The sequence below is a fragment of the Labrys methylaminiphilus subsp. lupini genome (assembly GCF_051161885.1).
In the GTDB taxonomy this organism is placed as follows: domain Bacteria; phylum Pseudomonadota; class Alphaproteobacteria; order Rhizobiales; family Labraceae; genus Labrys.
Genome location: NZ_JBMDIH010000001.1, coordinates 3,109,181 through 3,165,318 on the forward strand (window position 1 = coordinate 3,109,181; position 56,138 = coordinate 3,165,318).

Consider the following 56,138-nt stretch of genomic DNA (forward strand, 5'->3'; position numbering starts at 1 on the left):
AAAGTCGCGTCGAAATGGTGAGTTAGAGCAAAGTGGGTTCGGAGAAACCGCACTTTGCGCTCGTGCAGCGCAGCCTGTTGCTGCCATCGACAAGATCGGGCCACAATGTCTCTGACAGATGCGCGTCGATCCCGGAGACCCTGCTGCATGCCCCGCCCGACGACCGCTCTGGAGGCTTTTGCCGCCGCCGTCTTTTTGACGATCTCGACCGGAACGGGCAACGCCCTGGCTCAGCCCTCGGGAGCTGCGGTCGCGAGCGCCTGCACGCTGCTGGCCGATGTGGCAACCGGCAAGCTGCTCACTCAGGAAGGCAGTTGCGACCAGCCGATTACGCCGGCCTCGACCTTCAAGATCGCCATCAGCCTGATGGGCTATGATTCGGGCCTGTTGAAGAACGAGCATGTGCCGGCCCTGCCCTTTCGCGAAGGCTATGCCGATTGGGTGCCGGAATGGCGTACCAGCACCGACCCCACAAGCTGGATGAAGAATTCGGTGGTCTGGTACTCGCAACAGGTCACGCGCAGCCTCGGCAAGCTGCGATTCAAGCGCTATGTCGCCGAATTCGATTACGGCAACCAAGACGTCGCGGGCGATCCGGGCAAGCAGAACGGCCTCACCCATGCTTGGTTGAGCTCGTCCCTGAAGATCACGCCGCTCCAGCAGCTCAGGTTCCTGGAGCGGATGGTGCGCCACCAACTGCCGGTCTCGAACCGAGCCTATGACATGACCACCCGCATCCTGGAACTGGCGCCGCTGCCCAATGGCTGGGAAGTTCACGGCAAGACCGGTTCCGGGGCGCCCCGGCGCTCCGACGGCAAGCTCGACCTCGATCATGCCTATGGCTGGTTCGTCGGCTGGGCCAACAGGAACGGACGTAACGTAGCCTTCGTGCGCCAGGTGCAACTGGCCGGCAAAGGCGATATCCGAGCCGGCCTCCAGGCGCGCGATGCCTTCCTGGCGGAACTGCCTGGCCTGCTGGACCGGCTGTAATCCGGTCCGTGTCGATCACGCTGTCCCTCCATCACAGAAATTCCTCCCCGCCTAGGTAATTTCGCAGGAATGGGGGGACGCGAACCTGCCCCTGTGGCGTCTGGTGGTTCTCGATCAAGGGCACCAGGATGCGCGGTGTCGCAATCGCGGTGTTGTTCAGCGTGTGGCAGAAGCGAACCCGTCCCTTCCGGTCGCGCCAGCGGATATTGGCACGCCGTGCCTGCCATTCATGCAGGCTGGAGCAGCTATGGGTTTCCCGGTAGCATGTGAGGCTCGGCACCCAGGTTTCGATGTCGTTCATTCGCACCTTGCCGGGGCCCATGTCTCCAGTGGAGCATTCGACGACCCGATAGGGCAGACCCAGATCCCGCAGGATGTTCTCGGCATTGGCGAGCAGCCGGGCGTGCCAATAGGCGGACTCCTCGGGATCGTCGCGGCAGATCACATATTGCTCCACCTTGTAGAACTGGTGGACCCTGAGCAGGCCGCGCACGTCGCGCCCGCCACTGCCGGCTTCGCGGCGGAAGCAGGGAGAAAAACCCGCATAGAGCAGGGGTAAATCGCGCTCCTCGATGATCTCGCCGCCATGCAGGCCGGTCAGGGCGATCTCGGCCGTGCCGGCGAGATAGGCTCCGTCGCGCGGGAGTTCGAACGTATCCTCCCTGGCAAAGGGGAAATGGCCGGTATTGACGAAGCCATTCCCGCGAACCAGGGCCGGGACAGAGATGGGTTGGAACCCCTCTTGGGAGAGCCGGCGGGAGGTGTCGAACAGCAGAGCCTGCTCCAGCAGGGCAAGGCGCCCCTTCAGCACATAGCTTCGAGCCCCCGCAACCTTGGCGATCCGAGGCGGATCGATCCAGCCACGCCTGTCGGCAATGGCAACATGATCGAGCGGCGTGAAGGTAAAATCGGGCCGATCGCCAACGACACGCACCACCTGATTGCTCTTTTCATCCGGCCCTATCGGCGCCCCCTGCCACGGCAGGTTGGGAACCGTCAGCAAGAGCTCGCGCAGAGCCTGCTCCATCTCCGTCACACGGCCCTGGAGGGCGGAAAGCTCGCCGGCGATCGCCCGGGAATGTTCGGCACCGGCGGCACGCAAGGGCTCGGCAGCCGTGAGGAACTCGGCCGCGATCCGATTTCGTTCCGCCCGCAGGGTTTCAAGCCGTGTCTTGTCGCGACGCAGCGCAGCGTCGAGGGCCAGAATCTGATCCAGATCCACGGTCATGCCCTTGGCGTGGGCCGCCGCCGCGACGGCGGCGGCGTTGTTACGAATGAAAGCGATATCCAGCAATGTTGCCTCCTGATGCTGGCGGCGCGCAGCGGCAGGCGCAAACGAAAAGGCCCTGCCGGATGGCGGGGCCCTGGTTGAAACGCGATGGCGGAGAGAGTTCAGCGCATGCGACTGCAACCCGGCCCCGGGGGGTCGGACGAGATCAGCAGCGAGTTCGATCGATAGAACCTGAACATGATGTCACTCTGCCAGCGACGTCGACGAAAATCAATTGGCCCCTGCCGCGAAAGCCGCCCTTCTCAATCGGCGGTCGGCAAATGGCGCATGGTGACGAAGATCTGCCCGTCTGGCAGTTCTTCCCAGTATTCGATCTCGGTCATATAGGCTGCCTTGGGGTAGCGAGTAAACAGATCACGCGCCTTGGCGCGTGCTTCCTCGCGCGGCAAAGTAAAACTTTCGCGCCGGAACCCCAGCGACATCTGCGACCGTCGGTCTGCATGGCGCTTGGCCAGCGTCCCTGGCCGGATCTCGTCGCTACGCATTCTCGTATCCTCGGCCCATTCCGTTGAGGCAGGCCCGATCGGAAACCTGCATCTGCAATTTAGGGCCTCACGGCTCAAGAGTCGAATCGCAACGTCGCGTGCGGCAGGCGCTAAATCCTGCCCATCGAGCAGCATCAGCGCTTTGGAATCACCGGCCTTCCCGGGCCCAGAGCAGCGTGACGCCGCCGAGCAGCAAGGCGAGGCCCAGCAGCCCTGCGAAGAGTGGGATGGTGTCGATACCCTGCACCACCGATGCTTCGCTGCGCTTGAGGCCGATCCAGCCACTGCCACCGTAGGCGGAGCCGGCACCGACTGCGCGGACCGCCGGGATCGACAGGCCGGACGCGGTGGCGAGACGTTCCACGCTGCCGCCGGTCTCGCCAACCAGGCCCTTCAGCCTGTCAGGCGTGGAGAGCAGATCCTGGAATTCGCGTGGATTGGCGGGGCCGACATTGGTGATCGCCTGCAAGGCGCCGTCCTGGGCTCGCCACAGCCCCATCACGTCGGTGGAATAGACCGCGCTCCACAGGCCGGGCTTCTCCGCTTTGAGGGCGAGCCGGACCTTTTCGCCGTTCGGGCCAGTCAGTTCGACAGGCGCCGCCGTCTCCGCCATGGTCTGGCGCTCGATGGTGATATCGCGGCCAACAGCCCGTGCACGCAACGCTTCCTCGTCGAGATCTGGCTCCTTCAAGAGCCAGTGCGACAGGCGCCGCAGCAGATCGACATGGGGACCGCCGCCCTCATAGCCGCGCGCCCACAGCCAGGCATGGTCCGACAGCAGCAAGGCCACCCTCCCCTTGCCCTGATGAGCCAGCACGAGTAGCGGATCGCCCTGTGCGCCGGTCATCACAGCGCTGCCCTCGCGCAGCTTGGTCTCCACCGTGGTGAACCATTGGCCCCATGCCGGCGGATTGGCATTGCCGCCCGGCAGGTCCCGCGTCACCGGATGGCGTTTGCCGAGCGGGCTGATCTCGGGCCGATAAGGCTGATAGAGCACATTGCCTGAAGGCGCGGCCGGCAGGATCTCTGCCAGGCCGGTGCCCCACAGACTGTTCTCTGAGGCGTAATCGGCGCCCGACGCGAGCAAAATGGCGCCGCCATTGCGCACGAATTCCGTCATATTGTCGAAATAGGCGGCCGGCAGCAGGCCCTCCTGCGCATAACGGTCGAAGATGATCAGGTCGAAGCGGCTGATCTCCTCGTCGAACAGACGATGGGTCGGGAACTGGATCAGGGAGAGCTCGTTGATCGGGGTGCCATCACCCTTTTGCGGTGGCCGGAGAATGGTGAAGTGCACGAGTTCGACATTAGCGTCGGCCTTAAGCAGGTTGCGCCAGGTGCGCTCGCCTGCATTGGGTTCCCCCGACACCAGCAGGACGCGCATCTTCTCGCGGATGCCCTCGATCTGCAGCACGGCCCGGTTGTTCACGGGCGAGAGCTCGCCCGGCACGGTTTCGGCCTCGAGCTCGACCACGTTCACGCCGGCATGCTCGATCGGCACCTGCAGCGAGGACAATTCGCCGACCGGTACGGTGGTGCGCGCGATCTCCTCGCCATCACGGCGCAGGATCACTGCCGCCGTCGACGGCATGTTCGGGCCGCGATCGATGACCCGGAAGCGGATGGTGGTGGCCTGCTTCACCAGGCCGAAACGTGGCGCCTCGACCAGGGTGATCTGGCGGTCGCGTTCATCCTCGCGGCCCGTGATCAAGGCATGGAGCGGCGCCTTGAAGCCGAGGGCTGCCGCCCGTGCCGGCACGTCGTGGACCACGCCGTCCGTCAGCAGGATGGCGCCGCCGACCCGGTCGGGCGGCACGTCGGACAAGGCGGTGGCCAAGGGAGCGAAAAGCTGGGTGCCGTCAGCGCCGGAGTTGACGCCGCCGCCCGCTTCGACCACGCGCAGCTCGGTATTGCCCAACGCCTTGATCTGCCGGCTCAGCGCGTCGCGCGCCTCGTCCGTCTGCCGCGTCCTTTCGTCCAGCGACTGGGACGCGGAGCGGTCGACCACCAGCGCCACCACATTGGGCAGCACGGCGCGCTGCTCGCGCGTCAGAATGGGCCCGGTCAGAGCAAGGACGAACAGGCCCAGCACCAGCGTGCGCAGCCAGGCCCCGCGCAACCGCGCCAGCAGGCACAGCCCCGCGACGGCAGCAGCCAGCACGGCCAGTCCGATGACGACAGGCCAGGGCAGCAGAGGCAGGAATTGGAGGGAGAAATCGCTCATCAGCGTCCGAGCCTCTCCAGCAGATCCTGCACATGCACCTGATCCGCCTTGTAATTGCCGGTCAGCGCATACATCACCATGTTCACGCCGGCGCGATAGGCCAGCTCACGCTGGCGCTCCAGCCCGGTGGAAACAGGAAAGAGCGGGTTCATCTGGGCATCCACGGCCCAGGCCCCAGCCAGATCGTTGGAGGTGATGATCAGGGGCGATACGCCGTCTCCCCCCAGCACCGGCTTGTCGCTGTCCTCCGACGTCGGCGCGGTGGCCTGCACCCAGGTCTCGCCATTGTCATAGCGCCCGACGAATTTATCGAGCAGGTAGAAGGTCTTGGTCAGCACGTGCTTGGCCGGGATGGGCTCGAGTTCGGGAATGTCGAGCCCCGAGAGCAGGCGCTTGAGCGTTTCGCCGGCCGGCGTCGCTGCCCCGCCGGCATCCTGTTGTACCGCGTCGCGCGTATCGAAAATGACGGTGCCGCCCGATTTCATGAACGCGTCGATACGCGCCATCACCGCCGGCGGCGGAGGTTCCTTGCCCGGCACGATCGGCCAGTAGATCAGAGGATAGAAGGCAAGTTCGTCCTTGGCTGGATCGATACCATCGGGCGGCCCCGGCTCCAACGCCGTGCGCTCGGCGATATAGGCGGTCAGGCCCTTGAGGCCGGCGAGGCTGGTTTCATCCGTCTCCTTGTCGCCGGTCACGATATAGGCAAGGCGCGTCTTCAGTGCCGCGTCGAAGGGACGGCTCTGCGCCTGGGCGTCCGGCGGCGCGAGCAAGGTCAGAGCCAACACAACCAAAGCCGCCGAACCAGCGCCGGCGCGGGCAAGGCGCGTCCAGCCGCCCGCCATGAAGAAGACGATCAATGCATCGGCCAGCAGCAGCGCCAAGGCGACCAGCAGCAGGACGGGCCCAAGGGCGACCGGCTTGGCAACCGTATAATCGGCCAGGGAGGCATTCAGCGCCTTGTAGTCCAGGGGTTTCAACACGGCATTGGCTGCCAATGCATTGACGGCCACCAGACCATCGGGCGGCCCATAGAAACCGGGCGGATGATCGGGTCGGCCGATGCCGGGCTGGTCCACCCGCACGGGCTGGGCGGTCGCCGGCGGGACCTGGAAGGCCCCCAGCCCGTCGAGCGTCCGGCTCGGCGCCGCATAGACCGGTGCCGCAGCGCCCGCCGGCGTTGCGGATGCGCCCGCAACCGGCGCAGATTTGGCCAGCCCCACCACCTTGCGCAGCATCTCCACGAAGGTCCCCGACAAGACAAGATTGGACCAGGTAGTGTCCGCCGTCACGTGAAAGAGCACAACGACGCCATTGCCCCGTTTCTCGGCAGTGACCAACGGCGTGCCGTCGGCCAAGGCGGCCCAGGTCCGGCCGGGCAGATCGATATCGGGCTCGGCCAGCAATTGGCGCTTGACGCTGACGTCATCCGGCAAGGCCAGGCCGGCGAAGGGAGAGTTGGCGTCGAAACTGCCGAGCTTTTGCGGCTTCTCCCAGGAGAGCGTCCCGCCCAGCGTGCGCCCGCCCTGGCGCAACTTCACCGGCAGCAGCGTATTTTCGGCGGCGGCAAGACGCGAACCGGCGAAGCGTACCAGAACACCGCCATTCTCGATCCAGGCGGAAAGCTTGGCTTCCGCATCGCCGAGATTGCCGACATCGGCCAGCATCAACACCGGCAGCTTGTCGTCGAGAAAGCGGCCGATCGCCTCGGCCGGAGACGTTCCCTCGGCGGTCCTCACATCGGCATAGGGTTCGAGCGCTCGCGTGAGGTAGTAGTTCGCCGAGAGCAGGGGCTGGCTGACATCCTTGTCCTGCCCCGAGACGATGCCGACCATGCGGCGGCGCCAGGTGCGGTCGAGCAGTTGCGCCGCGCCGGCCGAGGCATCGCCGACGATTTCGAGCCGCGCCACATCGTTGCGGATGTCCACAGGCAAGTCGAGCTGGGCCGTCGTCTCGGCCGCGCCCGCCGGGAAGTTGAAATCGGCCTGGCCGACCGGCAGGTTCTTGAGGTCGAGTGCCCTGACCGTGCCGGACAAGGTGCGGTCGAGCTTGCTCATGCGCAGGACGCGCACCGAGATGCCGCTTGGCGAATTGGACGCGCCGGCGAGCGCCAGGGAGCTGCGGGCATCGTCACGATAGACCGTCACGCGCCCCTGCTTGCCGGCTTCCGACAGAGTGGCGAGAAAGACGTCGTCGCCGTCATCAGCCAGACCATCGGAGAACCAGACGATCTCGGTCTCTGGCGCGGCGCGCAGGAAGGAAGCGATGGCGGGCGCATAGGCACCGCGACTGGCCTGCCAGGGCTGGGGAGCCAGCGCCGCAAGGCGAGGACCGAGGCTCGCGGCGGGGCTGAGCGAGAGATCCGTGAGCGGTTCGGCCAGGGCCGCGATCGCCACCGGGCGGCGATCCTGATCGGCTGCTGCAAGCGTGGCCTGGATCACTTCCTGGCGCTTTGCCCAGGTCGCTGCGGAACCCCAGCCATTGTCGATAAGGAACAAGAGCGGCGCCGCACGCGTCGGCCCGGCCTGATTGAAAGGCCGAAGCGTCGGCACGGCCAGCATGGCAATTACCAAGGCGGCGAGCGCCAGACGCAGAGCCGTCAGCCACCAGGGGGAGCGTGCTGCCACGCGTCCGCGTGGCAACAGGCCGTAGAGCAGGCGCAACGGTGGAAAGTCGATGCGCTGCGGCCGCGGCGGCACCAGGCGCAGCAGAAGCCAGATCGCCGGCAGCAGGGCCAGCGCCGCCAGCATCCAGGGTGATGCGAGAGCCAGCGAACCTAGCATCGATCAAGCCTCTCGATCGCCACCATCACACACCCTCTCCCTGCTGCAGCAGCGGATGCAGGGCGAGCACGGCTTGGGAAGCCGGCTTGTCGGTGCGGTGCAGAGTCATGCTCCAGCCATAGCGGTGCGTGATCGCCCGCAGGGCATCGCGATGGGCCGAAAGCCGATCCTCATAGGCCTGGCGGATATCCTGCGCACGCGGGGCCTGGAACTTGGCTCCGGTTTCGGGATCGATGAGCTCGGTGCGGCCGGCGAAGGGGAAGGTCTCCTCGATGGGGTCGGCGATGACCAGGAGATGGCCGCGCGCACCGCGCGCCGCCAAGGCGGCGATGGTGCCGGCCGTCACCTCCGGCTCGTCGAGAAAATCGCCGATCAGGATGGCTTCGCTGCGGGGGCCGAGCGCGATACGCTCGGGCAGGCCGCTGCGCTCCGCCCTAGCGGGCAGAGCCGCCGTCATCAAGGCGAGGGCAAATTTTTCGATGATCGCCCGCTGCGAGGTCGGCCGGGCCAGGCCGATCAGGCCGACGCGCTCCCCCCCTGCACCAAGAGGTCGGCAAAAGCCAGACACAGCACCAAGGCCCGTTCGAGCTTGGAGGTCTGCGCCAGGCTGGAAGCGAGATTCATCGAGATCGAACGATCGACCCACAGCCACAGGGTCTGGGCCGCGTCCCATTCATGTTCGCGCACATAGAGTTCGTCGCCGCGCGCCGAACGGCGCCAGTCGACATTGGCGGCGGCCTCTCCCGGAGCAAAGTGGCGGAACTGCCAGAAATTCTCGCCCTGCCCGGCACGGCGGCGGCCATGCAGGCCGTGCAGCGCCGTCGCCGCCACGCGGCGTGCCTCCAAGGCAAGTCTGGGCATGGCTTCGGCCAGATCGAGCGCAGCCTGCTGCAGGCCAGCGGATCTGACCGCCTTGTGCTCGTCAATCAGCCGCGTGGAAACCACCATCCGGCTCAGCCCAATTTGCGCGCGAGGCGCCCGATCACGCCCTCAATGCTTTCACCATCGGCCCGGGCAGCGAAGCTGAGGGCCATGCGGTGCTTGAGCACCGGTTCGGCGAGGGCAACCACATCGTCGATCGAGGGCGAGAACCGGCCCTGCACCAGAGCCCGCGCCCGCACCGCGAGCATCAGGGCCTGGCTGGCGCGCGGCCCCGGTCCCCAGGCGATCTTGCCGGCAAGGTCGGGGGTCTCGCCAGGACGGGCCGAGCGCACCAGCGTGAGGATCGCTTCCACCACCGATTCGCCAACCGGCAGCCTCCGGACCAGGCGTTGCGCGCTCAGAAGATCCTCGAAACTCATGGCAGGCCGTGCGGGGCTCTCCTCGACGCCAGTGGTGAAGAGCAGAATGCGCTTCTCATCCTCGCGATCGGGATAGGGCACGTCGATCTGCATCAGGAAACGGTCGAGCTGGGCTTCCGGCAGGGGATAGGTGCCTTCCTGCTCGAGCGGGTTCTGGGTTGCCAGGACATGGAAGGGCTTGGGCAGGTCATGGCGCTCGCCCGCCACGGTGATGTGATATTCCTGCATGGCCTGCAACAGGGCCGACTGCGTGCGCGGTGAGGCGCGGTTGATTTCGTCCGCCATCAGCAATTGCGCGAAAACCGGCCCGCGCACGAAACGAAAGCTGCGCTTGCCGGTCTCGTTGGCATCGAGCACTTCGGTGCCGAGGATGTCGGAAGGCATCAGGTCAGGCGTGAATTGCACGCGCTTGGCATCGAGCCCGAGCACCACGCCGAGCGTCTCGACCAGCTTGGTCTTGGCAAGGCCGGGCACGCCGACGAGCAGACCGTGGCCACCGGACAGCAAGGTGATTAGGGCGCCATCGACCACGGCCTCCTGGCCGAAGATCACGCCATGCACCGCTTCGCGGGCCTGCCTGATGAGATCAGCGGTGGTTTCCGCCGAACGGATGATGGCTTCGTCGAGATTGGTGGCAGTATCGGCCGTCATCATGCCTCGCAGGAAGGGCGCCGGGCGGCGGCGCTTAAGAATGGGAAGCTTGCACGATTCCCTTGTATCGCAGGATACTAGAGAGCAACTAAGGCAGGAGCGAGAGTTTCTCTGCCGTTTTCACGTCCGTTTTATCACCGAGTGATTTCGAATATGGCCCAGACCGATCTGGCCGGATTGACCAAAGCCATCAAGGAGGCCGGCAAGCAAGCTGGCGCCCGTCCCGTGCATCTGTGGAATCCTCCCTTCTGCGGGGATATCGACATGCGCATCGCAGCCGATGGCAGCTGGCACTACATGAAGAGCCCGATCGGACGGATCGAGCTCGTCAAGCTGTTTGCCTCGATCCTGCGCCGCGACGAGGATCGCTATGTCTTGGTGACACCCGTGGAGCGCGTCGGCATCGTGGTTGATGACGTGCCCTTCGTCGCCGTGGAGATGCGCGTGGAAGAGGGTGCAAGCGGGCGAACTCTGGCCTTCCGCACCAATGTCGAGGACTGGACCGAAGCCGGCCCGGATCATCCGATGCGGTTCGAGATCGGGGCTTCCGAAGGGCTCAAGCCCTATGTGCATGTGCGTGCCGGCCTTTGGGCCCGGGTCAACCGTGCTTTGTATTACGACCTTGCCGATCTCGGCGAAGTTCGCGAGATCGACGGTGTTGCCATGTTCGGCATCACCTCAGGCGGCAGCTTCTTTGCCATGGCGCCCGCGGATGAAATCGGCGCCGAGGCATGATGTGTGAAGTCATGATGATGTGCCAAGCCCTGATGTGTCAGGTCCCGACATGCTGACCGCCCTTCCCCCGTCGACCCACCATCCCGAGCTCGAAGCCTTTCTCGAACGGGCCCGGCACCGGCTTGCCGCGGAGCCGCCAGTCGGGCTCCATCTCGACAGCGTGCCCGATCATGGCGATCACCGCTTCTCCCCCGGCCTGCTCGCCGAATTGCCCGCGACGCCCTCCAAGCCGGCCGCCGTGCTGATCGCGCTCATCGACCGGCCCGACGGGCCGACGGTGCTGCTCACCCACCGCTCGAGCGCGCTGCGCAACCATTCGGGCCAGATCGCCTTTCCGGGCGGTCGCATCGATCCCGACGACGGCAGCGTGCTCGCGGCCGCCTTGCGCGAGGCCGAGGAGGAGGTCGGCCTGTCTGCCAGCCTGATCAGGCCGATCGGCTATCTCGATCTCTATCTCACCGGCTCTGGCTATCGTATTGCGCCGGTGGTGGCTCTGGCCGATCCGGGCATGGTGCTGCGTCTCAATCCCGCCGAGGTCGACAGCGTGTTTGAATGCCCGCTGGCCTTCCTGATGAATCCGGTCAATCACATTGCCGAAAGCCGCGAATGGCGCGGCGCCATGCGCCAATATTATGCAATTCCCTGGCAGGACCACTATATTTGGGGTGTGACGGCGGGGATCATCCATACCCTCTATGAGCGGCTCTATGGCTGAGACGATGAAAGTCGCACGCTGATGTTCCGGCCTTTCCTGTTCGAGGCAGTACTGTTCATTCTGCCTTTCCTGATTTACGGGATCTGGCTGCTGCTGCGCGGCGAGCGGCCCGACGCCCCCGCACCGACGGGGATCCCGCTGCTGCGGCTGATCGCGCTTGGTGTGATGTGCATGGCGGCCGGCCTCGCTCTCTTTGCCCACTATGGCGGAGCTCCTGCCGGGAGTGCCTACGTCCCTGCGCATATGGAAAATGGCAAGCTGGTCGAGCCTGAGACGCGATAGCGCAAAGTGCGATTTCTCCGAATCGGGCCTTGCTCTAACCTATTGTTTTGACGCATTTTCTTAGTCGAAAGGCCTGTCAGCTTTTCCAGAAAATGCTTTTGGATGCATGATCGGATGGATGAGCGTTTTCCCTGGCTCGACCAGCCTCCCTTGTCGATGCTGCTTGCGGCTCTGAACCGCGACGGGGAAGAAGCACGGGTGGTGGGAGGAGCCGTGCGCAATGCCCTGCTGGGCGAGGCCGTCGCCGACTGGGACATCGCCACCACCGCCCTGCCCACCGAGACCCAGGCCCGGGCCAGGGCCCGGGGTTGGAAAGTCGTACCAACAGGCATCGAGCACGGCACGGTGACCGTGGTCATCGACGGCCACCCCCTCGAAGTCACGACGCTGCGGGAGGACATCGAGACGGATGGTCGCCGCGCCATCGTGCATTTCGGCCGCGACTTTCGGGCCGACGCCTTCCGGCGCGACTTTACCATCAACGCCCTCTCGCTCTCCCCCGATGGCCGGTTGCATGACTATGCCAGTGGCCTCACCGACATTGCCGACCGGCGCGTGCGCTTTCTCGGCGATGCCGATCAGCGCATCGCCGAGGATTACCTAAGGATCCTGCGCCTGTTTCGCTTCCATGCCCGTTTTGGCACGGGACCGCTCGACGGGGCGAGTTTTGCGGCGGCGATACGCGGGCGCGAGGGCCTGCGCCAGCTCTCGGCCGAACGCATAAGGGCCGAACTCCTCAAATTACTCACAGCCCCCCAGGCGGCGGGGGTCCTCGCCGAGATCGACGATGCCGGCTTTCTCGGCATTCTGCTGGGGGGCGTGGCACGTGTCGAGGCGTTCCGGCGCATCGCAGGGCTGGAGGCCAGGGGCCTGGTGGAACCAGACGCCATCAGGCGGCTGGCCGCCCTCAGCCTGTTCACGCGCCTCGATGCCGAGCGTCTGGCGGCACGGCTGCGCCTTTCCAACGCCGAAGCCAAGCGCCTCGCGGCGATTGCCATGGTGCTGGAGCGCGTCAGGCACGCTCCGACGCTTCCCAAGGCCCGGGAGTGGCTCTATCGCCTGGGTCCCGAGCTTTATCGCGACGCCATGCTGGTCGCGGCCGCGCATCACGCCGACGAGGATTTTACCGAGGTTCTCATTTTGCCGGATCGCTGGGCCGTTCCCGATGCGCCCTTCAGCGGCAGGGATCTGGCGCGCCTCGGCATCGAGCCCGGCCCGCGCATCGGTCGCATTCTTGCCCGCGCAGAAAGAGCTTGGATCGACGGCGGCTTTGCGGAGGATGGCGCGCAGCGCCAAGCTATCCTGGAAGAAGCCGTGCGTAAGACCGCATAACCGGCTGCTCCGTGGGGAACAGGCGTCCGTGATCAGCCGCCGCGGGCAGCGCCCGTGACCCCCTCGAAGGCCCCCTCGACAAGCTCTTTCACCAGGAAACGCATCGGGTCGACCGGTCCGGGCAGCAATACTCTTCCCGGCGCGATGCGCTTGAAGCCGACACGGCTGTAATAGGGCTCGTCGCCCACCAGAATGACCAGCCGATGCCCGATCTTCGCGGCTTCGGTCAGGCTGGCCTGCATCAGCGTGAGACCGATGCCGAGCGAGCGGAACGCAGGCTCCACCGTCAAAGGTCCGAGCAGCAGGGCCGAGGTTTCGCCGACATGGATGGGCGTCAGCCGGATCGAACCCACGATCATCGAACCGATGCGTGCCACGAAGGACAATTTGGGATGGGGCGGCACTCCCTCGCGCAGCCGAAAAGCCGTGCGGGCGAAGCGTCCGGGACCAAAAGCCCGTTCGTGCAGCTTGTCGATGACGGCGCCGTCGTCAGGCGTCTCCAGGGTGAGGTCGATAGCGATTTCAGGCATTTGCGATGGTTCCGACAGGCAGAGGCGCCCGCCGGCTCAACGGTTCAGGCGCGCGAAAGGGAGTGGAGCGAAACCACGGTTCGTCGTCGCAGCTGAAGGCTCTTCGTCATCATGGCCGGCGCGTACAACAAATGCGGTCGCCTTACAACCGGATTTAGCGATCGAACGATATTTTGGCGCGCCGATCGTGCCATTTCGAGAATCGACCTGCTCCAGATGCGGCCGACGCGGGTCGCCGTGTCACCACAGGCCATCCGGCCGGCGCCGTCCCGCCACTTCATCGAGCCGGCGGCGGGTCGCCTTGGTGGTATCTTCCGGCAGGGCATTGAGGGCGAAGAAGCCTGCCTCGGCGATCTCGTGATCCGCCAGGCGGGGTTGCGCCTGGGCGTAGTGCCGGACCACGAAGAAGGCGACATGATCGCGACGGCTGACCTCCCGGTTCCAATAGAGGCCCTGCAGCTCAGGCGGCCCCTTGAGACGGATATGCCCCTCCTCCTCCAACTCCCGGGCCAAGGCTTCCAGCGCGGTTTCTCCGGTCTCGACGCCACCGCCCGGCAGATACCAGCCCGGCACATAGGTATGTCGCACCAGAAAGACCCTGTCCTCTCCGTCGAGCACGGCGGCACGCACCCCCAAAGTCATACCGCGCTGCATTCGAAAAAAGATCATGAAAAGCGGAGTCACCAGACGTCCGATCTTCTGTCGTAATGTAATTGAAGAAGAAATCATCCGTCGATGCTCGGTGATTGAAAGAGAACGGCTAAGGCTTGTTCGAGATAGCAGCGGCAAAAAACTTCCAGCACCTGCCATCCCGCCCATGCATGGCTGTCCAGCGTGCCAAGCAGCCTTTATCGGATGGTAAAATACCTAATCTTACGTTATAGAAGCGTCACCCTAATAGAGGAGACCCAGGGGCCTTCGCCCCGGTAGAGATCAATGTTGACCTATTTCCGGCTGCTTGCCAGCGCCGTTCGTATTCATGCCAAGACCCAGGCTACCCGCGACACTGTCGCATTGCTGACCTTCAGCAAAGCTTAACGATCGTCCCGCCCCACAACGGTGGTCGATGATCCCCGGCCGAAACGACGCCTGCCGTTCACGAGAACGCGCAGGCGTTTTGCGTTGACACAGACAGGTCCTATGGCCACGCTAGGGCAAAGCACGTTCACGACTGAACGCACTTTGCTCTAGCCTCTTGTTTCAACGCCTTTTTGCGGTCCTCGGTGGCTCCGTCGAATCGCAAAACGCCATAGCATCATCGGTTGTCGCTTCGTGATACCTGCCTCCCCGATTGTCTCCTGATGTTCAAGCTCGCGCATCTTTCAGACCCCCATATCGGGCCTTTGCCGCGAGCCAGGGCCAAGGAACTGGCGGGAAAGCGGGTTCTGGGCTGGATCAACTGGAATCGAGGGCGCCGCGACGTCCATCGCATGGACGTGCTGCAGCAGCTTCTCGCAGACCTGCATGCACAATCGCCCGACCACATCGCCCTGACCGGCGACGTGGTCAATCTCGCTCTGCCCGGCGAGTACCCGGCGGCGCGCGCCTTTCTTGAAACGGTCGGCGCGCCCGACTTCGTCTCGCTGGTGCCCGGCAATCATGACGCCTACACCAAGGGCGGCGCCCTCCACTTGCTCTCGGCCTTCGATCCCTGGATGCGTGGCGACAACACCGGCGCCCATCCGCTCGACGAAGACGAACGCTTTCCCTATGTACGCATCCGCGGAAAGGTGGCTCTCGTCGGCCTGTCCAGCGCCATTCCGACAGCGCCTTTCATGGCGACCGGCAAGCTCGGCCCACGACAGATCGCCAAGCTCGGTCCCATTCTCGAACATCTGGAGCATGAGGGCTATTGCCGGGTGGTCATGCTGCACCACCCTGTGCGCCGCCAAGATGCCGGGCCGACCGCGATGCTGATCGATTGCGACCGGCTGAACGCCGTGCTGCGCCGGACGGGCGCGGAGCTCGTCCTGCACGGGCATATCCATACCGGACTGGTGCATCGTCTCAAGGGCCCGAAGGGAACGATCCCGGTGGTCTGCACGCCCTCGGCCTCGGCTGCGCCGGAGCGTGCCCGCTGGCCGGCCTCCTACAATCTCTTCTCGATCACCGGCAAGCAGAAGAACTGGAAAATCGGACTGACCGTCCGTGGCTTCGTAGCCGCCGGCCACCCGCCTGAAGAGCTGCGCTCGCAAGAGCTGGCCTGAAAAGCAGCGGAGACGCTAGGGGCGGACGAGGTCGCCCCTTTCAGACCTTCAGCCAGGATCAGCCGCTACGTGATTAATTCACCGACAGGCGATCACAGCAAACCGCGCTTGGCGAGATTACGCAGGAGGTGGCTGGCGCCGAAAGTCCAGGGCGGTGCATCCGAGCTGCGCACCATGCGATTGGTAAGCGAGCCGAGTTCCGGGGCCGCGATGGTGACGACGTCGCCGATCTTGTGGGTGAAGCCCTTGCCCTTCTCGTCGCGGTCGTCGATAGGCGCGAACATGGTACCCAGGAAGAGAACTGCACCATCGGGATATTGATGGTTCACGCCGATCATCTGGGAAACGAGGTCGCCGGGATCGCGGCTGATCTTGGAGATCGAACTGACACCCGTGAGCCGGTAGCCCTCGGGCCCGCGCACCTCGAGCGTCACATCGGCACGCCTGACATGATCGAGCGAGAAAGTGGAATCGAACAGGCGCACGAAGGGACCGATCGCCGCCGAGGCATTGTTGTCCTTGGCCTTGGAAAGCAGAAGGGCCGAACGCCCCTCGAAATCGCGCAGATTGACGTCGTTGCCCAGCGTTGCTCCGACGATCTTGCCGGCCGAAGACACCACCATGACCACTTCGGGTTCGGGATTGTTCCAGGTGGAGTTCGGATGAAGGCCGGCATCGGCGCCGGTGCCGACGGCTGCCATGGGCTGGGCCTTGCTGAAGATCTCGGCATCCGGTCCGATACCGACCTCCAGATATTGCGACCAGGCACCTTGGGCGATCAGCACCTCCTTCAACCGCGCCGCCTCGGCCGAGCCGGGACGCAGGCGCGCAAGGTCGTCACCGACCAGCTTTACGATCTCGGCCCTGAGGGATGCCGCCGCAGCCGAGTTCCCTCGCGCCTTTTCCTCGATCACCCGCTCGAGCATCGAAACCACGAAGGTGACACCCGCCGCCTTGATGGCCTGCAGATCGATCGGCGCCAGCAACCAGGGCTTGCGCAGGTCGCGGTTGGCCGGCGGCGTATTGGCGAGGATCTCGGCGAGGGGGCCGATCTCGGTCGAGGGGGCCGCCTTGGCGGCCTGGGCCGGATTTCGGGCCTCGCAGAGATCCCTGACCGTGGGGAAGCTGGAGGTGATGTCATGCAGACCATCCTCCTTGGCAACCACAACGGCCGGCCCTTCGACATCCGGCAGCCAGACACGCCCGATCAATGTCCCGGCGACACCGTCGACCGGGAGGGTATTTTCGGGGGTGAGCGTGAACGACATTGCGGGCCTCGCGAGTGGTGAGAACTCTATCAACCTGCCCTTAGCGTCAACCGTGCGGAGGGGCAAGACTTGCATAAGCGGTATACAAAGATATGCGCCCTATGAATGTGGACTAACTCAACAGCCATAAAGCGGTAGCCAAAATTGACTATCGTCGTATTCTCATGATTTTTAGCGATCATCTAATATACAACGAGATGGATACAAAATATTTCAAAAAATGAAACGTTAATATTTTCGTATTAGGCTTTGTTTTAAAAGTTTAACACACAAAACTTAGCGTTTACGTCCCAGTTCGGCCATCTCCCACGTGCGACTAGTCGGACGAATTCACCAGGATAGGGCGCATCTTAGGTATTAAAGTACGTGCTATGGAAGTTTCGAGATTGCAAAAAAGCTCCGAAAATCTTCCGGCGTGTCCAAGCTGGAATCATAAACAGGATTGCGTGTAGGAAAAGCCGCGATTTGGTCGGGATAATCGGCAATCAGACTTTCACTCGAAAGATCAATGCCCCCTACGTCGAAATCCGGCGGTACCATCACAGGGTAACCCCGCCTGTCACCACGCACCGGAACCAGCGCCTTGCGCCGGTCGCCGGCGCGGTACTGGTCGATCAACCCGGCAATTTCACGTTCCGTCAGGCGCGGCTGGTCGCCGACACATAACATGATACCGTCGCAGCCCCTTTTGGCCGCCAACAGGCCTGCCCGCTCAAAAGCACGCCGGATCGCCACCGCCGGACCATCGGCCGAGGGCGAGTCCACGAATTCGACCGGCGTACGAACGAGCACCTCCTCGATGCGTTCCCGCTGGTGACCGGTCACGACAATGACATCGGCGATGACGCCGCGGATGGTCTCGACGACATGGCGGATCATCGGGCGGGCGGAAATGTCGAGCAACAGCTTGTTGCGCCCCATGCGTCGCCCCTCGCCGCCGGCGAGAACGATCGCAATGTAATTCGCCAAAGGCTGATCATCGTCCGAGGGCATGGATGACACTTCGCTCTTTGGGAAAGGCAAAGCCGAATACACGGTTTTACCATGCTTGGCCATCATGGAAGCGTCTCGCGTCGACGAAATCAATCACGGCCGCGCGGTTAACGCTTCTTTTTGAAAATGGCCGTTAAGCTGCGGCCATGTTGCGTCGCGTTGTGTGTTCTCTCGTGCTGGGTACGGTTCTCGGTAGCCTGGCTGGTTGCGGGTCGTTCTTCAATCTCGAAGAGCGTGAGCCCTGGCGTGCCCAGGCGGAGTCGCAGTGCCTGGCCTCGGGCGCGGTCCGGGAAAGCGCCGGCATTCGCATCGCCCAGGCGATCGAGGGGCCTGGGGTATGCGGTGTCGACCATCCCTTCCGTGTCACAGCCCTCAATACCAATGGCGGACAGTCCGCCCCGGTCTACGCGACCCTTCAGCCTCGGGCGCCAGAAACCGTGGCCCCGCAGCCCAATTACGCACCTCAGCCTCAGCAACAATATGCGCCTCCGGCTTCGGGGACACCAGACGGTTTGCTGCCACCCGCAGCCGTCGGCGACCAGACCGGCGCACTCGGCGATAGCGGCGCTTCCGCGCCGATGTCCTACCGGGCAGCCCCGTCGCCTGGTCCCGTCCGTATTGCCGATGGCGGCCCCTTCGCGGTTTCGATGGACCGCAGCCTGGTGCTGTCCTGCTCCATGATCCCGGCCCTGACCCGCTGGCTGGTTCAGGACGTGCAGCCAGCGGCGATGGCGAATTTCGGCTCACCCATCGTGGAGATGACGACGTTCGGCAGCTATTCCTGCCGCCGGCGCAACAACGGCCATTTCGGCCGAATGTCCGAACATGCTTTTGCCAATGCTGTCGACGTCAAGGGCTTCAAACTGGCCGACGGACGCGAGACGCGCATCCTGACCGGCTGGCGCGGCTCGGCCCAGGAGCGCAGCTTCTGGCGTGACATCGCCTTTGGCGCCTGCCCTAAATTCACCACCGTGCTCGGGCCCGGCGCCCCCTTGCACGACAATCATCTGCATCTCGATCTTGCACGTCATGGCGCGCGCAGCAAGAGCATCTGCCGTCCGCGCGCTCCCGCCGGCTGGGTGGCCGCCGCGCAACGTGGTGCCGGCGGTGCGCCGCCGCCTTCCGATGACTATACCGGCTCGATCCAGGAGGTTCCGGCCGGCGGCTACGACGAATAACGGCGCTCTAAGCCAGAAGCGCTGCCTCTTCCACCCCAATCACACCCAACCGCGTCGCCGCCAGCAGAAGATGGCGGCGCATGGCGTTGCGCGCATTGGCAGCCGAACACGCCTCGACCGCGCGGTAGATGTCGCCATGTTCCTCGATGACGCTGTCGACGTGGGCCGGGCCTTTCTGCAGGGTATTGTTGCGGGCGACGGTCACGCTCTGGTGCAGCAGCAAGGATAGATAGCGCTGGAAATCGGCAACCTTGCCATTGCCGCTCGCCGCCGCCACGGCCCGGTGAAACTCGATATCGGCGCCAACACCGAGATCCTGGCCGAGCTTGGTGCGATCCATCTCCTCCAGCCAATGCCGGAGTGCGGCCAGGTCGTCCTGCGAACGACGGATCGCCGCAAGCCCGGCCCCCTCCACTTCGAGACACAGGCGCAGTTCGAAGATCTCGCGCAGGGCGACCCCGCTGCCGACTTCTGCGTCTCGGATCCGGAAGGAACGCTGCAGCGGGGCGGCGCTGACGAAGACCCCAGCTCCCTGCCGGCTGACCACGATGCCGTCGGCCTTAAGGCGGGATACCGCCTCGCGGATGACCGTGCGGCTGACGCCGAAGCTGGCGGCAAGTTCGGGTTCGGTGGGCAGGCGGGCCCCAGCTTCGAAGCGCCCCTTCTCGATGTCCTCCTGCAGTGCGGCGACCACCCGATCGGCCAGAGGAAGCGGGCGCCCCAGACGCCTGTCCGCCTCACCATCTTGCCCGGCAGGTTCCGGGGCCGGGCGCACTCGCTCTTTGAGGGCCAAACACCCCTCCTCTTCGGCTTTCGGACAGAGCCCTGCCCGGTTTCAGGATGTTATGCGGATCGATTGCTCGTTTCAAAACACACAGAAACAGAATTCATCATATGACCATGTCACCATGTGATATTGACATGTTCTTACCATTGTGGAAGCCTTCCGCCAACTTCGCAAGTCAGGACACACGACCCGATCGCGAGCATGGTTGCGCAGCCTGGCTGCCTCGCCTGGTCGAATGATCGTCGGCGCAGGAGGACATGACGATGGCACCCACCGATCGGCGCGCGAACGAGACCATCTTCACCCTGGAGGCAACGCAGCTCAAATTCGGCAACGGGGCGGTCGAGGAACTCGACTGGGAGCTCAAGCGCCTTGGGCTTCGCAAGATATTGCTGGTCGCCGACCCAAGGTTGCGCCGGCTAGGAATTACCGAACGTGTCACCGAAATCATCGCGCGCGCCGGCGTCGAGATCAGCGTCTTCGAAAGCATTCTCGTCGAACCAACCATCGAGTCGCTGGGGGAGGCTGCCGCCTTCGCTTCATCCCAGGACGTCGATGGCTTCGTCGCCCTGGGCGGCGGCTCCACCATCGACACCGCCAAGATCGCCAACCTCATCCGCAGCCATGGCGGCGCCATTATCGACTATGTCAATGCGCCCGTCGGAGGGGGCCGCAAGCCACCTTCACCCCTGCGTCCCCTGATCGCCATCCCGACCACCTCCGGCTCGGGCTCGGAGGCGACCACGGTCGCCGTCCTCGATATTCCCGAATTCAAGATGAAGACCGGTATCTCGCACCGCTATATGCGGCCGACGCTGGCCATCGTCGATCCCGAACTGGCGCGCACCACGCCGGGAGCCGTCACGGCCTCATGCGGCCTCGACGTGGTCTGCCACGCGGTGGAATCCTTCATTTCCCGCCCCTTCGACGCCCGACCGCGCCCTGCCACGCCGGATGACCGTCCGCCCTATCAGGGCAGCAACCCGGTGGCCGACATCTGGTCCCTCAAGGCGATCGAATTCGGCGGGCATTTTCTCGAGCGCGCCGTACGCGACGGCAACGACCTGGAAGCGCGCGGCACCATGATGCTCGGCGCCACCATGGCAGGCATCGGCTTCGGCACGGCGGGCGTGCACATCCCCCATGCCTGTGCCTATCCCCTCGCCGGCCTCAAGCACAGCTACAGCGCCCCCGGCTACGAGACGAGCCACAATTTCGTGCCACATGGCTTCTCGGTGATCGTCACCTCCCCGGCGGTATTCCGCTTCACCTATGATGCTGCACCGGACAAACACATCCAGGCTGCAGAGTTGCTCAATGCCGGACCGATCGCCAATCCAGGCCCGGACTCGCTGCCGGACACCCTGATCAGGCTGATGAAGGCGGTCGGCGCGCCATCGGGCATCGCCGAACTCGGCTATGGCGAGGAAGACATTCCAGCCTTGGTGCAGGGCGCGCTCAAGCAGCAGCGCCTCCTGGTCGGTGCCCCCAAACCCATCGACGCCGCCGGGATCGAGGCCGTCATGCGCCAATCCCTGCGCAACTGGTAGGCGTGCTGACGGAAGAAAGACCAGGAGGAAACCATGGGTGAGATCGAACTGCACATGTTCCAGTGCGGCACGCTGAAGTGCAAGCTGCACAACATCAAGATGAACCAGGGCGCCAACACCGACTACGAAATTCCGGTCCCCTGGTATCTGCTCAAGCATCCCAAGGGGCTGGTGGTGATCGATGGCGGCAATGCCGTCGAGTGTGCCAGCGATCCGCGCGGCTATTGGGGCGGCATTTCCAGGACCTATTGGCCGGTGATGCAGGAAAGCGATGGCTGCGTGCAGAAGCTGCAAGCCATGGGCATCCGGCCCGATGACGTCACCCATGTCGTGCAGTCGCATCTGCATCTCGACCATACCGGCGCGATCGGCCGCTTCCCCAATGCCGTGCATGTCGTCCAGCGCCGCGAATACGAATATGCCTACGCACCCGACTGGTTCGCCGCCGGCGGCTATATCCGCAAGGATTTCGACCGGCCTGGCCTGAAATGGCAGTTCCTGGAGGCCGAGGCCACCGATGGCTATGATTTGTTCGGCGACGGTACGCTCAAGATGATCTTCACACCCGGCCATGCCCCGGGCCATCAATCCTTCCTGGTCACCCTGCCCAACAGCGGCGCCATCCTGCTGGCGGTCGATGCCGCCTACACGCTCGACCATTGGAATGAGAAGGCCCTGCCCGGCTTCCTTGCCTCGACCGTGGACACGGTGCGCTCGGTGCAGAAGCTGCGGTCCCTCGCTGCCAAGACCGAGGCCAAGGTGGTCACCGGCCACGACCCGGACGCCTGGCCGGCCTTCAAGCAATCACCGGGCTTCTACGACTAAAGCCCCGACGGGCGCCTGGATAGTCCAGGCGCCAACGGCAGACCTCGTCGAAAAGCATGACAGTTGATAGACCTGGAGATCTGGCGGCGTCGACAATCCGCCGAACTCCGAAAGCTGCTGCATGAAAACGCCCATTACAGCCCGCCAGCGTCTCGTCGATCATCTCGGGGGCATCGCCGGCTATAATGACAAGGGCTATCTGTGGAGCGGGCATACACCTGCCGAGGTACAGGCCAATCAGGACGAGGCGCAGGCCGTCATTCTCAGACTGATCGGTGAGGTCGGAGAGGCGGCCTTCAGCCGGAGCCTGCTCGCCAAACTTCAATCCGGTGCTGGAGCCCGCGATGATTCCGGCGATCTGGCCGAATGGGCACGCCGGGAGTTGCTGCCATGAGCGTTGGCGATCACCTTTCCAGGCCGCCGGCCATTTCCGAGCCGGCTTTCGCCGAATTGCTTACGGCCTATCGGGATCCGCGCCGACATTATCACGATATCGGCCATATCGAGGCCATGCTGGCGGGCTTTCAGGACTGTCGCCCCCTCCTCCATGATGCCGGAGCCATCGAACTCGCAATCTGGTTCCACGATGCCGTGTACGATGCAGCGGCCCCGGACAATGAGGAGCGCAGCGCCGATCTCGCCCGACAGGTTCTCGATAGGCGGCTCGAACCGGAAAGACTGGAACGGGTGGCAGCGCTGATCCTGGCCACCAAAAAGCATGAATTCACTGACGGCACAGGAGCTGAGGAGCGATCCGACCTGGCCTATTTCCTCGATCTCGACCTGCAGATCCTCGGCGCAGAAGCGGAACGCTTCGATGCCTATGAGGCCGCGGTGCGCCGAGAATATGCGCATGTGCCTGAAACGGCCTGGCGCATCGGGCGGACTGCCGTGCTGCAGCGCTTCATGGTCCGGCCAAGGCTCTATTTCAGCAATCTCTTCGCCGAAAAGCTGGAGGAAAGAGCGCGCGCCAATCTCGCGCGCTCCCTCGCAAACCTGTCAGGCGACCAGCCTCCTCAGGCCAACGTGTAGCTGGTCTTCACCGTGGTGTAGAACTCCGCGGCGTAGCGGCCCTGCTCGCGCGAGCCGTAGCTCGAGCCCTTCCGACCGCCGAACGGTACGTGATAGTCGACGCCCGCCGTCGGCAGGTTGACCATCACCATGCCGGCCTGGACATTGCGCTTGAAATGCGTGGCGTATTTCAGGCTGGTGGTGGCAATGCCGGCGGAGAGGCCGAATTCGGTGTCGTTGGCGGCGGAGAGTGCCTCGTCGTAATCCTTGACGCGCACCACGGCGGCAACCGGCCCGAAAATCTCCTCGCGGGCGATACGCATGTCGTTGCTGGCGCCGGTGAACAGGGCCGGCGTCAGATAGAAGCCGGGCGCCTCGCGCTTTACCAGATCGCCGCCGAAGGCCAGGTTGGCGCCCTCTTCCCTGCCGATCTTGATGTAGTTCAGGTCCTGGTCGAGCTGGCTCTGGTCGACCACCGGGCCGATATGGGTGCCGCTCTTCATGGCGTCGTCGACGCTGAGGCCCTTGAGGCGCTCGACCAACGCCGCCACGAAGGCATCGTGGATACCGTCGGTGACGATCAGGCGCGAAGAGGCGGTGCAGCGCTGGCCGGTGGAGAAGAAGGCACCGTTGACGGCGGCCTCCACGGCCACCTTGACGTCGGCATCGTCGAGCACGACGAAGGGGTTCTTGCCGCCCATTTCGAGCTGCACCTTCTTCATCGGCGAAGAAGCGACGCAGGTCGCGGCAATCTTGCGACCGGTACCGACCGAGCCGGTGAAGGAGATGGCATCGACGTCAGGCGAGGACAAGAGCGCCTCGCCGACCACCGAGCCGCGGCCCATCACCAGATTGAACACGCCGGCGGGCAGGCCGGAACGCGCGATGATCTCGCCCAATGCATGGGCGGTGGCCGGCACGAGATCGGCCGGCTTCAACACCACGGTGTTGCCGTAGCACAGCGCCGGCGCGATCTTCCAGGCCGGAATGGCGGCAGGGAAGTTCCAGGGCGTGATCAGGCCGACCACGCCGATGCCTTCGCGTGTGACCTCGACGCCGACGCCGGGGCGCACCGAACCGATGATCTCGCCGGCCAAACGCAGGGCTTCACCGGCGAAGAATCCGAAGATCTGGCCGGCCCGCGCCACCTCGCCGATGCCTTCGGGCAGGGTCTTGCCTTCCTCGCGCGAAAGGATGGCGCCGAGTTCTTCCTTGCGCGCCAGGATCTCGTCGCTGATGCGCTTGAGCACATCATGGCGCTCCTGCAGGGTCGAGCGGCTCCAGCCCGGGAACGCAGCCTTGGCGGCAGCGATGGCTTTTTCGGCCTCGGCCTTGGTCGCCCGCGGGAAATGCCCGACGATCTCGGCGGTGTTGGAAGGATTCACGTCCGGCGCGAGATCGGACGAGGCGACCCATTCGCCGGCGATGAAGTTACGGGCGTGCAGTGTCATCGATGCAATCCTGAAGATAGAGAAACTGGCCGGACATTAGTCTAACCAATGCCCGGCGCAAACCGGCAGCTTGACGCGGCCAGCCATTTTCCAGCGCCACCTGTTCAGGCAGCCGCAACGGCCGTCACGCGCCGGCGCACGATCAGGAGGGCGATCAGCGCGGCGACGATGCCGGTGAGGCCGGAGAAGAGGAAGGCCTCGACATAGCTTCCCTGCAGCACCCGCATATAGCCGGCCAGGGCCGCGGCGCTGGCCGCGCCGATCTGGTGCCCTGCCGCGATCCATCCGAATACGACGGGGGCATCGCGATCGCCGAAGGCCTCGTTGGTCAGGCGCACGGTCGGCGGCACTGTGGCGATCCAGTCGAGGCCGTAGAACACGCCGAAGACGGTGAGCGTATAGATGTTGAAGCCGCTGAAGGGCAGATAGATCAGGGCAATGCCACGCAGGCCGTAATAGACGAAGAGCAGCTTGCGCGGATCGTAGCGATCGGTCAGCCAGCCCGAGAAAGTGGTACCGAAGAGGTCGAAGATCCCCATCATCGCCATCAGGCTGGCAGCCTGCACCTCGGGGATGCCCATGTCGCCGCAAAAGGAGATCAGATGCATGCCCACCAGGCCGTTGGTGGTGAAACCGCAAATGAAGAAGGTGGCGAAGAGATACCAGAAGGTGCGCGTGCGGGCCGCCCGCACCAGCGCGCCGAGCGAAGCATCGATGAGACCGGTCTGGGCCTGCGGCGGCTCAACCGGGGCCGAGGGATCGGCGCCATAGGGGCGCTGACCGATGTCGCTGGGGTGGTTGGGCACCAGGAAGAAGGCAAGCGGAATCAAGACGGCGCAGGCGATCGCCACCGCCGCCACCACCAATTGCCAGCCACCGATCTCGGAGAGCTTGGCGAGCCCGGGCTGGAAGATCAGTGTGCCCGTTGCCGCGCTGGCCGCCATCAGCCCCATGATCAGGCCGCGATTGGTCTTGAACCAGCGATTGGCGATCGTGGCGCCGAGCACCATGGCGACGCATCCGGACCCGAGACCTGAGAGCACGCCCCAGGTCGCGATCAACTGCCAGGATTCCGTCATCAGCAGGCTGAGGCCGATGGAGCCCGCCATCAGCGTCAGGGCGATGACCAGCACCTGACGTATGCCGAAGCGGTTCATCAGGGCCGCGGCAAACGGGCCGACCAGGCCGTAGAGGAGGATGCCGATCGAACCGGAGAGCGAAATCGTGTCGATACCCCAGCCGAACGCCTTGTGCAGAGGCTGAAGCAGCAGCCCGGGAGAGGCTCGCACGCCGGCCGCCACCAGCAGGCAAAGAAAGATGACGGCGACCACGACGAAGGCATATTTCTGGCCGAAAGGCCGACGGCTCACGGGCTGCATCGGAAGACCTGCACTGTCGAGATTGACTTGATACGTACCGGTCTGTAACATCGTTGTTGGAAATTGGAAAGAGGCAAATGACCGGATCTGCAAACGTCGCTTCGCCGCCGCAGCCACGCGCGGCAGATCGCATCCTCAAGACCGCCCGCGAGCTCTTCTACAAGGAGGGAATCCGGGCTGTCGGCGTCGATACCATCGCCTCGGAAGCTGGCGTGACCAAACCCACGCTCTATCGCTGTTTCAACTCGAAGGACGAATTGGCCGCCGCCTATGTCCGGGTCTACGATGCCGAGTTCTGGGCCCGCTTCGAGGGTGCAGGCGTCGGCTTCGAGAACGACCCGCGCACCCATCTGCGCAACTACCTGACAGGCCTTGGCGAAAGGGCGACCCTGGCGGGCTATCGCGGCTGCGGGCTGAGCAATGCCGCGGTGGAATATCCGGAAGAGGACAATCCCGCCCGCATGGTCGCCGAGGGCGGCAAGGTATTGCTGCGCGAGCGCCTGGAAGGCATGGCCGAGCGCATGGGCGCCAGGAAGCCGGGCTTGCTTGCAGACGGGCTGCTGCTGCTGATCGAAGGCGCTTTCATCAGCGGCCAGATCTTTCACGAAGGCGGACCGGCCAGCTCCGTCGCCGTGATCGCCGACATGCTGATCGATGCAAGCCTGAAGGAATAGCGTCAAAAACGCTCACGCCGCCCCGAAGCGGCGGCGATAATCGCCCGGGGTGAGCCCCATCGTCCGCACGAAGATCTTGCGGAAGGAGACCGGGTCGCCATAGCCGACATTCCAGGCGATGCGATCGAAGGAAAGCCGCGTCGTCTCCAGCATGTCGCGGGCCTTGGCAACGCGAAGCTGCTGGCAGTATTCGACAGGCCTCAGACCCGTGGCCTTGCCGAAGCGGCGCAGGAACGTCCGTCTCTCCAGCCCTGCCTTGGTTGCCATGGCCGATACGTCGATCTCACCGGCATAGGCCTGCTGGAGCCAGTGCTGAACCACGAGAATGGGTTCGTCGCCATGATTGAGCCGGGGCGAGAACACACTGTAATGGCGCTGTTCGCGCCCCAGGGGATCCACCAGCATGGCACGCCCGGTCTCCACCATGACGCTGGTGCCGAGCAGCCTTTCCACCAGCTTCAGGCCGAGATCGGTCCAGGACATCAGCCCCGCTGCGGTAACGATATCGCCATCATCGATCACGATCTTGGCCGAATCCACCCGGACCTTGCCGAAACGCTCGGCGAGAAGCTCGGCATAGCTCCAATGGGTGGTCGCCTGACGCCCGTCCAGCAAGCCGGTTTCAGCGAGCAGGAAAGCACCGACGCAGACCGAGGCCAGCACGCTGCCGCGGCCATGGCAGCGACGAAGGAAGTCGGCCAGATCAGCGGTCCAGGCCTCGCTCGGCGGCTTTGCCAAGCTCGGCGGCAGAATGATCATGCTCGGGATTGCGCTGTCGTCGCCGTCACGATTGCGGACCTGGCCGCTGTCGTCACACTCCCAGCGGCTCACCCGCAGCAGCGGACCACTGCCTTCCCTACGCTCCCTGGCGATCCTGTCGGCGATGGCGAAGAGATCGGCCAGACCATAGAGCGCTGCCAGCTGTACATCGGGATAGGCCAACAAGCCAATCTCGGAGGGAGGCATGGTCATTTGTCACTTTCGCCCTGATTTTTGTCACATGTGCCAATCGGCATTCTGCCCGGGGCGTCCTATTTCAGCAATCACAACGTCTTTTGAAACTGGAGAAATACCCCATGTCCAAGCGTGCCTTGATCCTCGTCGATATTCAGAACGACTATTTCCCGGGCGGCAAATGGACCCTGTCCGGCATCGAGGCAGCCACCGCCAACGCCGCGCGCCTGCTGGAGGCGGCCCGGGCGAAGGATGAAGTCGTGGTGCATGTGCGCCATGAAGCAGCCAAGCCGGATGCTCCCTTCTTCGTGGCCGGTACGCCGGGCGCCGAGATCAACCCGGGCGTAGCCAACCGCGCTGGCGAGCAGGTCGTCGTCAAGAACTTCCCCAATTCCTTCAGGGATACCGGCCTCAAGAAACTGCTCGACGATGCCGGCGTCACCGACGTCCTGATCGCCGGCGCAATGAGCCATATGTGCATCGAGGCGACGACCCGGGCAGCGGCCGATTTCGGCTATGCGGTCACCGTCGCCCATGACGCCGCGGCCACGCGGGACCTGGAATTCGGCGGCGTCACCGTGCCGGCTGCGCAGGTCCATGCCGCCGCCATGGCATCGCTCGCCTTCGGCTATGCCGAGCTCGTCTCGACCGACGAACTGCTGGCGGGGTAAGGGGGAGTAGAAAGAGGCGCGGCTTACCTTCTCCCCTTGCGGGACCTGGCACTTCCTTTGGAAGTGTCTTGGGTGGCATTGCGCAGCAATGACGGATGAGGGGTGTCGGCGAACGTTTGGATGGGGCATGTTTCACCCCTCATCCGCCCCTTCGGGGCACCTTCTCTCGCAAGCGGAGAAGGGCCTCGCGCTTCATTCGTCTCGGTCAGAACCGACGAATGCCGTAGTTTCGCCCCTCACACCCCCCAGCGCAGGGCTGGCGTATGCACCGGCGCATCCCACAGCGCCTTGGCCTGCTCGTCCAGCACCGACACCGTCAGCGAGCAGCCGGCCATGTCGAGCGAAGTGACATAGGAGCCCGTCAGCGAGCGGGCTACCTTGATGCCCTTGGCGTCGAGCCATTTACGCGCCCGATCCTGCATCAGATAGAGCTCCATCAAGGGCGTACCGCCGAAGCCGTTGACGAAGAGCAGGATTTCGGTGGCAGAGGTCAGCGACAGGTCGCCCACGATGGCGCCCAGCATCTCGTCGACGATGGCATCGGCAGAAGCCAGCTTGACGCGGCGCCGGCCGGGCTCGCCATGGATGCCGACACCCATCTCCATCTCGTCCTCGCCGAGGTTGAAGGTCGGCTTGCCGGCCGCCGGCACCGTGCAGGAGGTGAGCGCCACACCCATCGAGCGCGTATGGCTGTTGACGCGCGCGCCCAGCGCCTTGAGGCTGGCGAGGTCGTCGCCGCGCTCGGCCGCGGCGCCAAGCATCTTCTCGACGATCAGCGTGCCGGCGACACCGCGCCGGCCGGTGGTCCAGGTCGAGTTCTCCACGGCAACGTCGTCGTCGAGGATCAGGCTTTCGACAGGGCCCGACGCCATCTCCGCCGCCATGGCGAAGTTCATCACGTCGCCCTCGTAGTTCTTGACGATATAGAGCGTGCCGGCGCCGCCATCGACGGCCTCGGCAGCGGCCATCATCTGGTCGGGCGTGGGCGAGGTGAAGACTTGGCCGGGGCAGGCTGCGTCGAGCATGCCGAAGCCGACGAAGCCGGCATGCAGCGGCTCATGACCGGAACCACCGCCCGAAATCAGGGCCACCTTGCCCGGCTTGACCTGGCGGCGGCGCACGAATTTACGCTCTTCGCCCAGGGTGACGAGATCGGCGTGAGCCGCCGCGAATCCGTCCAGGCTCTGCGCCAGCACGTCGTCGACTGCGTTGATGAGCTTTTTCATTCCATGGGCCTCCCTTTGTTCTTGGTTAGGACGTGTCGCAGCAGGAACCGATCTCCGGCTGTCAATTCTGAACCTGGCTGTCTCCAGATTTATCGGATGCCGGTTCCTCCTCCCCCTTGCTCTTGCGATCGAGTGCACGCGTGTAGTGGACCAGGCTTGTGACGAAATCGAGAATGGCCTTATCCATCGCCTGATTGCGCCTGACATCGCCGAGATCCGGCAGGGTCAGCGTCAGGCTACGCCCTTGTGCCGGCCTGCCCTGAGCCTGCGTCCGCCCTGGATGGGCGGCCTGATAGGCCTTGAGGAATTCCGCCTTCTCGGCCGGCGCGAGGTGGCAGACTTCGAAAATGACGTCGAGGTGCTGGGCCGGGATCGGAATGGGGTAGCCGGGATTGGTGATCTGCGAAATGAAGGATCTGTTGGTGCCGAGCGCGGCAGCCAGTTTCAGCCTCGTGCCCGAGGGGCGATTGTCCAGCGCGCGCCGCAGCAGAGCCTTATAGGCGGCTATCGAGCGCGTGCTGGCATCGCGGGCGTCAGACATGCTTGAGATCCGCAATCGCCGCCTTGACGGCTCCCACCAGAGCGGGCGGCACGGACAGGCAGGTCAGGCCGACGCCGAGCAGTTTCGGCACCAGGCGCACCTCGCCGGCGGCATCGCCACAGATCGAGACCGGAACCTTGCGGGCTTTGCCGGCCCCAACCGCGCGGGCCATCAATTCGAGCACGGCCGGATCGCCGGCATCGTTGAGGCCGGCGACATCGGCAATGTCGCGGGCTGCGGCCATGGTGTATTGCGTGAGATCGTTGGAGCCGATCGAATAGAAATCCGCCGGGAAACGCAGCGCCCCGAGGGCGGCAGCGGGAACCTCGACCATGATGCCGAGCGGCGGCCGGCGGCAGGGCGTGCCTTCGGCGATGAGGGAAGCCACCACCTCGTCGAGCAGGGCGGAGGCCTCGGCCAGTTCTCCCGGCACCGTCACCATCGGCAGCATGATGCGGATCTCGTGATGCAGGCTGGCCCGCGCCAAGGCCCTGAGCTGGACGCGGAAAGTTTCCGGACGAGCCAGCGATAGCCGCAATCCACGCAGACCCAGGAAAGGATTGGACTCGCCATCGCTGGTGACCCCGGCGATCGGCTTGTCGCCACCGGCGTCGAGGGTGCGTATCGTCACCGGCCGCCCGGCCGCCCAGGCGGCGATGGCGACATAGGCGGCATATTGGGCTTCCTCGTCCGGCAGGGGGCGGCCAGGCTCGAACAGGAACTCGGTGCGCACCAGGCCGATGCCATCGCAAATCTGAGGCGAAATGCCCTTGAGATCATCCGGCGAGGCGACGTTGATCATGATGTCGACGCGAGTGCCATTGGGAAGAAACACCGGCTCGCTTTTCATTGTCTCCGCCCGGGCATCGGCTTCGTGCCGGCGCGCGAGGGCCGGGCCGAAATCGGCGAGCGAGGCACTGTCGGGATCGAAGGTCACCGTTCCCGCCGCCCCGTCGACGATGGCCTGGCTTGCCTCCCCGAGCACGCCTAGCCCGGTCACCATCGGCACGCGGCGGCTGCGCGCGAGCATGGCGACATGGGAGGATGGCGAACCGGCACCCAGGGCGATCGCGCCGCCCTTGCTCCAGTCGACCGACAGGAACAGGGATGGCGGCAGGTCCTCGCCCACCAGGACCGAACCGGGCGGCACCTTCTCGCTTTCGGCTGCTCCGGTGAGATGGGCGAGCACGCGGTCGCGGATATCGGCGAGGTCGGTGCCACGCGCGCGAAAATAGGCATCCTCGCTGCGTTCGTAATCGGCAATTTCCGCGTCGAGGGCCGAACGCCAGGCGTGGACGGGCCCCACCCCGGCTGCGATCGCATCGAAGGCGCCCTCCGACAGGGCCTCGTCCTCAAGCATGGCGATCTGGAAGCCGATGATGTCGGCTCCTTCTTCATCGACGGCCTCGACCAGGGACACCAGATCGACCAGCGCCGCATCGATGGCGGTCCGCAAGGCGGCGTCGCCATCTTCCTGCACTGGTGCTTTCGCGGTCCGCGGCCTCGGCTTGCCGATCATGAAGACGGGTCCGGAGGCAAGCCCAGGCGATGCAGGACGTCCCGCCATCCGCCGTTCAGTCATGACACCCTCCTTGGCAGCCCCCCGGATGCAGCATCGTCACTCTTCTCCGAACTTGTCCTCGATCAGTCCCAGAATAGCCGATAGCGCTGTCTCGGCATCCGGTCCGTTCGCTGCAAAATGCAGCACCGTGCCCTTGGGCGCCTTCACCCGCATCACCTTGACCGGGCTCTTGGCATCGACCCAGGGTCCCGCTGCATCGGTGGCCAGCTCGATGCTCGACTGGAAGCTCTTGGCGAGCTGGGTCAGCTTCACGCTCGGCCTGGCATGCAGCCCGATCGCGTTGGTCAGCTCGGCCTTGCCCGTCAATGCTCCGTTGATATCCGGCATATCGATCCTATCCATAGAGATCTTCGGCGGCGGAGCGAACCGCCGCCAGGGAGGAATTTCCGGAGGCCTCCGTTGCGGCGATGACCGCCCCTTCCACCACCGGCGCATTGCAGATGACCACGAGGTCGCGCTTGTGCTCGTCGAGCATCTCGACGGCCATCTCGGCGTTGGTCTCGGCACCGCCGAGGTCGACGACGACGGCGACGCCTTCCTGCGACCAGACGCTGTCGATGGCGGCGATGATCTTGGCGACATCGGTACCGAGTCCGCCGCCGGGGTCGCCGCCCGTCCAGGCGACGCGCACGCTATCGCCTACCATCTGCCTCACCATGTCGGCCGCGCCTTCGGCGACCTTGGGCGAGTGCGATACGATCACCAGGCTCACGGTCATGGCATCAGCCCTTGTTTGTTGAGTTCGTCCGCCACGGTGGCGATGAGCAACGAGGAAGATCGGGCGCCCGGATCCATATGGCCGACCGAGCGCTCGCCGAGGAAGGAAGCGCGCCCACGGATCGCCTGCATCGGCACCGTCTTGTCGGCGGCGGCGATGGCTTCCGCCTTGAGCGCGGCTGCGTCGGCACCGGCAGCCAAGGCCGCTTGCACCGGGACGAGGACATCGAGCAGTGTCTTCTGCCCGGCTTCGGAGCGGCCACGCGCCTTCACGCCCTCGACCGCCTTGGCGAAGGCGGCGACCAGCGCAGCTCGATCGGGCTCGGTGCCGACAGCCTTGCCAAATTCCATGAAGAAGGTACCGAAAAGCGGGCCGGACGCACCGCCAACCTTCATCACCATGGCCATGCCCGCCGCCTTGAGCAGGTCCGGCCAGGATTTTTCGGCAAGGCCCGGCAATTCGGCGGTAACGGCCTCGAAGCCCCGCTTGAGATTCAGGCCGTGATCACCATCGCCGATCGCCTGATCGAGCGCCGTGAGTTCTTCGGAATGTTGGAATATGGTTGCTGCAACCGCACGAATGAGCTGCTCTCTTGCTTGGCTGTCCATCGTCCGGCCTCCGCCCCGCAGTCTTGTGATGGCCGGTCATTGCCGGCTCGTGGTTTGCTTATTTGTTTAGTTGATCATCGAACCCTAAACATTGCAAGCGAAACTATCGCCTTGCGGCACCGGACTGAGGAACTCCTGCGGGCCACCCTGTACTGAACATTCCCGCGACGGCTGCGCGGTGCGTCCTCGACCACTCCCGCGCGAGCGTATCCCCTTCTGCCGTCACATTCCTGTATCCCCAGCCACCTAAACAGGTGCCTATCTTAACGTCAGTATTGGTGCCATATCGCCATTGACGAAGCTTGCCCGGATGGCCAAGACTAGCGCCAAGCAAGATTTAGAAGCGCTAAGCAGATTCCTCCTGCTCGAGCAGGAGGAATCTGCAGAATATCAAACGCTTGCAAAGTTTCCCGATATTACCCATTCGTGGGCAATATCGGGAAACTTTGCTTAGGGGAAACGCTCCGCTTGATGGCAAAAGATACAGTCCTGAAAGCCGAAGGCCTGACCAAGGACTTCAGGGGATTCCGGGCAGTCGACGGTGTCGATCTCTCGGTCATGCGCGGAACGGTCCATGCTCTCATCGGTCCGAACGGCGCCGGCAAGACGACCTGTTTCAATCTCTTGACCAAGTTCCTGTCCCCGTCGGCCGGACGCATTACCTATAAGGGCCAGGACATTACCGGCATGAAGCCGGCCGCCGTAGCCCGGCTCGGCCTGGTCCGCTCCTTCCAGATCTCGGCTGTGTTCGGCGAGATGAGCGTGAGCGACAATATCCGCATCGCCCTGCAGCGCCGGCGCGGGCATTCCTATGATTTCTGGCGCTCGCAGCGTGTCCTCGCCGATATGAACCAGGAGGCGGCCGAACTCGCCGAGAGCGTCGGCCTGTCGTCCTTCCTGGCTACGCCGGCCAAGGAACTCTCCTACGGCCGCAAGCGCGCCCTGGAACTCGCAACGACCCTGGCGCTCGATCCGGAAATGCTGCTGCTCGACGAACCGATGGCCGGCATGGGCCATGAGGATGTCGAGCGCACCACCGAGCTCATCCGCAAGATCGCGGCAAGCCGCACCATCCTGATGGTCGAGCACAATCTCTCGGTGGTCGCCACCCTGTCCAATACCATCACGGTGCTGGCGCGCGGCAAGGTGCTGGCGCAGGGCGACTACAAATCCGTCTCCGGCGATCCGCGGGTGGTCGAGGCCTATATCGGGAGTGGCCATGCCTGATTCGGCGAACATCCCTGCCCCCCTGCTCCGGGTACGCGGCCTCGAGGCCTGGTATGGCGAGTCCCATGTGCTGCACGGCATCGATTTCGACGTTAACCCCGGCGAGGTGGTGACGCTGCTCGGTCGCAACGGCGCCGGCAAGACCACCACGATGAAATCGATCATCGGCGTTATGGCCAAGCGAAAGGGCTCGATCCATTTCGGCGGGCAGGAAACCATTGGCCTCGGCTCTCGCCATATCGCCCGTATGGGCATCGGCTATTGCCCGGAAGAGCGCGGCATCTTCGCCAGCCTCTCGGTGAAGGAAAATCTCGAACTGCCGCCGGTGGTGAAGCCCGGCGGCCTGACGGTGGACGAGATCTTCACCCTGTTCCCCAACCTCAAGCAGCGCCTCGCCAGCCAGGGCACCAAGCTCTCGGGCGGCGAGCAGCAGATGCTGGCCATCGGCCGCATCCTGCGCACCGGCGCCAATCTCCTGCTGCTCGACGAGCCGACCGAGGGCCTCGCACCGGTGATCGTCGAGCAGATCGGGCACACCATCGCCAGCCTCAAGCAGCGCGGCTTCACCATCATCTTGGTCGAACAGAATTTCCGCTTCGCCTCGACCGTGGCGGATCGCCACTATGTCGTCGAGCAGGGCAAGGTGATCGACATGATCCCCAATGCCGAGCTGGAAGCCAGCAGCGACAAATTGCACGCCTATCTGGGCGTGTGACGCCAATCAAAAAGCTGAACGGGAGACGCTCATGATTTCAAAACGGACCCTGCTCGCAGCAGCAGCCCTCGCCACCATGTTCATGGGTTCGGCGCTCGGGCCGGCAAGCGCGGAGGACATCGCGGTCAAGCTCGGCATCCTCAACGATCGGTCCGGCGTCTATGCCGACCTCTCCGGCGAGGGCTCGGTGATCGCCGCCAAGATGGCGGTGGAGGACTTCAAGGCCGCCGAGAAGGGCCTTAAGGTCGAGATCGTCTCGGCCGATCACCAGAACAAGCCCGATATCGGCGCCGGCATTGCCCGCCAATGGTACGACCAGGATGGCGTCGACGCCATCTTCGACGTGCCGACCTCCTCGGTGGCACTCGCCGTCAGCCAGGTGACCAAGGAAAAGAACAAGATCTTCATCGACTCCGGCGCCGGCTCCACCGAGATCACCGGAAAGCAGTGTACGCCCAATACGCTTTTGTGGACCTACGACACCTATGCTCTGGCCAAGGGTACGGGCGGGGCCATGGTCAAGCAGGGCGGCGACAGCTGGTTCTTCATCACGGCCGACTATGCCTTCGGCAAGTCACTGGAGGAAAATGCCTCTGCCATCGTGAAGGCTGCGGGCGGCAAGGTGGTCGGCTCGATCAAGGCGCCCTTCCCGACCTCCGATTTCTCCTCCTTCCTGCTGCAGGCCCAGTCCTCCGGCGCCAAGGTGATCGGGCTCGCCAATGCCGGCGGTGACACCGTCAACGCCATCAAGCAGGCCGCCGAATTCGGCATCACCCAGGGCGGCCAGAGCCTGGCGGGCCTGTTGATCTTTATCTCCGACGTGCATGCGCTCGGCCTGCAGGCGGCCCAGGGCCTGGTGCTGACGGAAGCCTTCTACTGGGATCTCAACGACGGCACCCGCGCCTGGTCGAAGCGCTTTGCCGAACAGAGCGGCGGCAAGATGCCGACCATGGTGCATGCCGGCGTCTATGCCGGTGTCCTGCACTATCTCAAGGGCATCGAGGCCGCCAAGTCCAAGGACGCCGCGGCAGTGATGGCCAAGATGAAGGCAACGCCGACCGACGATCCCCTGTTCGGCAAGGGCGAAGTGCGCAAGGATGGCCGCGTGACCCACGACATGTATCTGTTCCAGGTCAAGAAGCCCGACGAATCCAAGGGGCCGTGGGACTATTACAAGCTGCTCGCCACCATTCCGGCGGCCGAGGCCTTCCAACCCATGGCCGAGGCCGGCTGTCCGCTGGTGAAGTAGTAATAGGGCCGTTCGGCGCATTGCGGATCATGCGATGCGCCTTTCGTTCCCTCTCGCCGATGACGAAGCAGACGACGGTGAAGGACCCATAAGGTGACGACGATATTCGGCATTCCCCTGCAGGGCATCATGGCCCAGCTCGCGCTGGGCCTGATCAACGGCTCCTTCTACGCATTGCTCAGCCTGGGCCTCGCCATCATCTTCGGCCTGCTCAACGTCATCAACTTCGCCCATGGCGCCCTTTACATGATGGGGGCCTTCGCGGCTTGGATGCTGTTCAACTATGCCGGCATCGGTTTCTGGCCGGCGCTCATCCTGGCGCCGCTCGGCGTCGGCCTGGTCGGCATCGCGATCGAACGGGTCTTCATCTCCAGGCTCTACCAGCTCGATCATCTCTACGGCCTGCTGCTCACCTTCGGCCTGGCGCTGATCATCCAGGGCCTGTTCCGCAACTACTATGGCGTTTCCGGCGTGCCCTACACCCTGCCGGCGGCCCTGACGGGGCCCGTCAATCTCGGCTTTATGGTGCTGCCGAAAAGCCGCGTCTTCGTGATCGCCTTCTCGCTGACCATCTGCCTCGCGACCTGGCTGGTGATCGAGAAGACGCGCCTGGGCGCCTATCTGCGCGCCGCGACCGAGAATCCCAAGCTGGTCGAGGCCTTCGGCATCAACGTGCCCTTGCTGAGGATGCTGACCTACGGCTTCGGGGTCGGCCTCGCCGGACTTGCCGGTGTGCTGGCGGCGACCACCAGCAACGTCAATCCCAATATGGGCTCCGATCTCATCATCGTGGTCTTCGCGGTGGTGGTGATCGGCGGCATGGGCTCGATCCTCGGCTCGGTGGTGACGGGCTTCGGCCTTGGGCTGATCGAGGGCATCGTCAAGAATTTCTACCAGCAGGGATCGGCCACCGTAGTCTTCGTGGTGATGGTCATCGTGCTGCTCGTGCGGCCCGCCGGCCTGTTCGGGAGGGCCTCATGATGGCCTCCTCCAGCCAGCCGGCTGCCGCGACCCGCACAATGCCCCTGATCGGGGATCGCGGCGTCATGCTGCTCATCGTCGCACTGATCGCCGTCGCGCCCTTCGTCGCCTATCCGGTCTTCGTGATGAAGGTGCTGTGCTTCGGCCTGTTCGCCTGCGCCTTCAACCTTCTGCTCGGCTATGGCGGCCTGCTCTCCTTCGGCCACGCCGCCTTTTTCGGCATGGCGAGCTATGCCAGCGCCCATGCTGCCAAGGTCTGGGGCCTGACGCCGGAACTGGCGATCCTCAGCGGAGGTGCCGTGGCCGCCATCCTCGGCCTCGCGGTCGGCTCGCTCGCCATCCGGCGCCAGGGCATCTATTTCGCCATGATCACCCTGGCCCTGGCCCAGATGGTGTATTTCTTCGCCCTGCAGGCGCCCTTCACCGGCGGCGAGGACGGCATCCAGGCGGTACCACGCGGCAAGCTGTTCGGTCTCATCGACCTTTCCGACGACAAGGCCCTCTATGTCCTGGTTGCCGTGATCGTGCTCCTGGGCCTGTTCGCCATCCACCGCATCGTGCATTCGCCCTTCGGGCAGGTGATGAAGGCGATCCGCGACAACGAGCCCCGTGCCCTCTCGCTGGGCTATGACGCCGAGCGCTTCAAGCTGATGATGTTCACCCTGTCGGCTACCCTGGCCGGCATTGCCGGCGCCACCAAGGCGCTGGTGTTCCAGCTCGCCTCGCTCACCGACGTGCACTGGACGATGTCGGGCGAAGTCGTGCTGATGGCGCTGGTCGGCGGGACCGGCACGTTGTTCGGCCCAATGCTCGGCGCGCTGATCGTGGTGGCGATGGAAACCTATCTCGCCCCGCTCGGCTCCTGGGTGACGGTGGCCCAGGGCGCGGTCTTCGTCATCTGCGTGCTCGCCTTCCGCGACGGGCTCGCCGGCACTTTGGCCAAGCTGCTGCGCAAGGCCGGCTAGGCGGTATTGCCACCCTCCTCAATCGGGGCCGCGGTGCTCCAGCCGTTCCGTTGCGAAGGCGGCTAGTCCGGCGATGCCGAGAGCGGCACCGGTCGCGGCCGTAAACATCCAGCCGCCGGCGTGATAGGTCAGCGTACCCAGCACCGATCCCAGGGCCCCGCCGACGAACACCGTCGTCATATAGAGAGCATTGATGCGCCCCCGAACCGCTGGGGCGGTCGAGAAGATGGTGCGCTGGCTCACGATCTGGTTGGTCTGCACCGCCGCGTCGATCACCAGCGTCGCAACGATCAGCACCAGAAGAGACAGGATACGCTCGCCCAGAGCCGTGGCGAGAAAGGCCAGCGCCAGAGAGGCCATCGCGCCGTAGGTCGCCATGCGCCCATGCCCATGATCGGCAAGGCGCCCCGCCAGCGGCGCTGCCAGCGCTCCACCCGCCCCGGCGAGAGCGAAGAGACCGATCGCATAGTCGGACATGCCGAAACGTTCCGTCAGCATCAGGGGCGCGGCGGTCCAGAACAGGTTGAAGGCTGAAAACAACAGCATCTGGTAGAGGGCGCGGCGGCGGAGGATCGGCGTGTTCCGCACGAGGCCCGGCAGCGAGGCCAGCACGGCCCCGTAATGGCTCGTGCCGGACGGCTGATAGCGTGGCATCATGCGCCAGAGAACAGCGCCGATGCCGATCATCAGCCCAGCGGAGACGAGGAAGACCGCCCGCCAATTCAGATAGGCCGCCACGAAAAGCGCGGCGGGCCTTGCCAGCATGATGCCGGTGATCAGACCGGCCATCACCAGGCCGACCGCGCGGCCACGCCGCTCGGGCGGAACGAAATGAGTGATGAAGGGCACCAGGATCTGGGCACCGGCCGAGAATATGCCGATGGCGAGCGATGCGAACAGGAAAGCCACGACACCTTGTGCGACAGCCGCGAGGAGCAGGCTGGCGGCCGCGCAAACGAGCGTCGCCAATGCCAGAACCTTGTTCTCGATGAGATCGGCCAGGGGGACCAGCAGAATGAGCCCCAGGCCATAACCGATCTGGGTGAGGCTGACGATGGCACCAGCCAGATCAGGGCCGATACCGATCTCGGGTGCGATCTTGGCGACCAGCGGCTGGGCATAATAGAGATTGCCGACGATGGCCCCGGTTGCGACCGCCAGGGTCAGGACCAAGGCGGGAGCAGCCTGCCGGACGGCGGCGGGGGCAGTATTTTCCATCTGATGCATCGGGTTCACAGCAGGCAGTTTCACGGCGAGTACTCGCCGATTAATGAAACGATACGTATCGTTATGATTGAATAAAACGATACGTTTCGTTATGTCAAGATGGGGAGGCACCGCATGGAGACGACAACCACGCAGCCAAGGCGCCGCTCGATCGGCGCCCGTCGCAATCCGCACACCGAGACCGCCATCATCGAGGCCGCACGAGAGCTTCTCGCGGATCGAGGCTATGCGGGGTTTTCCATCGAGGAGGCCGCCCGGCGAGCCGGTGCCGGCAAGGCCACCGTCTATCGCTGGTGGCCGACCAAGGCCGACCTGTTCATGGCAGCCTATGGAGCCGAAAAGGCGCGGGCGATAAGCCTGCCGGACACGGGCAGCCTGGTCGAGGATCTCGTACAGCATACCGCCGATCTATGGCGCTTCTGGCGAACTCCCCCCGGCGGCGCCTTCAGGGCCCTGCTCGCCGAAGCGCAAGCGAGCGAAGCGGCGGGCTCGCGCCTGCGCAACGAGTTTCTGCCCGTGCTGTTCCGGCCAGCGCGCCGTCTCTTCGAGCGGGCAGCGGCGCGCGGCGAATTTCCTGCCCGATTGATCGATGAACGCATCGCATTGTGGGCAGGATTCAACTGGTACCATCTGCTGACCTGGCAGATCGACGCCGACGAGGCACTCCTGCGTCGGATCGAAACACTGGTCGCCTCCGGCGGAAATGGCGCCGGATAGGGTTCCGGCCGGTTACGGCTTCACCCAGACGCCACCCTTCTTCGAGGATTTCACAGCCGCCTCGATGAAGGCCATGCCGGCGATGCCGTCGTCGATACCCGGGAAGAGCACGGCCGGATCGAGGGCTTCACCGCCGCGGGCGGCCCGGATAGCACGGGCGATCTCGGTATAGATGTTGGCAAAGCCTTCGAGATAGCCTTCGGGATGGCCCGGGGGCACGCGTGTCATCCGCGCCGCATCCTCGCCGGCTGCGGCCGAGCCCCGGGTGATGATACGGGTCGGCTCGCCGTGCGGGGTGAAATAGAGATAGTTCGGATTGTCCTGGCGCCAATGGAACCCCGCCTTCTCGCCATAGACGCGCAGCATCAGGCCATTCTCGTTACCCGGCGCCACCTGGCTTGCCCACAGCGCCCCGCGCGCGCCATTGGCATAGCGCAGCAGGATCTGCACATTGTCGTCGAGAGCGCGGCCAGGCACGAAGGAAGTCAGTTCGGCCAGCAATTCCGAAACCTCCAGGCCGCCGACAAACTGGGCCAGGTTGAAGGCATGGGTGCCGATATCGCCGATGGCGCCGCCGGCGCCGGAGCGCTTGGGATCAGTGCGCCAATCGGCCTGCTTCTGGCCGCTCTGCTCGATCGGCGTGGTCAACCAGTCCTGCGGGTATTCGACCTGGATCAGGCGGATAGGCCCCAATTGCCCCGACTTCACCATCTCACGCGCCGCGCGGATAAGAGGATAGCCGGTGTAATTATGCGTCACCGCGAAGATCACGCCCTTGTCGGCGGCGAGCTTCTTCAGGCGCAGGGCGTCCTTCAACGTGGTGGTCACCGGCTTGTCGCAGATGACATGGATGCCCGCCTTGATGAAGGCTTCCGCCGCCGGGGCGTGCATATGGTTGGGCGTGACGATGGAGACAGCCTCGATGCCGTCCTTGCGGCGCTTTTCCTTGCGCGCCATTGTCTCGAAATCGGGATAGATCCGGTCCGCAGCGAGCCCGAGCGCCTCGCCGGAACGCTGGGCCTTCTCCGGCGTGGACGACAGGGCGCCCGCCACCAGCACGTAATCATCGTCCATGCGGGCGGCGAGGCGATGCACGGCGCCGATGAAGGCACCCTCCCCGCCACCGACCATGCCATAGCGCACGCGCCCGCCTGCCTTGCTGTCCGAACGGCCCTCGATCGCCATCGTATTTCCCTCTGCTTATCGGTTGAGGCCGAGCATGCGCCGGACCGCCTTGCGATCGGTGCCACCGCCGGCGAAATCGTCGAAGGCCTTCTCAGTCACGCGGATGATATGGGCGGCGATGAAGGGCGCCCCTTCCGCCGCACCGTCTTCGGGATGCTTGAGACAGCATTCCCATTCGAGCACGGCCCAGGAGGCATAATCATATTGCGCGAGTTTGGAGAAGACACCGGTGAAGTCGACCTGCCCGTCGCCCAGCGAGCGGAAGCGTCCTGCCCTCTCCGTCCAGGAGGCATAACCCGAATAGACGCCCTGGCGACCCGTCGGGTTGAACTCGGCATCCTTGGCGTGAAAGGCCTTGATGCGCTCGTGGTAGATATCGATGAAGGCGAGATAGTCGAGCTGCTGCAGCACGAAATGCGACGGGTCATAGTTGATGTTGGCGCGCTTGTGCCCTTTCAGGCGGTCGACGAAACGCTCGAAGGTCGCGCCGTCGAACAGGTCCTCGCCGGGATGCAGCTCATAGCAGACGTCGACCCCTACGGCGTCATAGGCATCGAGGATGGGTTTCCAGCGCTTGGCCAGTTCGCCGAACGCCTCGTCGATGAGGCCGGCCGGCCGTTGCGGCCAGGGATAGGCGAAAGGCCAGGCCAAGGCACCGGAGAAGGTGACGCTGGCATCGAGGCCGAGATGGCGGGAGGCGGTTGCGGCAGCCTTCAATTGCTCCACGGCCCAGGCCTGCCGCTCTTTCGGTTTGCCGCGCACCTCCGGCGGCGCAAAGCCGTCGAAGGCCTCGTTATAGGCCGGATGTACGGCAACCAGCTGGCCCTGCAGATGGGTCGACAATTCGGTGATGGCAAGGCCATGCTTGGCAACCACGCCGGCGACCTCATCGCAATAGGCCTTCGATTCCGCCGCCTTCTTCAGATCGAACAGACGGCTGTCCCAACTCGGGATCTGTACGCCCTTATAACCCAGCGAGGCAGCCCATTTGCAGATGGAATCGAGGGAGTTGAAGGGCGCGGCGTCGCCCGCGAACTGGGCGAGAAAGATCGCCGGTCCCTTGATCGTGGCCGCCATGACTGCGTCTCCTGCGGTGATGCCTTTGGGCCGGAGAGTCCGGAGCGACTACGGATGCCGCCTCACTCTTTCGGCTTGGGACCATTTGTCTGACTTGTCCCTCGGCTTGCCTCACCATGGCAAATCCTTTTGGACTGCGCAACGGCGATTTGATGTACGTACCCCAGGAAGCAGTGATGGCTTGCCTTGCCCTTCGGGGCAGCGCAGGTTGTAGCCCACCGAGCCCCTTGGTTCGCATCACCGGGAGGACGGGAGCGGCGGCACTCGACAGGAGGCGCGAAGGTGGAAGGCGCATTCGATCTGGCCATCATCGGCGGCGGCATCAATGGCTGCGGCATTGCCCGTGATGCGGCGGGACGCGGGCTCAAGGTTTTTCTGTGCGAGCAGGACGATTTTGCCTCAGGCACCTCCTCCAAGGCCACCAAACTGATCCATGGCGGCTTGCGCTATCTGGAATATTACGAGTTCCGGCTGGTGCGCGAAGCACTGATGGAGCGTGAGGTGCTCTGGCGGATTGCCCCGCACATCATCTGGCCGCTGCGTTTCGTGCTGCCCTATCACCAGGGCTTACGCCCAGCCTGGATGCTCAGAGTGGGCCTGTTCCTCTATGACCATCTGGGCGGCCGCAAATTGCTGCCGCCCACGCGCACGCTCGATCTCACCCGCGACGTGACGGGCGGACCGCTCAAGCCGGGCGCGCAGGAAAAGGGTTTCGAATATTCGGACTGCTGGGTCGAGGATGCCCGCATGGTCGTCCTGAACGCGCGGGACGCCGCCGATCGCGGCGCCGTCATCTTGCCGCGCACCCGTGCCGTCTCGGCCCTGCGTGGCCCCGACGGCTGGACTCTCATCGTAGAGGATACGCTCACCGGCTCGCGCCAGACGGTGATCACCAGAGCGCTCGTCAACGCCGCTGGTCCATGGGTCGCCGATGTACTGGAAAACAAGCTCGGCCTTGCCAGCAAGGCCCATGTGCGCATGGTCCAGGGATCGCACATCGTCGTGCCCCGCCTTTACGACCATGACCGCTGCTACATCTTCCAGAATGCCGACAACCGCATCATCTTCGCCATCCCCTATGAGCGCGACTTCACACTGATCGGCACGACGGACCGCGATTATCACGCCGATCCCGCCACCGTGAAAGCGAGCGAGGAAGAAATCGACTATCTCTGCCGAGCCGCCAGCGAATATTTCACGCAAGCCGTCACGCCGCAGGACGTGGTGTGGACCTATTCAGGCGTGCGACCGCTCTATGACGACGGCGCCAGCGCGGCCCAGGCCGCCACGCGCGATTACGTGCTGGTGCTCGACGATGAGGCCGGCGCGCCGCTGCTGTCGATCTTCGGCGGCAAGATCACCACCTATCGCCGCCTCGCCGAGCATGCGCTGGAGAAACTGGAGAGATACACGGCCCCCGCCGCCAATGCCAAACGCGGCTGGTCGGCCACCGCGGCACTGCCGGGCGGCGACATTCCCGTGCTCGGTTTCGACGCCTATGTCGCGGACCTGAAGTCGCGCTTCACCTGGCTCGATGCGGACCATGCCCGGCGTCTCGCCCGTGCCTATGGCACCAAGGCGGAACAGCTGCTCGGCCAGGCCCGCTCCTACGCAGATCTCGGCCGCGACTTCGGCGGCACGCTGACGGAGGCCGAGGTCGACTATCTCATGCAGCACGAATGGGCCCAGCGCGCGGAAGACGTGCTCTGGCGCCGCTCTAAACTCGGCCTGCGCATGACGGCCGAGCAGGCTGAAGCACTCGATCTCTACATGCGGGAGCAGGCGCGAGGGCGTGCGCAAGCGACGTCCTGAGGATGCGGCCACATCATCCATCTCGCCAAAAGCAAAGGCCGGGCATCGACCCGGCCTCGCGTGAACGCCGCAAATCGGCGGATTTTTTCTGCCTCAGGCTTCCGACATGCCCGGACCGAGGACGACCACGCGGCCACCGAGGGGGGCGCGCTTGTAAAGGTCGATCGCGTCCTGGACGATCATGCGGATGCAGCCCGAAGAGGCATTGTGGCCAATGCTGTAAGGCTCGTTGGTGCCGTGGATACGATAGAGCGTATCCTTGTTATCCTGCCACAGATACAGCGCGCGGCCGGTGATCGGATTACGCGGCCCGCCGCGCACGCCCACACCGCTCTGCAATTGCGCCAGGCTGCCCCTCAGGTCGGGCCGACGGGCGATCATTTCCTTGGGCGGATACCAATCGGGCCATTCGCGCTTGTAGCGGATTTCCGCCGAGCCCGACCAGCCGAAGCCCTGCTTGCCGACGCCGACGCCGTAGCGCATGGCCCGTCCGCCACCCATGACGTAGTAGAGATAATGCGCCCTGGGATCGACAACGATGGTGCCGGCTGGCTCGCTGGTCGGATAATCGACCTCGGCTCGCAGGAATTGGGGACCGATACGCTTGGTATCCACGGCCGACACGACGAATTTACCGTCAGTCGTCTGACCGTAGATCGCCTTGTAGTCATAGGTTCCCTCGGGGGTGAGGGGTTGTTCGGGCTGCGTGATCTCATCGATCGGCCGGCCATCAACCGGCACCGCCGGCAGCGTTGCAGGATCGGCCGAAGCTACGACCACCGGCTTGATTGCGGCTGAATCGGTCACGCAACTGGCCAGGCTGAGGCCCAGTCCAGTCAGCGAAGCGCCCATGAGAAAGGCGCGGCGGGAGAGAGACGACATTACACATCCTACTGGGATCGGGAGAACCGGCACATACAATAAGCAAGACTTCAGTGTTCGGCTGTGCCTTTGCTGCAACGTTCCGAATTTCTTTATCTCGCGTTCTCGTGAACATACCGCCGTTCACATTGGCTTCATCTACGCCCCGCAAACTGGCTGGGACGTGCTTTAGGACACAGTGCGCACCGAATGAAGGCTTGACCCGTCTCGTGCCCGCCTGCACAAGGCGCGCATGGCTCCTCCCCTGCTCTTCCTGCGCGACGTCCATCTCACCTTTGGCGGCACCCCGACCCTGGAGGGAGCCGACATATCGATCGCCCCCGGCGAGAGGCTCTGCCTTGTCGGCCGCAACGGCTCGGGCAAGTCGACGTTGCTCAAGATCGCCGCCGGCCTGATCGAGGCCGATCGTGGCGAACGTTTCGTGCATCCCGGCGCCACGGTGCGCTATCTGCCGCAGGAGCCGGATTTCAGAGGTTTTGCCACCACACTCGCCTATGTCGAGGCAGGCCTCGGGCCGGGTGACGACAATTACCGCGCCCTCTATCTGCTCAACGAACTCGGCCTGACCGGCGAGGAGAGCCCCGAAAACCTCTCCGGCGGCGAGGCCCGGCGTGCGGCGCTTGCCCGGGTGCTCGCCCCCGAGCCGGACATCCTGCTGCTCGACGAGCCGACCAACCATCTCGACCTGCCCGCCATCGAATGGCTGGAAAAGGAAATCGGCTCGCTGCGCTCGGCCCTGGTGCTGATCAGCCATGACCGTCGCTTCCTCGAAAACCTGTCGCGCGCCACCGTCTGGCTCGACCGTGGCCTGACCCGCCGCATTGATCGTGGTTTCGCCTTCTTCGAGGAGTGGCGCGACCAGGTGCTGGAGGAAGAAGAGCGCGATCGCCAGAAACTCGACCGCAAGATCGTGGCGGAAGAGCATTGGGTGCGCTACGGCGTGACCGCCCGGCGCAAGCGCAATGTCCGGCGTATGGCCAACCTCAGCGCCCTCCGCCAGGAGCGCCGTGATGCCCGCCGTGTCACCGGCACGGTGAAGCTGACCACGACGGAGGGCGAGGAAAGCGGCAAGCTCATCGCCGAGGCTGTCGGCGTGAACAAGAGTTGGGGCGGCCCGCCGATCGTCAAGGATTTCTCCATCCGCATCGCCCGCGGTGACAGGATTGGCATCGTCGGCCCCAATGGCGCCGGCAAGACCACCCTGCTCAACCTCTTGACCGGCGCCATCCCGCCCGAGAGCGGCGTGGTGAAGCTCGGAGCAAGCCTGCAGATGGTGACGCTGGACCAGCGCCGCGAAAGCCTGGATCCGCAGACGACCCTCAGCGATACACTTACGGGCGGCGGCTCGGACTATGTCGAGGTCGGGGGCGAGCGCAAACATGTGATCGGCTATATGCGCGACTTCCTGTTTCCACCGGAGCAGGCGCGCACGCCGGTTTCGGTGCTTTCGGGCGGCGAGCGCGGCCGGTTGATGCTGGCACGCGCCCTTTCCAAGCCCTCCAACTTCCTGGTGCTGGACGAGCCGACCAACGATCTCGACCTGGAGACGCTCGATCTCCTGCAGGAGATGATCGGAGACTATCAGGGCACGGCCATCGTCATCAGCCATGACCGCGACTTTCTCGATCGGGTCTCGACCTCGATCCTGATGAGCGAGGGCGATGGGCGCTGGACGGAATATGCCGGCGGCTATAGCGACATGGTCGCCCAGCGCGGCGCCGGCGTGGCTCGTAAATCGGCGGAGAAGACCGAGGCGCCCAGACAGGCGCCGACGGACGAAGCGGCGGCCCGCTCAGCGCCGGAACGCACCGGCAAGCGCAAGCTTTCGTTCAAAGAAAAGCACGCCCTCGAAACCCTGCCCCGCAAGATCGAGCAGCTTGCCACCAAGGCTGCGAACCTGCAGGAGAGGCTTGGTGACCCTGACCTGTTTGCCAAGGATTCGAAGAAATTCGCCGAGCTCGGCCAGCAACTCGCCAAGGTGGAAGCCGAGAAGACGCAGGCCGAGGAGGAATGGCTGACCCTGGAGATGCTGCGTGAGGAAATCGAGGGATGACAGGCAGCCTGCACGGCCCGCCTGCGCCGATAAGAATTATTCCATAGTGAATTCAAAAGCTTGCAATCTTTCGGGAAAAGCAACAAGGGTGTTCGCCTGAGCTTTGCGGAAAAATCCATGTCTGCCTTCCAACGTCTTGCGCTGATCCTGGCTTTGCTTGGAGCGCCCCAGGGAGCGCTTTTGGCCACCTCGCCCGTTTGGGCCCAGTCCAAGCCGGCACCCGCCCCTCCACCGATCACCGATGCCAGGAGCTGGCATACCGCTCTGCTCAGGCAGGTGTGGGCCAATACTCAGTTTCCCACCCTGCCTCAGCCGCCCTTGAAGGAAGGCGAAGTGCCGCCTCCATTGCCGTCCGCGCAGGTCACGGTCGGCTTTGTCCTCGATCGTGACGGACGCGTGTTGTCGGCCAGGGTGGTCCAGGGTTCAGGCAAGAGCGAGTTCGACCAGGCTGCGCTGGAAGCGCTCAAACGAGCTACGCCCTTTCCCAAACCGCCGGCCAATATGATGGGGGAGAACTTCTCGCTTCAGCTCCCGATTCATTTCATGGGCGGGCCACAGCCACAGAATAAACCCAAGGCCAAGCCGCCCCGCGCAAATTGAGCGCGACAGCCCCGGCATCGTGCTTCATCCTGTCGGCCGCGCCGAGGACGATGCGACGGGATCGAGCATGATGGGAGCAGCGGAACCGTCCGGACCTGGGAATATCGGCCGTCGGCCGACGCAGGCCGAGCTGGACCAGGCCTTGACGGATGTTGCGATTACACCCATCCCGCACGCGGCTCCGGCGATCGACGAGGTGCTTGCCCGGTTTCGCCAGACCTATTGCAATGGCAACGCCTTGTTCGCGGCTTTCGAAATCGGCGCCGAACCGGCTTTGGATTGGCATATCGGACGCAACCAGCTGCATCTTGATACCATCCTGGCGCGTTTCCTGGTCCACCCAGCCATCCGAGCCGGCCTCCCGGATCTGATAATTGATCCCTCGCCGCTTCCCGACATCGAATTCGAGCTCCATGACAGCCTCGAGGTGGATACGCTGCTCGCCCGGGCGCTCTATCATGGCGGCGCGTACTGGCACGCCACCGGTTCGGGCATGCCGGAAAAGGCATTGGCCTTGCGTTTTTGTGATGCCCTGTTCGAGCTGCGCTTCGACGAGATCGCATTCTATACCAGCAGCACGGCCTGGACCGACTGGTTCTACGACATTGCTTGGGACAAGACTTTCGTCGTTCTTGACAAGCGCCATCGGCGGCTCTTCCTGCTGGCTGTGACCGATACCGATTGAAATCACGCTGCCGTCATCTTTCCCATCTAGAGCAAAATGCGTTCGGGTTGACACGTTCCGTTGGCTGAACTTACTGAAAACAGAGCATTTTGCGGTTCTTGGCGATTCCACCTAATCGCAAAAACGCTCTAGCGGGATGGGCAATCCTCCACTCCCTTATCGCAGGGCCTGTCATGATCACCACGCATCGCTTGTGCCCGACGACCAAGGACAGGCTGCTGCCCCATACACTGCAACCCGACGAGCCCCTCCCGGGGGATGTCTTGTGGATCGACCTGCTCAACCCGACACGTGAGGAGGACCAGCAGGTCGAGACGCTGCTCGGCATCTCCATTCCCACCCATGAGGACATGGACGATATCGAGCCCTCCGAACTCATCTGGTCGGAGAACGGCACGCGCTACATGACCACGCGCCTCCTGGTGAACGTCAACACCAGCGAGCCGGCCATTTCAGCGGCAACCTTCATTCTCACTGCCAGCGTGCTGGTGACGGTACGCTACAGCGAGCCGAAGTCCTTCACCACCTATACCGGCCATGCGGTCAAGCCCGGCGGCTGCGCGGGCGGTCCCGAGGCGATCATGGCGGGGCTGATCGACGCCATCATCGACCGTGCAGCCGAAGTGCTGCAGGATACCGGCGAGCGGCTCGACGCGCTCTCCCGCAGCGTGTTCAAGGACGCCGTCAAGCAAGGCAATCGCAACGCCACCCTGCAGCGTACCTTGCAGGCCCTTGGACGGCATGGCGATCTCGTCTCGAAATGCCGTGAAAGCCTGGTCTCGATCGAGCGGGTACTATTGTGGTTCTCGGCTGGCCTCAAAGCCGCCAAGGTCCCCTCGGAACTGCGCGAGGAAGTCAAGATGACACTGCGCGACCTGCAATCGCTCGAGGAACACGCGACCTTTCAGTCGGGGAAGATCCAGTTCCTGCTCGACGCCACCCTCGGCCTGGTCAATCTCGAGCAGAACAACATCATCAAGCTTTTTTCGGTGATGGCTGTGATCTTCATGCCGCCGACGCTGGTAGCCTCGGTCTACGGCATGAATTTCGAGAGAATGCCGGAACTCAAATGGGCGCATGGCTACCCCATGGCCCTGATCTTGATGGTGGTGGTCGCTATCGCCCCCTATGTGCTGTTCCGCTGGAAGAACTGGCTGTAGCGCCAGGCCATTCCACAGCGGCGATTTGCTACTTCTTTGCCACGGACCTCGCCAACGCGGCCCGGCCGCGCGAAGTGAGGCAATAGCCGATGGCGCGATAGCCTGCCTTGATCACCGCAATCGAATCCATCTGGCTGGGCAATTCCGATCGTGTCTTCTGCGAGCCGTCCGGTAGATGGAACACGGCCTCGCACCAGCCGAACTTCCGGCACATATGTCCGGCCTGCCCGCTGATCGAAGGCCTCAACTCCCCCGCTTCCAGGGCCGTCAGATAGGACCGTTCGCGAGGCGTCGGATCGCGGTCCGGCAAGGGCATGAAATTCATGAGATTCCCGATCGTCGCTTTCGATGATGCCGGGGCATCCCGAATCTTGGAAAACCTGGGCCTGATGACGCTGGGGCAAGCGGCCGGCGTCTCATCCAGGGCGGTGTCGAACGCATGCCATGTCCCCTATTCCGCCGCCGCGGCCGTGCCCCTGCCGCCGTGACCGCTATCCAGAGCCACAGGCGCGCCGGCTTCCCCTGCCTCATCCTTCGGCCCCACCAGGGGCCCGAACAGGAAGGAAATGCCCCGCGTGAGATCGTCCATGACCGCATAGAAGGACGGCACGAAGATCAACGACAGCAAGGTGGAGACGATCAGGCCGCCGATCACGGCGATCGCCATCGGCGAACGGAACTCGCCGCCATCCCCGTGCCCCAGCGCTGTCGGAATCATGCCGGCCACCATGGCGATGGTGGTCATCACGATCGGTCGCGCGCGTTTGCGCCCGGCATCGATGATGGCGTCATGGCGATGCATGCCATGCTTGACCCGTTCGACCGCGAAGTCGACCAGCATGATGGCGTTCTTGGTGACGATGCCCATCAGCATCAGGATGCCGATCACCACCGGCATCGAGATCGAGTTGTGGGTAGCGAGCAGCGCCAGGACCACACCGAGCATCGACAACGGCAAGGAGAGCAGGATGGTGATGGCGTGGAAGGGGCTGCCGAGCAGCAGCACCAGCACACCCGCGACCATCAGCAGGCCCGTCCCCATCGCCATGGCAAAGCCCGAAAACACCTCTGCCATCACTTCGGCGTCACCAGTGGGTGCAAAGACCACGCCCTTGGACAGGTTCTTGGCCTCCGGCAGTTCCATGGCCAGATCCAGCGCCTCGCCGATCTCCAGCCCCTTGCGCAAGTCGGCGCCGATCTTGATCTGCCGCTGACGGTCGTTGCGCTCGATCGAGGTCGGCCCCTGGCCGAACTCGACGTCGGCCACCGCGGAGAGCGGCACGCTGCCGCCCGAGGCGGTCGTCAGGCTGAGCGCCTCGATCAGGCCGAGATTGCCACGGGACTCTTCGGTCAACTGCACGCGGATCGGCACCAGCCGGTCCCCCGCATTGAACTTGGCCAGATTGGCGTCAATGTCGCCGATGGTCGCCACACGCACCGCCTCCGAGATCTGCTCGGTGGTGATACCATAACGCGCGGCATCGTCGGTTCGCGGCAGGATACGCACCTCCGGCCGCTCGAGGCCGGTATTGGCGGCGACATTGTTGAAGCCGGGCACATGGCGCATCGCGCCTTCGAGGCGCGATGCCGCCAGGGCAAGCGCCTTCGGATCATCGCTCTTCAGCGCCAGGTTGACGTCACGCTCACCATTGTCCTTGACGCGCCAGGCACGCAAATCGGGAATGGCGGTAAGGATATGGGCGATGTCATCCTGGATGGCGAGTTGGTGGCGCGCCCGATCCTCGCGCTTGGAAAGCTTGACATAAATGGCGGCCCGGCGCGGATCGAGTCCGCCGGTCGGCGAGGTGCCGCCGATGACGAAGACCTGAACGACTTCCGGAACCTTACGGATCTCGGCAACGATCTGGTCGGTCTTGGCCTGGGTGCTCTCGAGCTTGCCGCCTGGCGGAATCTCGGCGGAGATGACCACGCGTGCATTGTCCTCCGGCGGGATGAAGCCCTCGGGCAAAAAGCCCATCAGCCTGAAGGTCAGGATCAGCAGCCCAAAGCCGGCCAGGATGGTGAGATAGGGAGAGAACCAACGCGCCAGCGTCATCTCCAGGAAGCGGGTATAGGCCCGCATGATCCAGCCATCCCGCGGCTCGACATGAGCGTGCGGCCTGAGGAAATAGGCGGTCATCATCGGTGTTATCAGGCGCGCGACAAGGAGCGAGAAGAACACCGCTACCGCTACCGTCAGGCCGAACTGCTTGAAATACTGGCCGACGATACCGCCCATGAAGCTCACGGGCGCGAAGATGGCGATGATGGTCATGGTGATCGCCATCACGGCAAGACCGATCTCGTCCGCCGCCTCGATGGAGGCGCGGTAGGGCGACTTGCCCATCTTCATGTGCCGGACGATGTTCTCGATCTCGACGATGGCGTCATCGACCAGGATACCCGTGACCAGCGTGATGGCGAGCAGGCTGACGAGGTTGAGCGAGAAACCCATCACGCTCATCGCCCAGAAGGTCGGGATGGCCGAGAGCGGCAAGGCAATGGCGGCGATCAGCGTAGCCCGCCAGTCGCGCAGGAAAATCAGCACGACGATGACGGCGAGGATGGCGCCTTCCACCAGCGTCTGCATCGCCGCTTCAAAATTGCCATAGGTCGAGGCGACACCATCGTCCACCACCGCATAGCTGACCTCGGGGTGGGCCGTGTGCAGCGCCTGGATCCTGGCGGCGACCGCTGCGGCCACCACCGTGTCGCTGGCACCCTTGGACCGGAAGATCGAGAAGGCGACGATTGGCGTCGACCCATTCAGCCGGGCGAATGACGTCTGATCCGCATAGGCATCGGTGATGTTGGCGATCTCGTTGAGCCGTACCTGCCGCCCACCGGGCAGCGTGATCTTGGTATCCTTGAGTTCATCGATCGTATGGGCGCCGGCCAGGGTACGAATGGCCTGCTCACGATTGCCGACCTCACCCTTGCCGCCCGACAGATCGACCGTCGTCGCCCTCAGCACGCGATTGACGTCGGCAGCGGTGATGCCGAGCGATAGCAGCCGATCGGGATCGACGGCCACCCGGATCTCGCGTGTCACGCCGCCTATGCGGTCGATGCGGCCGACGCCGCGCAGGCTCTGCAGGTCTCGCTTCACCACATTGTCGACATGCCAGGACAATTGTTCCAGCGTCATGCCGGGTGCCGTGGCCGAATAGGTCATGATCGACTGCGACTCGATTTCGAGGCGCGAGATCACCGGCTCCTCGATATCGCGCGGCAGTTCGGTGCGGATCTTGGTCACCGCATCCTTGACGTCGTTGAGCACGCGGTCCGTGTTGGTGCCCAGCCAGAACTCGATGGCAACCGTCGAGGTTGAGTCCGTAATGGTCGACTGCACATGCTTGACGCCGGCGACGCCGGTGACGGCGTCCTCGATCTTACGCGTCACCTGCGTCTCCAGCTCGGAAGGTGCGGCACCGACCTGGGTTACCGTCACAGTGATGACGGGGATATCGATATTGGGGAATTTGGTGATCGGCAGGTTCTGGAACGAGACCCAACCGAGCGCCATCAGCACCACGAACAGGACGATCGAAGGCACCGGATTGCGGATGGACCAGGCCGAGACGTTGAACGACATCGGTGCCTCACTTGGACTCGGTCGCGGGCTGGGCTGCATCAGCCCCGTTGACGGCGCTGACCCTGTCACCGTCGCGCACGAAGGTGCCGGCAGTGGCGATCACCGTATCGCCCGCCTTGACGCCTTCGACCACCTCGGCCTGCTTTTCGGTACGCAGGCCGAGCTTGACGGGCGTGGTCGCCACGACACCGTCACGCACGACCTGCACCGTCGCGCCATCCTCGGTATAGAGCACGGCCGATTGCGGCACGAGCACGCCGGTATGACTGGCAACCGCTACGCTGGCGCGGCTAAAGGCGCCGATCGTCAGGCCCGGCGCCTGGTCGATGGCGATACGCACGCGGCCCAGGCGTGTGACGGAATTGACCTCAGGCGAAACCAGGCGCACGCGAGCCGCGAAAGGCTCCTTGCGGCCCGCCGTCGCCACCTCGGCCGTCATGCCCGGCCGGATGCGCGCCAGCGTCGCCTCCGATACGTCCGCCGCGAGTTCGATGTCACCGTCGCGAATGATGCGGAACAGGGGATCACCGGACGCCGACGCGATCGCACCGATACGAGCGACCCGGCGGCTGATCACGCCTGCCGCCGGTGCGCGCACCTTGGTGTGCTCCAGACGCACCATCAATTCGGAACGCTGCGCATCGGCGAGCTTCTTGTCGGCCCTGGCGACGGTCAGGGCATGTTCGGCCGCTCCCGCACGCGCGTCCGCCATCTTGGCGGCGGCCTCGCGCTGGTCGAGCTGTTCGGCTGTCGTATTGCCGGTCCGGACCAGCGCCTTGGAGCGCGCAAAGGCACTGGCGGTCTGTTCCCGATTGGCATTGGCTTCGGCTATGGCGCTCTCGGCCTGCGCGATCGCGGCCTCCGCCCTGGCGGTCTGAGCCTCATTCTGGGCGAGCGAGGTATCGATGGTGGTGGTCGAGAGCTCAGCCAGCATTTGGCCTTCGCTGACGCGATCGCCTTCCTCCACCATGATCTTGTCAACGGCATAGCCTTCGATCTGGGGCGACACCAGAATCTCCTCGCGCGCCGCCAGATTGCCGGTCACCACCGCCTGCTCGGTGATGGCTCCGGTCACGGCCGGCGTCACGGTGACGGCTGGCGGCTTGGCGTCCACCACAGGCGGTGGCGGCGGGTTGAGGCGGGCCATCAGGGGCTCGCGATAGGCATAGAGAGCCGCAGCCACGGCGATGACGACAAGCACCAGGATGGTAAGTTTCGTATACCAGGGAGTTCGCCGATAATCGGTCGGTGCATGCTGGGCATGCCCCGACAGACGCACCGCCGTCAGGCTCGCCTCATCGACAAAGCCCCCTTCCCGCCGCTGCCGCTCGCCATCGCGTTCGGGCCGGTTCTGCTTTTCAACCGCGGACATGGAGCTGTTCCTCTGAAACGGGCTGCTCGCCCGGAGAATCTGAAATCGCAGGCAAAGGACGATCGAGCGGAATCTTTCCCGACATCAAGGCGTCCATAACGTTCACCAACAGCCGAAAACCGTCCTCGACATCGAAATCCGGCTCCAGGGCGCGACGGGTGAACATGCCGTCTCCCATGGCCGAAAGCACGGTGATCACAGCCGCGCTGTCCACCGATGTGGGGATCTGGCCTGAGGTCTTGGCCGCCTCCAGGATCGCGACCATGAAGTCGTTCACTTCCTTGTCGACGGCCGCGCACATCTCCGCCACCTGTGGGTTGCGGCTGGCCTCCGCCCAGATTTCCATGAACTGGACGCAGCGCTCGCGCGGCGTTTCGAGGAAATGCTTGCGCCCCAGCGCGACGAAGGACCCCATGACATCGCTGGAACGCGCCACATTCATGAAATCGGCACTGAAACGTTCGCGATCGCGCTCAATCAGGCCCGACACCAAGGCCTCCTTGGAGGGAAAGTAGCGGTAGAGATTGCCGGCGCTCATGCCGGCTTCCCTGGCAACGTCCTGCATGGTGGTGCGATGGAATCCTGTGCGCTGGATGCACACCTCGAAGGCATCGAGAATGTGAGTTCGACGCGCGTCGATTCCCTTTGCCACCGCGGGTGGCGGCACCACCACCCCTGCTTCGATCGCCACTATCACAACCCCGAACGAGAATGAACGTTCATTCTCAGTATCAGAGATTGTACAAGAAACCAAGCCACACCCGTATGGACGGGCGGGATGATGCTTCCCATCCGGCGGCGGAATTAAGGCGAAAGACGTACGCCTGCGCGGAAACGGCGGCCAAATCCACGCGAATCAGCGCAAAAAGCCCCTCCGCGGTGCGAAAAGGGCTTGGTATTGCGGTTAACAATCGGTTGTGACGCTGGCACTCCGCACAGCCGGACCGAGAGGCCGACCGGAGCGCCAACGGGAATGTAACTCCCGCGGTCAGGCTTCGAAGTCGAGCACCAACAGGCCATCGACACCGCCTTGCGTCGCGGCGACGAGCGCCTGGGCCACCTTGGCGTGATGCGGATGGGGCAGATAGGCGTCGCGGGCCGTTGCGTCGACGAAGTCCACGGTGAAGGCATGGCCATAGCCGCGCGCCAGACCTTCGGGGCTGTTGTCGGCGCCGACTTCTATCTGCAGGATTCCCGGAATCTCGGTTTTCATGCCGCGAATGGCCGACAGCAGGGCCACGACCTCAGCTTGCGGCAGATCCGTCCGCAAACGGGCAAGAACGATATGGCGGATCATGGTGTTCTCCTGCTCAAGATCCGAAATTGACGGCGGGGAGCGGTTGCCTGCCCGCGATGAGATCGGCGCCCTTCTCTCCGATCATGATGGTGGGCGCGTTGGTGTTGGAGGAGTTGACGATCGGCATGACCGAGGCGTCGCAGACACGCAAGCCCTCGAGCCCCCTTACCTTGAGCTCGGGCGTCACCACGGCCATGTCGTCGACACCCATCTTGCAGGTGCCGGCGGGGTGGTGGTCGGTCTTGCTGGTCCGACAGGCATAGTCACTCAATTCCGCCTCGCTGACCTTGTCCGGCCCCGGCATGCGTTCGGCCAGAATGAAAGGGGCGAGTGCCTTCTGGCGCAGGATCTCGCGCGCCATGCGCAGCCCTTCCAGAGACATTGCCTTGTCGTAGGG

53 protein-coding genes and 1 pseudogene (1 of these 54 cut by a window edge) are annotated in these 56,138 nt (G+C 64.2%); 24 read left to right on the forward strand and 30 right to left on the reverse strand.

The genetic code is table 11. The features are described 5' to 3' along the window. Positions 1–147: 147 nt before the first annotated feature. Positions 148–990 carry a class D beta-lactamase gene (gene blaOXA, locus ACN6KF_RS14565; protein ID WP_434957522.1) on the forward strand — a complete coding sequence of 281 codons (843 nt, stop codon included), beginning with the start codon at positions 148–150 and terminating at the stop codon, positions 988–990. A 31-nt stretch (positions 991–1,021) separates the two neighbouring features. On the opposite strand, the gene serS is transcribed toward blaOXA, so the two are convergent. The 6 genes and pseudogenes from serS to ACN6KF_RS14595 all read right to left on the reverse strand — a co-directional run bounded on the left by serS (position 1,022) and on the right by ACN6KF_RS14595 (position 9,725). Then, on the reverse strand, positions 1,022–2,284 hold the full coding sequence (gene serS / locus ACN6KF_RS14570) for a serine--tRNA ligase (RefSeq protein WP_434957523.1): 1,263 nt from the start codon (positions 2,282–2,284) through the stop codon (positions 1,022–1,024). A gap of 239 nt (positions 2,285–2,523) precedes the next feature. After that, complete coding sequence (locus tag ACN6KF_RS14575) at positions 2,524–2,766, reverse strand: hypothetical protein (protein WP_434957524.1); 243 nt, start codon at positions 2,764–2,766, stop codon at positions 2,524–2,526. A 148-nt stretch (positions 2,767–2,914) separates the two neighbouring features. Next, the gene (locus ACN6KF_RS14580) at positions 2,915–4,990 is read right to left on the reverse strand and encodes a hypothetical protein (protein WP_434957525.1); all 2,076 of its coding nucleotides are present in this window, start codon (positions 4,988–4,990) and stop codon (positions 2,915–2,917) included. Next, positions 4,990–7,773: a DUF4159 domain-containing protein gene (locus ACN6KF_RS14585; RefSeq protein ID WP_434957526.1), complete on the reverse strand. Its 2,784-nt coding sequence runs from the start codon at positions 7,771–7,773 to the stop codon at positions 4,990–4,992. The genes ACN6KF_RS14580 and ACN6KF_RS14585 overlap by 1 nt, the downstream gene beginning before the upstream one ends. Before the next feature lie 25 nt (positions 7,774–7,798). Then, positions 7,799–8,718 (reverse strand): annotated as a pseudogene (locus ACN6KF_RS14590) (DUF58 domain-containing protein). Positions 8,719–8,726: 8 nt separating this feature from the next. Beyond that, entirely contained in the window at positions 8,727–9,725 is a 999-nt protein-coding gene (locus tag ACN6KF_RS14595) for an AAA family ATPase (protein ID WP_434957527.1), read from the reverse strand. A gap of 153 nt (positions 9,726–9,878) precedes the next feature. Here ACN6KF_RS14595 and ACN6KF_RS14600 point away from each other — a divergent pair, with 153 nt between their 5' ends. From ACN6KF_RS14600 to ACN6KF_RS14615, 4 genes are all read left to right on the forward strand, one after another. Further along, positions 9,879–10,460 carry a DUF1285 domain-containing protein gene (locus tag ACN6KF_RS14600; protein ID WP_434957528.1) on the forward strand — a complete coding sequence of 194 codons (582 nt, stop codon included), beginning with the start codon at positions 9,879–9,881 and terminating at the stop codon, positions 10,458–10,460. Between the two features lie 49 nt (positions 10,461–10,509). After that, positions 10,510–11,175 (forward strand): CoA pyrophosphatase, encoded by a 666-nt coding sequence (locus ACN6KF_RS14605; protein ID WP_434957529.1) that lies wholly within the window; start codon positions 10,510–10,512, stop codon positions 11,173–11,175. Positions 11,176–11,196: 21 nt separating this feature from the next. Beyond that, positions 11,197–11,457 (forward strand): DUF6111 family protein, encoded by a 261-nt coding sequence (locus ACN6KF_RS14610; protein ID WP_434957530.1) that lies wholly within the window; start codon positions 11,197–11,199, stop codon positions 11,455–11,457. Between the two features lie 114 nt (positions 11,458–11,571). Continuing rightward, positions 11,572–12,789, forward strand: a complete 1,218-nt coding sequence (locus ACN6KF_RS14615) for a CCA tRNA nucleotidyltransferase (RefSeq protein WP_434957531.1) — start codon at positions 11,572–11,574, stop codon at positions 12,787–12,789. A 32-nt stretch (positions 12,790–12,821) separates the two neighbouring features. On the opposite strand, the gene ACN6KF_RS14620 is transcribed toward ACN6KF_RS14615, so the two are convergent. Beyond that, the gene (locus ACN6KF_RS14620; protein WP_434957532.1) at positions 12,822–13,319 is read right to left on the reverse strand and encodes a GNAT family N-acetyltransferase; all 498 of its coding nucleotides are present in this window, start codon (positions 13,317–13,319) and stop codon (positions 12,822–12,824) included. A gap of 240 nt (positions 13,320–13,559) precedes the next feature. After that, entirely contained in the window at positions 13,560–13,973 is a 414-nt protein-coding gene (locus tag ACN6KF_RS14625) for an NUDIX domain-containing protein (RefSeq protein ID WP_434957533.1), read from the reverse strand. 647 nt (positions 13,974–14,620) lie between these two features. Between ACN6KF_RS14625 and ACN6KF_RS14630 the strand changes: the two genes are divergently transcribed. Then, on the forward strand, positions 14,621–15,526 hold the full coding sequence (locus ACN6KF_RS14630) for a metallophosphoesterase family protein (protein ID WP_434957534.1): 906 nt from the start codon (positions 14,621–14,623) through the stop codon (positions 15,524–15,526). Between the two features lie 92 nt (positions 15,527–15,618). Here ACN6KF_RS14630 and ACN6KF_RS14635 read toward each other — a convergent pair whose 3' ends face one another. Together ACN6KF_RS14635 and ACN6KF_RS14640 are read right to left on the reverse strand one after the other, a co-directional pair. After that, complete coding sequence (locus ACN6KF_RS14635) at positions 15,619–16,794, reverse strand: fumarylacetoacetate hydrolase family protein (protein WP_434957535.1); 1,176 nt, start codon at positions 16,792–16,794, stop codon at positions 15,619–15,621. 369 nt (positions 16,795–17,163) lie between these two features. Then, on the reverse strand, positions 17,164–17,853 hold the full coding sequence (locus ACN6KF_RS14640; RefSeq protein ID WP_434957536.1) for a nucleotidyltransferase family protein: 690 nt from the start codon (positions 17,851–17,853) through the stop codon (positions 17,164–17,166). Between the two features lie 80 nt (positions 17,854–17,933). Between ACN6KF_RS14640 and ACN6KF_RS14645 the strand changes: the two genes are divergently transcribed. Then, positions 17,934–18,965, forward strand: coding sequence for an extensin-like domain-containing protein (locus tag ACN6KF_RS14645; protein WP_434957537.1), 1,032 nt, complete (start codon positions 17,934–17,936; stop codon positions 18,963–18,965). Between the two features lie 7 nt (positions 18,966–18,972). Here ACN6KF_RS14645 and ACN6KF_RS14650 read toward each other — a convergent pair whose 3' ends face one another. Further along, the gene (locus ACN6KF_RS14650; protein ID WP_434957538.1) at positions 18,973–19,758 is read right to left on the reverse strand and encodes a FadR/GntR family transcriptional regulator; all 786 of its coding nucleotides are present in this window, start codon (positions 19,756–19,758) and stop codon (positions 18,973–18,975) included. A gap of 251 nt (positions 19,759–20,009) precedes the next feature. On the opposite strand from ACN6KF_RS14650, the gene ACN6KF_RS14655 reads away from it, so the two are divergent. The 4 genes from ACN6KF_RS14655 to ACN6KF_RS14670 all read left to right on the forward strand — a co-directional run bounded on the left by ACN6KF_RS14655 (position 20,010) and on the right by ACN6KF_RS14670 (position 23,159). Further along, a complete protein-coding gene (locus tag ACN6KF_RS14655) occupies positions 20,010–21,302 on the forward strand; it encodes a hydroxyacid-oxoacid transhydrogenase (protein ID WP_434957539.1) in 1,293 nt (430 codons plus the stop codon). A gap of 33 nt (positions 21,303–21,335) precedes the next feature. Beyond that, positions 21,336–22,127, forward strand: a complete 792-nt coding sequence (gene attM, locus ACN6KF_RS14660; RefSeq protein ID WP_434957540.1) for an AttM family quorum-quenching N-acyl homoserine lactonase — start codon at positions 21,336–21,338, stop codon at positions 22,125–22,127. 121 nt (positions 22,128–22,248) lie between these two features. Further along, positions 22,249–22,521, forward strand: a complete 273-nt coding sequence (locus ACN6KF_RS14665; protein ID WP_434957541.1) for a hypothetical protein — start codon at positions 22,249–22,251, stop codon at positions 22,519–22,521. Then, a complete protein-coding gene (locus ACN6KF_RS14670) occupies positions 22,518–23,159 on the forward strand; it encodes an HD domain-containing protein (protein ID WP_434957542.1) in 642 nt (213 codons plus the stop codon). The genes ACN6KF_RS14665 and ACN6KF_RS14670 overlap by 4 nt, the downstream gene beginning before the upstream one ends. Here ACN6KF_RS14670 and ACN6KF_RS14675 read toward each other — a convergent pair. Continuing rightward, the gene (locus ACN6KF_RS14675; RefSeq protein ID WP_434957543.1) at positions 23,144–24,589 is read right to left on the reverse strand and encodes an aldehyde dehydrogenase family protein; all 1,446 of its coding nucleotides are present in this window, start codon (positions 24,587–24,589) and stop codon (positions 23,144–23,146) included. The two genes, ACN6KF_RS14670 and ACN6KF_RS14675, sit on opposite strands and share 16 nt — an antisense overlap. Before the next feature lie 104 nt (positions 24,590–24,693). After that, positions 24,694–25,968 carry an MFS transporter gene (locus ACN6KF_RS14680; RefSeq protein ID WP_434957544.1) on the reverse strand — a complete coding sequence of 425 codons (1,275 nt, stop codon included), beginning with the start codon at positions 25,966–25,968 and terminating at the stop codon, positions 24,694–24,696. A gap of 77 nt (positions 25,969–26,045) precedes the next feature. Between ACN6KF_RS14680 and ACN6KF_RS14685 the strand changes: the two genes are divergently transcribed. Beyond that, positions 26,046–26,642 (forward strand): TetR/AcrR family transcriptional regulator, encoded by a 597-nt coding sequence (locus ACN6KF_RS14685; RefSeq protein ID WP_434957545.1) that lies wholly within the window; start codon positions 26,046–26,048, stop codon positions 26,640–26,642. A gap of 12 nt (positions 26,643–26,654) precedes the next feature. Here the strand turns inward: ACN6KF_RS14685 and ACN6KF_RS14690 are convergent, their stop codons facing one another. Then, positions 26,655–27,614, reverse strand: coding sequence for a GlxA family transcriptional regulator (locus ACN6KF_RS14690; protein WP_434957546.1), 960 nt, complete (start codon positions 27,612–27,614; stop codon positions 26,655–26,657). 104 nt (positions 27,615–27,718) lie between these two features. On the opposite strand from ACN6KF_RS14690, the gene ACN6KF_RS14695 reads away from it, so the two are divergent. Next, positions 27,719–28,267: a cysteine hydrolase family protein gene (locus ACN6KF_RS14695; RefSeq protein WP_434957547.1), complete on the forward strand. Its 549-nt coding sequence runs from the start codon at positions 27,719–27,721 to the stop codon at positions 28,265–28,267. A 236-nt stretch (positions 28,268–28,503) separates the two neighbouring features. Here the strand turns inward: ACN6KF_RS14695 and dhaK are convergent, their stop codons facing one another. The 6 genes from dhaK to dhaL all read right to left on the reverse strand — a co-directional run bounded on the left by dhaK (position 28,504) and on the right by dhaL (position 32,942). Continuing rightward, positions 28,504–29,493 carry a dihydroxyacetone kinase subunit DhaK gene (dhaK, locus tag ACN6KF_RS14700; RefSeq protein ID WP_434957548.1) on the reverse strand — a complete coding sequence of 330 codons (990 nt, stop codon included), beginning with the start codon at positions 29,491–29,493 and terminating at the stop codon, positions 28,504–28,506. 61 nt (positions 29,494–29,554) lie between these two features. Beyond that, complete coding sequence (locus tag ACN6KF_RS14705) at positions 29,555–30,034, reverse strand: hypothetical protein (RefSeq protein ID WP_434957549.1); 480 nt, start codon at positions 30,032–30,034, stop codon at positions 29,555–29,557. After that, positions 30,027–31,616: a putative PEP-binding protein gene (locus ACN6KF_RS14710; RefSeq protein ID WP_434957550.1), complete on the reverse strand. Its 1,590-nt coding sequence runs from the start codon at positions 31,614–31,616 to the stop codon at positions 30,027–30,029. The genes ACN6KF_RS14705 and ACN6KF_RS14710 overlap by 8 nt, the downstream gene beginning before the upstream one ends. Positions 31,617–31,652: 36 nt before the next feature. Next, a complete protein-coding gene (locus tag ACN6KF_RS14715; protein ID WP_434957551.1) occupies positions 31,653–31,943 on the reverse strand; it encodes an HPr family phosphocarrier protein in 291 nt (96 codons plus the stop codon). Between the two features lie 7 nt (positions 31,944–31,950). After that, positions 31,951–32,334, reverse strand: a complete 384-nt coding sequence (gene dhaM / locus ACN6KF_RS14720; RefSeq protein WP_434957552.1) for a dihydroxyacetone kinase phosphoryl donor subunit DhaM — start codon at positions 32,332–32,334, stop codon at positions 31,951–31,953. Then, positions 32,331–32,942 carry a dihydroxyacetone kinase subunit DhaL gene (gene dhaL / locus ACN6KF_RS14725; RefSeq protein ID WP_434957553.1) on the reverse strand — a complete coding sequence of 204 codons (612 nt, stop codon included), beginning with the start codon at positions 32,940–32,942 and terminating at the stop codon, positions 32,331–32,333. Before dhaL ends, dhaM begins: the two co-directional genes overlap by 4 nt. Positions 32,943–33,413: 471 nt before the next feature. On the opposite strand from dhaL, the gene ACN6KF_RS14730 reads away from it, so the two are divergent. The 5 genes from ACN6KF_RS14730 (at position 33,414) to ACN6KF_RS14750 (ending at position 38,079) form a co-directional block, all read left to right on the forward strand. Continuing rightward, positions 33,414–34,169: an ABC transporter ATP-binding protein gene (locus ACN6KF_RS14730; protein WP_434957554.1), complete on the forward strand. Its 756-nt coding sequence runs from the start codon at positions 33,414–33,416 to the stop codon at positions 34,167–34,169. Next, positions 34,162–34,884 (forward strand): ABC transporter ATP-binding protein, encoded by a 723-nt coding sequence (locus tag ACN6KF_RS14735; protein ID WP_434957555.1) that lies wholly within the window; start codon positions 34,162–34,164, stop codon positions 34,882–34,884. The genes ACN6KF_RS14730 and ACN6KF_RS14735 overlap by 8 nt, the downstream gene beginning before the upstream one ends. 31 nt (positions 34,885–34,915) lie before the next feature. Then, positions 34,916–36,133 carry an ABC transporter substrate-binding protein gene (locus ACN6KF_RS14740; RefSeq protein ID WP_434957556.1) on the forward strand — a complete coding sequence of 406 codons (1,218 nt, stop codon included), beginning with the start codon at positions 34,916–34,918 and terminating at the stop codon, positions 36,131–36,133. 93 nt (positions 36,134–36,226) lie between these two features. After that, positions 36,227–37,114 carry a branched-chain amino acid ABC transporter permease gene (locus ACN6KF_RS14745; RefSeq protein WP_434957557.1) on the forward strand — a complete coding sequence of 296 codons (888 nt, stop codon included), beginning with the start codon at positions 36,227–36,229 and terminating at the stop codon, positions 37,112–37,114. Positions 37,115–37,152: 38 nt separating this feature from the next. Then, positions 37,153–38,079 (forward strand): branched-chain amino acid ABC transporter permease, encoded by a 927-nt coding sequence (locus ACN6KF_RS14750; RefSeq protein WP_434959680.1) that lies wholly within the window; start codon positions 37,153–37,155, stop codon positions 38,077–38,079. Between the two features lie 18 nt (positions 38,080–38,097). Here ACN6KF_RS14750 and ACN6KF_RS14755 read toward each other — a convergent pair whose 3' ends face one another. Then, entirely contained in the window at positions 38,098–39,297 is a 1,200-nt protein-coding gene (locus ACN6KF_RS14755) for an MFS transporter (RefSeq protein WP_434957558.1), read from the reverse strand. Between the two features lie 123 nt (positions 39,298–39,420). Between ACN6KF_RS14755 and ACN6KF_RS14760 the strand changes: the two genes are divergently transcribed. Continuing rightward, entirely contained in the window at positions 39,421–40,023 is a 603-nt protein-coding gene (locus ACN6KF_RS14760; RefSeq protein ID WP_434957559.1) for a TetR/AcrR family transcriptional regulator, read from the forward strand. A gap of 12 nt (positions 40,024–40,035) precedes the next feature. Here ACN6KF_RS14760 and ACN6KF_RS14765 read toward each other — a convergent pair whose 3' ends face one another. Both ACN6KF_RS14765 and ACN6KF_RS14770 read right to left on the reverse strand, forming a co-directional pair. Further along, positions 40,036–41,208 (reverse strand): Gfo/Idh/MocA family protein, encoded by a 1,173-nt coding sequence (locus tag ACN6KF_RS14765; protein ID WP_434957560.1) that lies wholly within the window; start codon positions 41,206–41,208, stop codon positions 40,036–40,038. A 15-nt stretch (positions 41,209–41,223) separates the two neighbouring features. Then, positions 41,224–42,285 carry a sugar phosphate isomerase/epimerase family protein gene (locus tag ACN6KF_RS14770; protein ID WP_434957561.1) on the reverse strand — a complete coding sequence of 354 codons (1,062 nt, stop codon included), beginning with the start codon at positions 42,283–42,285 and terminating at the stop codon, positions 41,224–41,226. A 282-nt stretch (positions 42,286–42,567) separates the two neighbouring features. Between ACN6KF_RS14770 and glpD the strand changes: the two genes are divergently transcribed. Next, the gene (gene glpD, locus ACN6KF_RS14775; protein ID WP_434957562.1) at positions 42,568–44,097 is read left to right on the forward strand and encodes a glycerol-3-phosphate dehydrogenase; all 1,530 of its coding nucleotides are present in this window, start codon (positions 42,568–42,570) and stop codon (positions 44,095–44,097) included. Positions 44,098–44,190: 93 nt separating this feature from the next. Here glpD and ACN6KF_RS14780 read toward each other — a convergent pair whose 3' ends face one another. After that, positions 44,191–44,979 (reverse strand): L,D-transpeptidase, encoded by a 789-nt coding sequence (locus ACN6KF_RS14780; RefSeq protein WP_434957563.1) that lies wholly within the window; start codon positions 44,977–44,979, stop codon positions 44,191–44,193. Positions 44,980–45,211: 232 nt separating this feature from the next. On the opposite strand from ACN6KF_RS14780, the gene ACN6KF_RS14785 reads away from it, so the two are divergent. The 4 genes from ACN6KF_RS14785 to ACN6KF_RS14800 all read left to right on the forward strand — a co-directional run bounded on the left by ACN6KF_RS14785 (position 45,212) and on the right by ACN6KF_RS14800 (position 49,477). Further along, complete coding sequence (locus ACN6KF_RS14785; protein ID WP_434957564.1) at positions 45,212–47,032, forward strand: ABC-F family ATP-binding cassette domain-containing protein; 1,821 nt, start codon at positions 45,212–45,214, stop codon at positions 47,030–47,032. A 117-nt stretch (positions 47,033–47,149) separates the two neighbouring features. After that, complete coding sequence (locus tag ACN6KF_RS14790) at positions 47,150–47,632, forward strand: energy transducer TonB family protein (protein ID WP_434957565.1); 483 nt, start codon at positions 47,150–47,152, stop codon at positions 47,630–47,632. A 67-nt stretch (positions 47,633–47,699) separates the two neighbouring features. After that, complete coding sequence (locus ACN6KF_RS14795; RefSeq protein WP_434957566.1) at positions 47,700–48,317, forward strand: hypothetical protein; 618 nt, start codon at positions 47,700–47,702, stop codon at positions 48,315–48,317. 173 nt (positions 48,318–48,490) lie between these two features. Next, positions 48,491–49,477 carry a magnesium transporter CorA family protein gene (locus ACN6KF_RS14800; RefSeq protein ID WP_434957567.1) on the forward strand — a complete coding sequence of 329 codons (987 nt, stop codon included), beginning with the start codon at positions 48,491–48,493 and terminating at the stop codon, positions 49,475–49,477. Positions 49,478–49,505: 28 nt separating this feature from the next. Here the strand turns inward: ACN6KF_RS14800 and ACN6KF_RS14805 are convergent, their stop codons facing one another. From ACN6KF_RS14805 to ACN6KF_RS14830, 6 genes are all read right to left on the reverse strand, one after another. Then, the gene (locus tag ACN6KF_RS14805; protein WP_434957568.1) at positions 49,506–49,802 is read right to left on the reverse strand and encodes a hypothetical protein; all 297 of its coding nucleotides are present in this window, start codon (positions 49,800–49,802) and stop codon (positions 49,506–49,508) included. A 126-nt stretch (positions 49,803–49,928) separates the two neighbouring features. Further along, on the reverse strand, positions 49,929–53,072 hold the full coding sequence (locus ACN6KF_RS14810; protein ID WP_434957569.1) for an efflux RND transporter permease subunit: 3,144 nt from the start codon (positions 53,070–53,072) through the stop codon (positions 49,929–49,931). A gap of 7 nt (positions 53,073–53,079) precedes the next feature. After that, complete coding sequence (locus tag ACN6KF_RS14815; protein ID WP_434957570.1) at positions 53,080–54,444, reverse strand: efflux RND transporter periplasmic adaptor subunit; 1,365 nt, start codon at positions 54,442–54,444, stop codon at positions 53,080–53,082. Continuing rightward, positions 54,431–55,135, reverse strand: a complete 705-nt coding sequence (locus tag ACN6KF_RS14820) for a TetR/AcrR family transcriptional regulator (protein ID WP_434957571.1) — start codon at positions 55,133–55,135, stop codon at positions 54,431–54,433. The genes ACN6KF_RS14815 and ACN6KF_RS14820 overlap by 14 nt, the downstream gene beginning before the upstream one ends. Positions 55,136–55,432: 297 nt before the next feature. Continuing rightward, positions 55,433–55,741 carry a Dabb family protein gene (locus ACN6KF_RS14825; protein WP_434957572.1) on the reverse strand — a complete coding sequence of 103 codons (309 nt, stop codon included), beginning with the start codon at positions 55,739–55,741 and terminating at the stop codon, positions 55,433–55,435. 13 nt (positions 55,742–55,754) lie between these two features. Continuing rightward, positions 55,755–56,138, reverse strand: partial view of a GMC family oxidoreductase gene (locus ACN6KF_RS14830; RefSeq protein WP_434957573.1) — the end only. The gene runs 1,230 nt beyond the window's last position; the window shows 384 of its 1,614 coding nt (coding positions 1,231–1,614); its start codon lies off the right edge, out of view — the gene reads right to left on this strand; it ends in the stop codon at positions 55,755–55,757.

Coding starts and splice junctions, on each gene's coding strand:
- blaOXA (WP_434957522.1), top strand. CDS start 148: ATGCCCCGCCCGACGACCGCTCTGGAGGCTTTTGCCGCCGCCGTCTTT.
- ACN6KF_RS14575 (WP_434957524.1), bottom strand. CDS start 2,766: ATGCGTAGCGACGAGATCCGGCCAGGGACGCTGGCCAAGCGCCATGCA.
- ACN6KF_RS14580 (WP_434957525.1), bottom strand. CDS start 4,990: ATGAGCGATTTCTCCCTCCAATTCCTGCCTCTGCTGCCCTGGCCTGTC.
- ACN6KF_RS14585 (WP_434957526.1), bottom strand. CDS start 7,773: ATGCTAGGTTCGCTGGCTCTCGCATCACCCTGGATGCTGGCGGCGCTG.
- ACN6KF_RS14595 (WP_434957527.1), bottom strand. CDS start 9,725: ATGACGGCCGATACTGCCACCAATCTCGACGAAGCCATCATCCGTTCG.
- ACN6KF_RS14600 (WP_434957528.1), top strand. CDS start 9,879: ATGGCCCAGACCGATCTGGCCGGATTGACCAAAGCCATCAAGGAGGCC.
- ACN6KF_RS14605 (WP_434957529.1), top strand. CDS start 10,510: ATGCTGACCGCCCTTCCCCCGTCGACCCACCATCCCGAGCTCGAAGCC.
- ACN6KF_RS14610 (WP_434957530.1), top strand. CDS start 11,197: ATGTTCCGGCCTTTCCTGTTCGAGGCAGTACTGTTCATTCTGCCTTTC.
- ACN6KF_RS14615 (WP_434957531.1), top strand. CDS start 11,572: ATGGATGAGCGTTTTCCCTGGCTCGACCAGCCTCCCTTGTCGATGCTG.
- ACN6KF_RS14620 (WP_434957532.1), bottom strand. CDS start 13,319: ATGCCTGAAATCGCTATCGACCTCACCCTGGAGACGCCTGACGACGGC.
- ACN6KF_RS14625 (WP_434957533.1), bottom strand. CDS start 13,973: ATGCAGCGCGGTATGACTTTGGGGGTGCGTGCCGCCGTGCTCGACGGA.
- ACN6KF_RS14630 (WP_434957534.1), top strand. CDS start 14,621: ATGTTCAAGCTCGCGCATCTTTCAGACCCCCATATCGGGCCTTTGCCG.
- ACN6KF_RS14635 (WP_434957535.1), bottom strand. CDS start 16,794: ATGTCGTTCACGCTCACCCCCGAAAATACCCTCCCGGTCGACGGTGTC.
- ACN6KF_RS14640 (WP_434957536.1), bottom strand. CDS start 17,853: ATGATGGCCAAGCATGGTAAAACCGTGTATTCGGCTTTGCCTTTCCCA.
- ACN6KF_RS14645 (WP_434957537.1), top strand. CDS start 17,934: ATGTTGCGTCGCGTTGTGTGTTCTCTCGTGCTGGGTACGGTTCTCGGT.
- ACN6KF_RS14655 (WP_434957539.1), top strand. CDS start 20,010: ATGACGATGGCACCCACCGATCGGCGCGCGAACGAGACCATCTTCACC.
- attM (WP_434957540.1), top strand. CDS start 21,336: ATGGGTGAGATCGAACTGCACATGTTCCAGTGCGGCACGCTGAAGTGC.
- ACN6KF_RS14665 (WP_434957541.1), top strand. CDS start 22,249: ATGAAAACGCCCATTACAGCCCGCCAGCGTCTCGTCGATCATCTCGGG.
- ACN6KF_RS14670 (WP_434957542.1), top strand. CDS start 22,518: ATGAGCGTTGGCGATCACCTTTCCAGGCCGCCGGCCATTTCCGAGCCG.
- ACN6KF_RS14675 (WP_434957543.1), bottom strand. CDS start 24,589: ATGACACTGCACGCCCGTAACTTCATCGCCGGCGAATGGGTCGCCTCG.
- ACN6KF_RS14680 (WP_434957544.1), bottom strand. CDS start 25,968: ATGCAGCCCGTGAGCCGTCGGCCTTTCGGCCAGAAATATGCCTTCGTC.
- ACN6KF_RS14685 (WP_434957545.1), top strand. CDS start 26,046: ATGACCGGATCTGCAAACGTCGCTTCGCCGCCGCAGCCACGCGCGGCA.
- ACN6KF_RS14690 (WP_434957546.1), bottom strand. CDS start 27,614: ATGACCATGCCTCCCTCCGAGATTGGCTTGTTGGCCTATCCCGATGTA.
- ACN6KF_RS14695 (WP_434957547.1), top strand. CDS start 27,719: ATGTCCAAGCGTGCCTTGATCCTCGTCGATATTCAGAACGACTATTTC.
- dhaK (WP_434957548.1), bottom strand. CDS start 29,493: ATGAAAAAGCTCATCAACGCAGTCGACGACGTGCTGGCGCAGAGCCTG.
- ACN6KF_RS14705 (WP_434957549.1), bottom strand. CDS start 30,034: ATGTCTGACGCCCGCGATGCCAGCACGCGCTCGATAGCCGCCTATAAG.
- ACN6KF_RS14710 (WP_434957550.1), bottom strand. CDS start 31,616: ATGACTGAACGGCGGATGGCGGGACGTCCTGCATCGCCTGGGCTTGCC.
- ACN6KF_RS14715 (WP_434957551.1), bottom strand. CDS start 31,943: ATGCCGGATATCAACGGAGCATTGACGGGCAAGGCCGAGCTGACCAAC.
- dhaM (WP_434957552.1), bottom strand. CDS start 32,334: ATGACCGTGAGCCTGGTGATCGTATCGCACTCGCCCAAGGTCGCCGAA.
- dhaL (WP_434957553.1), bottom strand. CDS start 32,942: ATGGACAGCCAAGCAAGAGAGCAGCTCATTCGTGCGGTTGCAGCAACC.
- ACN6KF_RS14730 (WP_434957554.1), top strand. CDS start 33,414: ATGGCAAAAGATACAGTCCTGAAAGCCGAAGGCCTGACCAAGGACTTC.
- ACN6KF_RS14735 (WP_434957555.1), top strand. CDS start 34,162: ATGCCTGATTCGGCGAACATCCCTGCCCCCCTGCTCCGGGTACGCGGC.
- ACN6KF_RS14740 (WP_434957556.1), top strand. CDS start 34,916: ATGATTTCAAAACGGACCCTGCTCGCAGCAGCAGCCCTCGCCACCATG.
- ACN6KF_RS14750 (WP_434959680.1), top strand. CDS start 37,153: ATGCCCCTGATCGGGGATCGCGGCGTCATGCTGCTCATCGTCGCACTG.
- ACN6KF_RS14755 (WP_434957558.1), bottom strand. CDS start 39,297: ATGGAAAATACTGCCCCCGCCGCCGTCCGGCAGGCTGCTCCCGCCTTG.
- ACN6KF_RS14760 (WP_434957559.1), top strand. CDS start 39,421: ATGGAGACGACAACCACGCAGCCAAGGCGCCGCTCGATCGGCGCCCGT.
- ACN6KF_RS14765 (WP_434957560.1), bottom strand. CDS start 41,208: ATGGCGATCGAGGGCCGTTCGGACAGCAAGGCAGGCGGGCGCGTGCGC.
- ACN6KF_RS14770 (WP_434957561.1), bottom strand. CDS start 42,285: ATGGCGGCCACGATCAAGGGACCGGCGATCTTTCTCGCCCAGTTCGCG.
- ACN6KF_RS14780 (WP_434957563.1), bottom strand. CDS start 44,979: ATGTCGTCTCTCTCCCGCCGCGCCTTTCTCATGGGCGCTTCGCTGACT.
- ACN6KF_RS14785 (WP_434957564.1), top strand. CDS start 45,212: ATGGCTCCTCCCCTGCTCTTCCTGCGCGACGTCCATCTCACCTTTGGC.
- ACN6KF_RS14790 (WP_434957565.1), top strand. CDS start 47,150: ATGTCTGCCTTCCAACGTCTTGCGCTGATCCTGGCTTTGCTTGGAGCG.
- ACN6KF_RS14795 (WP_434957566.1), top strand. CDS start 47,700: ATGATGGGAGCAGCGGAACCGTCCGGACCTGGGAATATCGGCCGTCGG.
- ACN6KF_RS14800 (WP_434957567.1), top strand. CDS start 48,491: ATGATCACCACGCATCGCTTGTGCCCGACGACCAAGGACAGGCTGCTG.
- ACN6KF_RS14805 (WP_434957568.1), bottom strand. CDS start 49,802: ATGAATTTCATGCCCTTGCCGGACCGCGATCCGACGCCTCGCGAACGG.
- ACN6KF_RS14810 (WP_434957569.1), bottom strand. CDS start 53,072: ATGTCGTTCAACGTCTCGGCCTGGTCCATCCGCAATCCGGTGCCTTCG.
- ACN6KF_RS14815 (WP_434957570.1), bottom strand. CDS start 54,444: ATGTCCGCGGTTGAAAAGCAGAACCGGCCCGAACGCGATGGCGAGCGG.
- ACN6KF_RS14825 (WP_434957572.1), bottom strand. CDS start 55,741: ATGATCCGCCATATCGTTCTTGCCCGTTTGCGGACGGATCTGCCGCAA.